Here is a 57671-nt window from a genome sequence, read left to right as displayed (position 1 = left end):
TTGGATAAATTTCATCCCTAAAAGGATATTTGGTATATAGCCTTCTATCTGTTTATTTGGAAATACTTGTTTATCTGGAAGATTATCTTTGGTAATTTCGATAATTTTCCCATCGTTTTCAGTAAAATACCGTCCATTTTTTATATCACCTGAAATATTCCCTAGCTCAGCTCCAATAATAGCAGAAAAACCAGTATCACTGTTGAATGTATAGGCAACAAAGTTGGTACGAGTATTCCCTGTTGGATTGATGATGCCATCGTTTATAACGTTACCATAATCGCCAGTCCAACTGTCAAAAATTGTACTATCAAGACCTATACGAAACCCACCAAGTTCAATATAAGCAGAACCAAGCTGTCCACTGGCTCCGTTTTTTCCATTGCTCCATTGTGAGTGGATCCGTGCATATGAACGAAGCGTTCCTAATTCGGTTTCAGAAGCAGATTGGAAAACAAGTGTTAAACGTGAAGCTGCATCATAAGTTTTATTCCCCTCAGTCAACTCACCATCAGTTTGTGCATCGATGTTATCACCAACTGAAAAATCAGCCCGGACGTTACCTGATAAGCGTATGCATGTGTCTGTTCCGGGGATATAGAAGTATCCTTTACCATACGCATCACAGGCACGAACATATTTCACAGATTCTGATTCTGGTGTAAGCATCACATCTGCCGCTTGTGTCCAAGAGATTCCTGTAAAAGCTAAGGCAGAACACAAAAGAAGGGTTTTGATTTTCATAATTTACCTCTAGTTGTAGTTTAATGTTTATTGTAGCCTAATATTTTGTGAGAATGAAAATACGATATTACTGTGTTAAATTTGATTACTATATTGAACTTATAAGGTAACTGAATGAAATGAAATTCAAGTGCTTAACACTTACTAACTCAATCATACTGATTTTTACTAGATATAAAATATGAAAAAACTTCATTTTTATATACTATTTTAGATCAATGTGGTAAAAAAGACACAAAATGATTTATAATATTGATCTATTGATTTTTTTCTTAGAGAAAAATTAAGATTTTTAGAAAAAAATCGAAAATGTCTTGAACTTTTTGTTGATACCGTTTATTCACCTCTCTTGGAGAGGTGGCCGAGTGGTCGAAGGCGCTCCCCTGCTAAGGGAGTAGGGCTCAAAAGGTTCTCGAGAGTTCGAATCTCTTCCTCTCCGCCAGACATCAATGAGATTAATGACTTATACGAGAGTTAAGGGATTATGTTCCTTTGCTTGATTGTGCTGTTGTATACTCTGAAAGTATCGATGCAACAGCAAATCAAAAGAGCTTTAGTTTAACGTAACGAAAAACGAAAGCAAGCATATCAATACTTTATTGAACGTGAAGAGCGAGGGAAGCAACCAGCCACTGTTCGTGTTGATTCTTTAAAACCTGAGATGATGCTTGCTATCTTACACACATCAAGGATGAGATAGCGCAAAGATAGCATTATTGTGGAATTAGAGCAAAAGTAAAAACGTTGGGTAGTTTAAAAACGCTGTGATGGATTATTTGGCCTAACCGATGCAGAAAAATACCGGAAATGCTGTCCAAAGGATCTAACACATTATTTGCGGTGCAATTATTGAATTTATTGATTTCTCTAGCTCACCTTTGTTGCCCTATCAGAATAAAATCAGAAAAGGGCTGATGGATTTGTATTTTCACTGTGTAATGACAGAACGGAGCAGAAAAAGTGATCTCATCAGCTGATATCATAGCTCAGTGGCTAGCATGTTTAAGAGAGAAATTTCACGGAAAAGCATAATGAAGAGAGTTGATATTAAGAACATGGATTTTAATTTTTTATATGATTTATGAACAAAGCTGTCTCCATTTTCTAATCATGAAAGCATATGAAGATGAGTGGTACAATATTAAAAAGACAAAAATTTATTAAGGATGCACAGAAAGGATTTTATGTATTTCGAATCAGAATTAACGAGGGCTTACGTAGATGCCTTGATCTACAAGATTTAATGACTATATCTCAAAACGCATTCCAAAATTTTTGAAAGGCTATGTCAGTTTTGACAGATTTTAGAGATCTAGTATTTTTCAAGAGTTTGGATCTGTTGTTGAAAGCTTGTAACAAAAGTTTCATCCATCAGGGTGGAGAAGCAGTCTGTTTATTTGATGTCCATATAAGTAAGATGATTGAGATTATAATTGCACCAATCACTATTGTTATTGTTGGATATGTTTTTATAAATTTTATCATAAAAGTGGCTATAAGATTTAAGGAAGGTATAATAAGCAATTCTTTTCCATATAGGAGGCATATGAACAAGCATATGATTGCTAGCACGAGCGTTAATAATGCAATCATTCTTATTAAGTGTTTGCACCGCTTATACCATATCATTGGAAGAAAAAGTATGGATATTGCGGTCATGAATATTATAAGAATTAGTATCAGTGTTTCCATTTTTTTTCTTCATTTATTTATCAATCACTTTAGCGCATCGTTTAATTGATTCCTCTAGATTCTATCAATTCGTATTTTTATCTACATGAATACAAGGTTTGCGCTAAGCAGTAAAAAGCGGGGAATCTTTGTTACTTAACTAGGATAAAAGCATAAAGTGCTAATGGATTATGTCGCTTTCATCGTGCAACGATAGGGCGGAACAGAAAAAGTAATCATGTCAGCTCAAAAAAATCAGGGACTGGATGTTTAACGAAGAGAGAAATTCCACGGAAAAGCATAATGAAAAAAATGGATACTGAGAAATATGGGTTCTAATTTTTTACGTGATTTATGGATAAAACTGTCTTAATTTTTTAATTATGAAAAAACATTGCTTCAATTTTATCAAATAGATTTCAAAAAAACGCACTATGTTACTGGTGAGATATTGTTTGCGGTAATATAAAAGGAACATCTGTTTTTGGCACTTCAGAAACGGTTAGGGGGCAATGATAAACGTCACGTAGATTTTGCGTTGTCAAAACAGAGGAGGTGTCTCCTTCACAGTAAATTCTCCCCTGTTGAAGCAATATCATTTTATCAGCATAATAGGCAGCAAGATTAAGATCATGTAAAACAGCAAGAACGCCACCACCACGAAGGGCAAAGTCTTGAGCTATATCCATGACAATGAACTGATATTGAATATCAAGATTAGCAGTAGGCTCATCTAATATAAGCCAACGAGGAATTCCGTTGTGAACAGGCTCCCATACTTGGCAAAGTACTCGGGCGAGTTGTACTCTTGCTTGTTCACCACCCGATAATTGATGATAATATCGGTTCCCATAGCTCGCTAAGCCAACCCGTTCTAACGCCTTTTGGGGAAGATCGTGTATTTGAGAAAGATTTTGTACTTGTGCTTTTGTTACATTAAGTTTGTTTACAGAAAGACCAAGCCTTACCACTTCTTGAACCAAGAATGGAAATGCTAACGTTGTTGATTGTGGTAAAACTGCACGCATCAGCGCCATTTGAGAAGCTTTTGTCTGAATAATATCATGACCATTTAATGTCATTTTTCCACTGTAGGGAAGTTCTCCACTGAGCGCTTTGATAAAAGTACTTTTTCCAGATCCATTTGGACCAATTATAACTGTGAGAGCACCACTATTAATGCGTAGATTAATGTGATTGATAATAGATGCCTTCCCTCGTTGAACGCAGATATCTGTTGCTTCAATCATGAAAAGTTTGTTCCTCGTCGGTTTATAAGAATCCAAAGGAAAAATGGCGAACCAAAGAGTGCAGTAACAATGCCTATTGGCAATTCTGCAGGTGCAACAATAAAGCGGGCAAATGTATCGGCAAAAATAAGCAATGCTGCACCTAGAAGAGCAGAGCAAGGAATGAGATAGCGGTGATCAGATCCCATAAGAAGACGCAAAATATGTGGGACAACAATGCCAATAAAACCAATACCACCGCTGATAGCAACTGCTCCACCGCACATGAGTGCAACAAGGAGAATAACAATATTTTTAATTCTTTGAATATGAAAACCAATATGGCTGGCAACAGCTTCCCCAAGAGTAAGCGCATTCAATGCGTGTGATAAAAAGGGAGCAAAAAGAAGACCAATCCAAACAAAAGGTAAAATGAGCCAAACTTTTAACCATGTTGCACCAGCAAGAGAACCAAGATTCCAGAAAGTAATATCACGCAACTGTTGGTCATTGGCGATAAAAATTAAAATACCGACAATAGCTCCACTTAAAGCACTAATGGCAATACCTGCAAGAAGCATTGTTGCAATAGAAGTACAACTATGATGCGTTGCGATTGTATAGAGAATAATTGTTGTTAAAAGCCCGCCCCAAAAAGCACCTATCATAACTTTATAAGATTCTAGAAAAGGTGCAAGAAAAGCAGGAAAAGTAAAGCCGATAACAATTGCTAAGATAGCACCAAGACTTGCACCCGTTGACACGCCTACGATTCCAGGATCGGCAAGAGGATTACGGAAAAGTCCTTGCATAAGAACGCCAGAAACAGCTAAAGCTGCACCAATCAGTAATCCTAAGATAACACGAGGTAGCCGTATGTCGATAAATACAAGATAATCACGGGTTTTACTGCTTACCGCAAAATCTTGCGTAAGAAGTATATGAATGAGCTTAACGAGAGAAACATTAGATGCACCACTCAGTAACCCAAAAATTACACTGAAGATAAAAAATACAACTAAACTACATAATACAATTTTTTTTCGACAGGTATGCTTGTCTTTTACATGAGATGTATGAACTATAGAAATATTATCTGTCATCTTTCTCAACGTTTACAGTTTCATCTGTGTAATAAAGCATACGAATCATATCTTTTGCAGCATCTGCAGTACGGGGACCAAACCCTAAAAGATACATGATATCCACTTGTTTAATAGCATGATTTTTCGCTGCAGCTGTTGCTTTGATTGCTGGTACAGCTAAAAGTTGATCCATTTTTTCTGAATTTCCGCGATAGTCCATAAGCAAAATAACGTCGGGATTTGCGTTTAGCAGCGCCTCATTATTTAAAAGCTTGTAACCTTTAAAGTTAGAGATCGCATTGATACCACCTGCAAGTTCTATCATACCGTTGGCGGCTGTTCCTATTCCAGATGCCATGACGCGTCCATTTTGTATTGACATAACAAAAAGAACACTTTTTGGCTTAGTTACCTTTGCTAAAAGAGCATCATTATCTATAAAACTCTGATTTACTTTTTCAATCAATACGGCTGCTTGTTCTTCTCGGCCAAGAGCCTTACCGACAAAACGAATTTTTTCTATAACATTTTCACGAGAAAAATCTTCTGGAACAAACACCATAGGTATTGACGTTTTTCTAAGGATATCAACGGTTGAATGAGGGCCGCTTCCTTCAATAAGCAATATACACTCTGGAGAAAGAGATAAAACACCTTCTGGCGAAAGAGCACGCATATACCCCAGAACAGGAAGTTTGAGCGCTTCCTGCGGATACATACTTGTACTGTCTCGGGCAATAAGCTGATCTTGGGCTCCTAATGCATAGACAATTTCTGTGAGAGCTCCCCCAATAGAAACAATACGCGCATTTTTAGAAAAACAAGTCGTCTGTTCAGCGATCGCTTGTTGAAAACAACAAGTGCAGAAGAGCAGTGCACAGATAAGGGAAAAGCTGGATAGTCTATGCAAAAGAGATGCAAACATATCTAGCCTATCCTTTTAAGCAACGGCTGTTTCTTGGTATAAAGGTAAATTATCTAATAAAGAGCGCCAGTCTTCTCTTTCTCTTTCGTTCTTCTGTTGCATGCTAAAGAACTGAATAACCATTTCACCATTTCTATCAAAAGCTTCCAATGCACTGATATAATTATCATGGGTAGGCTTACGAACACGTTGTACTTTGTCGATTTCTGAAACGAGTAAATGCAGGTGGAATTTTTGATTAAGAATATTGATCCAAGGCCCCATTGACTTAACGCTTTCTACTTTCCCAGCAAATTTTTGAATACAACCTTTATTACCAACAATACACGTAATTGGTATGTCTTGTTGTAAAACTTTATTCAGCATAACATCAACAGATTCTCTTTGCAATTCATCAGTAAATTCATTTGCAATATGCTTTGCAACATCATGTTGCCTCACTTTGAATTCAGAGAAAATTGCACGCAATTGAGACATATTAGATGTTTTCTGCAAACGATCCCGGAGTTCTCTAAAGTCTACTTCCATTGCATCATTCTGGATTGGGGCAAGGGAAGGTAAAACATCTAGAACAGATGATTGATCATCATTAAGCAATTTTTCAACAAGGATATTCCATTCATTCATATTCGTTGCATCTTGGGAGAAAATTTTAAAGATGGCAACACCATGCTGATCAAAAAATTGCAGACTTTTCATAGATTTTCCCAAAACAGTCATTTCGTATTCAAAACCAAATTTCCATTGCTTTGGGAAAATACGTAAATCAATTTCACCAAGTGTCAGAGGAACATGCTGATCATAAATAATATTCTCAAAATGTCCCGTTTTCTCATGAACAGCACCCTCATTACGTGTCAACGCCATAACTTCTCCCACTTTAGGAGCATTTTCAAGAAGAGCGGTAACATTAGCTTGTAATCTTTTTGCTTTTCCTATTGAGCAATAGGCAGCAATAAATTCTGCTTCAGATATACCAATTGAAGCAGCAAAATCCCGATTGCGCATTTCTTTTTTTTCTTCACGCAAACGAAGAATCATTTCAGCTGAGTAAGACACGGGGTTTCCTTATGTTATTTTCCAAATTGTATAATCTTACAGTAATCGGCTGAATCATTGTTTATAATCATTCCACCGATTACTAAACAAACCCCCGCTACAAATAAAAGAGGTCTAAAATCAATACTGGATAGTTCATCTTTTTATCAATACACCTCTTTCAACTTGGTGAATGCCTACAAAAATGGTCAGAATTTTTTCATAAGCGATATCTTGAAGTTACGACCAGGCTGGCTGAAATAATCCTTATACTGTGGTGATGCACCACGAGGAGCGGATGAAGGAAGATCGACCGCATTCCAATATTTCTGATTGAAAATGTTATAAACACCAGCCCTGATAACAAGACCGTTTTCACCAAGAGGCTTCCACCAGCTTAACACATCCACTACAGCGTAGCCTGGAGCTTTTGCATAATCGGATTTTTTGCCTACATTTTCACGCTTGGCAGCTAAATTCAATACGACATCTGCTCCCCAAGTTGCCTTTGCATACCCCAATCCAATAATTGTTTTAAACGCTGGAATTGAGTTGAGATATTCATCTTTATCAAGATCTTTTCCGTGTGCGTAAGCAAGGGATAAATGACCATGCAAACCATTACTGAGCTTCAAATGCGTTTTTGCTTCAATGCCGGAAATACGTACATTTTGACGGTTTATATAATGCTGACGCGAGAACCGAAATTCTCTTGATGATCCTTTATCTATGGTGTCAATGAAGTTTTTATACTGATTTATAAAAGCACTGACAGAACCACCGAAATTTGCATTTCCATATTTTACACCGAAATCATATCCGTTACTGGTTTCCGGTTTAAGATTAGGATTCCCAGCTGCATAATAATTAGTAGGATTGACGTAAATGAGATAAAGTTCTGAGACGCTCGGCGCACGGAAGGCCTGTGCCCATTGCGCATAAAGAACAACTTGATTACGCATATTCCATTCCATACGTAACTTAGGAGAAAAACGTGAAGCACTATTTTCTAGAGATTGTCCTTTCTCAGAACCTACTATCTTGTCGTAATAAAATTTTTTATAAGAAGGTGTATCTTGAGGTATATGCGCATACCAATCATAGCGGATGCCGGGCGTAATACGAAAACGATTATTTGAAAAACCAATTTCATCTTCGAAAGCTAAGCCAAAACCACGGCTATTCGTGTCTGGCGCATCAGATCGATTTGTGTGTAAAAAAGCACATCCCGCCATATTCTCTTTCAAATTCAGATAACAATTATCTTTACCAGTTGCATATTGATGGAATTGAGATGCAAAAATATGGGTAGCGAACTTTAATGAATGGCTTATATTATCTTTATTAACTTTCTTAAGACCACTAATATTTAAGCCATAATTCTGATCCTTGAGAATATTATCCCTAGAATAATCTCCTAGTGGAGCTTTCACACGGTATGCATTCGTAATGTTATTCTTCGATTGCTTTTGCCAGTAAATTTGCCAGTGTAATGCATCAACAACAGCATCCCCATTTCCATCATAATTGTACGAAAGAGACAAACGTTCACGGCGTTTATTATTCTTATCATAAACAGAACCCGGAAGATAATAGGATGTAGAAGCATTTAACGTATGCATATCTTTATCATAATTAAAGCGTTCTGCTGTAAAACTGAGTTTGTGATTGTCATCAAAATACTGGTTAATTTTAAAAAGCAAATTATCTTGATTAAAGTTAAGAGGGTTTGCACGCGTACGCGCATTTCCATATCCCTCTATAGTTCCCATATTTTCACGTTGGTTACCTACCGCACGAGATCCTTGGAAAAGCAGAAAAGTTTGATTAGTACGTACTGCAAGAGCTTGATCTATACGCAAATTGTTATCAACGGAGCTGTAACTGCCCTTTACGAAACCGCCCCATTTTTTCCCTTCAGGAATCAGATCCTCAGGATTAAGGGTACGCAAAGCAACAACGCCACCCAATGCACCAGAGCCGTAAAGACTTGAATCTGATCCCTGTACGACATCAAATGTGGAAAGTGCATTAAGGTCAAACATCGAACTGCCACCTTTAATGCCACGTACCCCGTCGTTAGTCCAAGGAAGATGAATGCCATCTATCGTTGCTAAAACACGATTGGCATCTAGACCACGAATGACAAAACTATCATTATTCGAATTGTAAGCTACCGATGGGTTAAGACGACTAATATCGCGAATGTCATCTATTTGTTTTTTGTTTAGATCTTGAGCGGTTTTACGATCGGTTAAAACCGTTACCTTATCCAAAACGCTTGCTTTTTTTCCTTCAATTACGATCGGTTTAAGTTCAGTAATGGCACTTTTAGTATGCCCCTGTGCAAAAACAAATGAGGGAATACAAATTGGTAACACACTTAAAGCTACACAGCTTTTATAGATATTCTTGCGTTTTATTCGCATAACACATCATAACCTTTTCTTAAACACCTCCCGCACGGTGTAAAATTCCATAAATAAAAACGCTTAACTTGCTGATTTATAAATCAGCAAGCTGAGCGGTAATGATTTTATGTCAATACGTGGGCAACATATTAAACATGATAAAAACAGTCAAGAAAAAAGTTGAATCTAAAAATAGCCTGTTTTAATAGAACTAAACACCAAATTGAGCTTAGAATATGGTAAAATAGAAATTATGAATTGTACGAATATTGAGCGGTTAGCAACTTTGTGGATAGGTGCATTTGTTGGCGCTTTCTCTTTACATATCGCGTTGGGGGCACTCTTTTATTTTCAGAATGCTGGTGTAAGTGGTGGTACGCTTGCACCGGTGGTTATGTTAACTTTTGCGGAAGAAATTATACATCCCAATGTTGATACAACTTTAGAAGAACAGCAACTAGAGGAGTCGCAACCCGAGGTGCTAGAACTAGAGGAGTCAAAACTGGAGGAATTGGAATCAGAGGAGCCGGAACTAGAAAAGCTACAGCCAGAAGAGTCTCATATTGTAGAAAAAAATGATTTTATAGCACCAAAACCTTTGAAAAAATCTCTTCCACCAAAAATCTTACCGAAGCCCGTCGCTAAGCAGTATAAGGAAAAAATTGCGCGTTCATCTGCTGTTAGAAGTGTAGAAAATAATGCGTTATTAGCGCAGTGGGTGGCAAAGGTGCAGGAGCAATTAGAAAGACAAAAAAATTATGTTGTGGATCAGCGTACCAGTAATGTAAAAGGAACAGTGCAGTTAGAATTCAGAGTGCATGAACAAGGCAATATTTTTGCTGGCCGAATTGCGCTTTCTTCTGGTGATCCAGAGCTTGATCGGTTAGCTATGGAAGTGCTACAACGTGTTGGTGTTTTTCCTCCACCTCCACTTTCCATGGTTAACAAAACGATTAGAGTCTCCTTGATATTTAGTTGATTTTTGTGTGTTGTTGACAAAAAAGGTTCGGTTAAAGTTTTTTGATGTTTTTTCGAAGTAAGCAGATTTTATCTATGCAGGATTTTTTAAGATTTAGTTTTCACATTTTTGATTTTATATTGTTATAATCTATGGTTTGTGAAAGCTAAGATAAAAAAGTGCTTTTTAATGCATTGGATTCTTATTGTTTTGGGTGTCCTAAAACAAGGTCAGCTTTAATATCTGTTATTCCAATGAGACGAGCTTTGTAAACGCCATAATTTTCCATGACACGCATCACGTAGTTACGGGTTTCTGTATAGGGGATGCGTTCAATCCAATCGATGACTTTTTCAAGAGATTGTCCTCTAGGATCTCCATAGCGTTCTATCCATTCGTTGACACGACGAGGGCCTGCATTATAACCGATAAAAGCCAAGATATAAGATCCGTTAAAGCGTTCTAATTGTTCATTTAGAAAATGAGCACCTAGCATAGCGTTATAACTTGCGTCATTTCTGAATTTTTGCTGTGACCATGCGATTGAATGTTTATTTGCGAGTTTTTTTGCTGTCGTAGGCAGTAATTGTAAAATTCCTTGCGCGCCTGCTTTTGATGTGGCTGTAGGATTAAATTCACTTTCTTGGCGTGCAATGGCATACACGAGTGCTTTTCCTGTTGCCGAAAGATTGGCAGATATTGGAATAGCACCGATAGGGTGAGAAAGTGCACCAACTTTTTTGCCTTGAAAAACAGCTGTTTTACCGATTTTTAGGCTCGTATAATAATCACTATTTTTTTCTGCCATAACAGCTAGAAGAGCTAATTCGCCAGGGCTGTCTATTTTTTTTCCAAGTTCTCTGTAAAGAATTTTAGCAAAATGAGCGTAGCCGATAGCTTCAAGCCGTTGAATCGCTTGAACAGTTTTTCGTGTGCTGAAACGTTGTCGTTCGACAGTTGTTGGTTTTGGAAAAAGAACTTCGAGTTTTTTCTGGTTAAGCCGTGAAGCTGCTAATTGACCATAATAAGTTGCGTTAAAATGGGCGGCACGATGGAAATAATGCTGAGCATTTTTGTGTTCACCTAAGGTTTCTGCTGCTCGTCCTATCCAATAATAGCCGCGGGATAATGAAAGGGGTGCTGAAGCGAGTTGAGGAATACGCGAAAAATGACGCATTGCTAATTTAGGTTCATGAAGAAATCGTAGTGCATACCAGCCTGCATGGAATTCGGCATCAATTGCTAATGAGGGTGTGATACTGATGTGGTTTGCAGCGAGTTGATAAGCGATTTTAGGTTTATTAAGATCGAGCATTTCGCGAGAAAGAGCACGTCGTTCTATCCACCATGCATCAGGATTAATAAGACTTTTTGCATCTTGTGGTGCTTTCATTATGAGTTTTACTGCGGCACTGTATTGCTCTGTTCGCCGAAGATAGCGAATTTGAGCAAACAGTAAAAGAGGATCATTCTTCCATGATTTATGGACAGCTTGTAATTTTTGTGCAGATTTAGGATCATTTCGTTCAACTGCTGCAAAAGCATCAAAAAGGGATTGAGCACGAGCGAGTGAAGCAATGCGTCTGGCTGAGTCGATACGAAGCGCATAAAGCATAGTCTTCATGCGTTTCAGATGATCGATAGACTCTAATGCAGAACCTGCATTTTTAAGAATAAGCTCTTCTTCTTTTTCGTTGAGCTTCGCTTTATGCCACCACGGTGCAATAATTTGGCGTGCACGGGTGATTTGTCCGGTTGTAATAAGTGCTTGAGCCAGTGCAGCCATACCTTGTGCTGTGCGAGGGGAATGATGAGCAAATTTTTGAATGATCGCTTTTGCAGAAGTGGTTTCATTAACAAAAGAACGCTCAGCGTTGTGTTGCATGATGGTTCTGCCGGGCCAGCCTTTTAATTCGTTGATTGCATTCGATATTTCAGAACTTGGTATGTTGGTTTGGTTTGATGTGCTGATTGCCCATGTTAAAATATGGCGATCAAGGCTATGTTTTGCCATTGAATTACGAATAGCTATCGTTTTTATAATATTCTTGTTTGAAAGAGCATTTAGGCCGTCTTTAAGTTGCTTGAGTGAAATAGCATTGCTGATAGTGGTTTCACTAGATGGTATAGTGTAAACAGGCTCAAATGAATTTTTTGTTTTTTCTGTCGTTGCAAAGATGCGCGGGCGAGCCGAGGGAATCGGAGCTTTTTCAGGTAAAAAGATTGGTTGTGCAAATGCACTTGGGAATAAAATTGCTTTTATGAATGGCAGCGCAGTAAAGATTGTGACAAAAAAATAAACAGAAAATGCGCGCATTAGAACAAAAACCTTGAGATTTTGCTGTTTTTTGTGAAATTTTTAAATGCACTCTAAAATAGAATGATGAAAGACACGTTAACGTATTATGGATGCTTCCAGAAAATACTTAGAGTTGAAAAAGGTACATACAAGTACACATACACATATTGTAAAGATCTTTATGAAATTCTCTTGCTTCAATGAAATAGCAAGATTATGCTCAATAATCGGTAATTTACAAGAGAATTATTTTAAATGAAATTGAACATGACAGGGGGTTTATTATGCTCGAGGGAGCACTGACCGCACTTATCACACCATTTGATGACGATGGTGCTGTTGATGAAAAAGCATTTTGCAGTTTTGTCGAGTGGCAGGTCACGCAAGGTATTAACGGTGTGGTTCCCGTAGGGACAACGGGAGAATCGCCAACTTTAAGTCATGAAGAACATAAACGGGTTGTGGAGTTATGTGTTGAACAGGTTGCTAAGCGTGTCCCTGTCGTCGCAGGAGCAGGATCAAATAGTACTGCTGAGGCTGTGGAGCTTGCTCAACATGCAGAAAAGGCTGGTGCAGATGCAATTCTGGTTGTAACTCCTTATTATAACAAACCTAATCAATATGGTTTATACACTCATTTTGCTACTATTGCGAAAGCTATTTCTATTCCGATCGTGATTTATAATATTCCTGGTCGTTCTGTTGTCGATATGACTGTGGAGACCATGAAGGATCTTTATCAGAATTTTAAAAATATCATTGGTGTTAAGGATGCGACGAGTAAAATTGAGCGTGTCAGTGAACAGCGGGAAAAGTGTGGCAAGGATTTTGTGCAGCTTTCTGGTGATGATAGTACAGCTTTAGGTTTTAATGCTCATGGAGGTGTTGGGTGTATTTCAGTTTCATCTAATGTTGCGCCAAAGCTTTGTGCTGAGCTTCACGCTGCTTGTCGCCGTGGTGATTATAAGACAGCCTTAGAGTTAAATGATCGTTTGATGCCTTTAAATCGTGGGGTATTTATCGAACCAAATCCAGCGGGCATTAAATACGCTGCTGCAAAATTAGGGCTTTGTCGTGATATTGTTCGTTCGCCGATCGTTCCATTATCGGATAAAACGAAAGGAATTATTGATGCAGCTTTGCAATATGCCGGTCTTATTAAAGAATAAAGTAATATTAAAGTAATATTTTTGTAGCTATGAATAAGAAAAAGAGTGAGCCAGTACGAAAAGTGATTGCGGATAATCGTAAAGCTCGTTTTAATTTTGAAATTCTCGATAATCTTGAGGCTGGTCTTGTTCTTCATGGAACAGAAGTTAAGTCTTTACGTTCCAATAACGCAAATATTTCTGAAAGTTATGCAAGCTTTGAAAATGGGGAATTGTGGTTGATTAATGCCTATATTCCTGAATACACGCAGGCTAATCGTTTTAATCATGAACCGCGCCGTTTGCGGAAATTATTAATTTCAAAACGTGAAATGGCGCGTTTTTTTAATGCGATTTCTCGTGAGGGTATGACAATTGTGCCTCTAAAGCTTTATTTTAATGAACGAGGGCGTGTTAAATTGGAGATTGCTGTAGCACGTGGTAAAAAGCTTCATGATAAGCGGGAAACAGAGAAAAAGCGTGATTGGGGGCGTGAAAAAGCAAGACTCTTGAAACATTATGGATGATGAAGCTTCATGATGGGTGGCAATCGAAAAAAGTGTAATTATTGAATGCGTGAAAACGAAAGACGGTTTTTAATTTCTTTTCTTACCCCTCTGTTGAGGAAATTTTAGCATTGATCTAAATATGTTTTTGCTGCTTGAAAGATTTGATGGAACATAGCATCCGTTAAACGGCCGGTGCTGGTGTTGTAACGTGAACAGTGATAGCTTGAAAAGATACGTAATCTACCGATATCATTTATTTCCCCATGACCAAAAGGATAAGCTAAGACTTTAGCATTTAATGCACGTATGGTTGATTGATGAGCGATGGTACCAAGAGTGATAACGGCTTTAAGTTGGGGAAGATTGATTAAAAGAGGTGAAAAAAAATATCGGCAAGTATTGATCTCTGCTCCAGTAGGTTTATTCTCTGGAGGAACACAACGGACTGAGTTAACAATAGCTGTATCAATTAGTTCAAGGCTATCATCTGGTCTTGCTTCAAATGTGCCTTGAGCAAAGCCAAACTTTTTTAAAGTGGAATAAAGCAGTTGTCCAGCATAATCACCTGTGAAAGGGCGTCCAGTTCTGTTTGCTCCGCGTAATCCGGGAGCAAGCCCTACAATAAGAAGACGAGTTGTTGCTGCACCTTTATAGGGAAAGAATGGTTTTACGGGTGCATTGTGCCAATAGGGTTCTTTTATACGCCAATCGGCGATAAAATTATGTAGGCGAGGGCATAAGTTGCAATTGGGAGGAGGTTCTGGGCAAAGTGATGTTAATTGGTTATTCATGGTGGTGGATATAAGTTACTTGTTACAAAAAGTCTTTGTGAGTTGTTTTTGTAGATATACGGTCGTTTTATCTTTTTAACTGATCTCATGATTAACTCAATGGTTTATTTTATGAATAAGGCTTTAACACAAAGCTATTGCCGATGATGTTATAGAAAGAGGCAGCATTGCTATGATTATATCGATTAAGGTATTCATTGACATGATGTTGAAGGAGTTTAAATCCCTTATTATTATAGATAGTATGCATAAAATTATTATACTTTCAAAAGATTGTTATAAATTTAAGGAACAGATAGCAAATTTAGACGCTTTGGAATTTCTGTAAAGATTAATTCTATGAATGGGTGGTGCTGTTTTTTATTTTTAGAGCATTATCTGTAGTTGAGGGTAATGACCTATGCATTTTTAAAAAAAAATCTAGGATTTTCTTCATGAATAAGTTCTTTTTGCAAAAAAACACTAAAGTTTAAATCGTTTTTCTTGTATTTTTCTATGGTTATGATATATGTTATGCACCAATTATCATTCTAAGACTTTAGGAAAGAAGCGTATATGGCTCGTGTAACGGTAGAAGATTGCATTGATAAGGTCGATAATCGTTTTGAATTGGTGCTTTTGGCTGGGCATCGTGCTCGTCAAATTTCGCAAGGTGCGCAGATTACTATTGATCGTGATAATGATAAAAATCCAGTCATTGCTTTGCGTGAAATAGCAGAGGAGACTTTGTCGCCTGCTGATTTGAAGGAAGATCTCATTCATTCATTGCAGAAGCATGTGGAAGTGGATGAGCCGGAAGCTATGACTGAATTTATTTCTCACTCAGGTGGTTCTGAGAGTGCTTTGGATGCATCGTCGGAAGAAGGAAGCAGTTCGTTTGATTATATGTCAGAAGAGGATCTTTTGGCGGGGATTGAAGGTTTGATCGTACCGGAAAAGAGTGATGATTATTAATCGCTGTGGTTTATTTCATGGACGTTGATGCTGTAGTTATCCGAGTGGTGTCTTCTTATCTTTTTTGGTGGCATATTCAATAATGATTAGATTATAAAGTTTAAAGGGTGTGCTTGTATGATGCGTCAGTGCGAGCTTATTGAGCGTGTGCAACGTTACAAGCCTGACGTAAATAAAGATTTGCTAAATAAAGCTTATGATTATGCAATGCATAAGCACGGTCATCAGATGCGTGCTTCAGGGGATCTTTATTTTTCTCATCCTTTAGAAGTTGCTGCTATTTTAACGGATATGCGGGTAGATGAAGCAACAATTGCAGTTGCGCTTTTACATGATACAATTGAAGATACGAGTGCTACACGAGCAGAGATTGATCAGCTATTTGGATCTGATATTGGTAAGCTGGTTGAAGGTCTTACAAAGCTTAATAGGCTTGATTTTGTATCGAAAAAAGCAGTACAGGCAGAAAATCTTCGTAAACTTCTTATTGCTATTTCTGATGATGTTCGTGTTCTTTTAGTCAAACTTGCAGATCGGCTTCATAATATGCGCACTCTTGGTGCTATGCGTGATGAAAAGCGTCGGCGGATTGCTGAGGAAACCATGGATATTTATGCGCCGCTTGCTGGCCGTATGGGTATGCAAGATATGCGTGAAGAATTAGAAGATCTTTCTTTTTTTTATTTAAATACAGAAGGTTACCGTACTATTACGAACCGACTTTCCGAATTGTCCAAACGTAACAGTGATTTGCTTTCCACAATAGAGAACGAGTTGACGAAACTTTTTTCTGAGCATGGCATTAAAGCTGATGTTAAGAGCCGTCAAAAAAAATCTTACTCTGTTTTTCGCAAAATGGAGAGCAAGGCACTCTCTTTTGAGCAGTTATCCGATATTTTTGGATTTCGTGTGATTGTTGAAACAGTAGATGATTGTTATCGCGCTCTTGGTATCATTCATACGACATGGCCAATGGTACCTGGTCGTTTTAAAGATTATATTTCTATCCCCAAGCAAAATGATTATCGTTCAATCCATACAACGATTGTGGGTCCTTCAAGGCAGCGCGTTGAATTGCAGATTCGAACTGGTACTATGGATGAAATTGCTGAATATGGTGTTGCAGCACATTCCATTTATAAAGACTGTGGTTCTGGTTATTCGGCTTCGAAGCTATCAAGTGAAGCCAATGCTTATGCATGGTTACGTCAGACGATACAATCATTATCGGATGGGGATAGTCCAGAAGAATTTTTAGAGCATACAAAACTTGAGCTTTTTCAAGATCAGGTTTTTTGTTTTACTCCGAAAGGACGGCTCATAGCCTTTCCAAAAGGTGCTACACCTGTTGATTTTGCTTATGCAGTACATACTGATATTGGTAATTCTTGTGTGGGGGTAAAAATTAATGGTCGTATTATGCCTTTAATGACAAAATTAAAAAACGGTGATGAAGTTGATATTATACGCTCACAGTCTCAAATTCCACCAGCAGCTTGGGAGTCTCTTGTTGTAACAGGAAAAGCGCGTTCAGCAATTCGTCGAGCAACACGTGCGGCGGTACGTAAGCAATATTCGGGGCTTGGTTATCGCATTCTTGAACGTTCTTTTGAATATGTAGGAAAACAATTTTCAAAAGATACGCTTACGCAAGTTTTGCCACGTTTAGCACGAAAAGATGTGGAAGATGTATTGGCTGCTGTAGGGCGTGGTGAATTGACTTTTGTCGATGTTCTGAAAGCGGTCTATCCAGATTATCAAGATCAGCGTACGGTGCAAAAATCGTCTTTTAAGCCTGGGAAAGAAGGTTGGTTCAATATTGAAAATGCGCAAGGCATGATTTTTAAGGTTCCCGAAAATGAAAAAGATATAAATTCAGATAAGGAACATCGATACAGAGCATTACCTATTCGAGGAACGAAAGGAGATATTCCAGTACGGTTTTCTCCTGAAGGAGCTGTACCGGGAGATCGGATTGTTGGTATTATGCAACCAGGTGCAGGTATTGTTATTTATCCGATTCAATCTTCGGCTTTGATGGCTTATGATGATCAGCCAGAACGGTGGATTGATGTCCGTTGGGATATTGATGCTGAGATGAGAGAACGTTTTCCTACTCGAATCAATATTGTAGCAGTTAATAGCCCCGGCTCTTTAGCTGAAATTACTCAGATCATTTTTGAAAATGATGCCAATATCCAAAAATTATCTTTTGTTCGTACTGAACCAGACTTCACTGAAATTATGATGGATTTAGAGGTTTGGGATTTAAAACATTTGAATCGTATTTTTTCTCAGTTAAAAGAAGCAGATTCGATTAGTACGGTGCATCGAGTTCATGGATAAATGTGCATCGAGTCTATAGATATAGAGAGATTTTGTGATGAACACACAGGATGTGATTGATATTTTTAAGCAGGCGGATGCTATTTTAGAAGGGCATTTCATTTTAACCTCAGGTCGTCATAGTGCTATTTATATGCAGAAGGCAAAAGTATTTATGCATGCTGATTTGACTGAAAAACTATGTTACGGTTTGGCTCAGAAAATTAAGAGATGTGTTGAGGAACCAATTGATTACGTGGTTGGACCTGCAATAGGAGGTCTTATTCCTGCTTACGAAACATCACGGCATCTTGGCGTTCCTGCTATTTGGGTAGAGCGTGTAAACGGTGTATTTCAATTACGTCGTTTTGAAATAAAGAAGAGATCTCGTGTTTTGATTATTGAAGATATTGTAACAACAGGTCTTTCTATTCGGGAAACAGTTTCTGCTCTGGTTAAAGCAGAAGCTGAAGTCGTAGCAAGTGTCTGTATTCTTGATCGTTCTGGTGGTAAAGTTGATGTTGGAGTTCCACTGATTGCACTTGCGGAATATGAAGTAGCATCTTATGCTAGCGATGAATTGCCTGCGGAGCTTGCTGCAATTCCACCAATTAAGCCAGGAAGTCGAAATATTTGATTGTCTTTGATATTGCTTTATTGTTTATGCAAGAGCTTGATGAAGTTCAGTTAAATAGAGAATAACTAAGAATTATTTTATTCACATAGAGTGTATAGAGAGGGGATGTATGCTTTTTCGTCATCGAAAACCAGTAGATTTTGGTGAGCGTATTCGGCTTTTGTTTTGGCCACGTTGTTCTTTTTCTCGTTCTTTGAGTTATATGCGTAAGCGTATTTTGCGTATATCAGAAACGCCGCATAAAATAGCATTAGGATTTGCTATTGGTGTTTTTTTAGCTTGTTCACCTCTCTTTGGGTTGCATATTTTTCTAGCAGTATTTTTTTCCTGGGTTTTGCGTGGAAATTTTGCAGCAGCGATCATTGGAACTGTTTTGTCTAATCCGCTTACATTTTTTTTAATTATTATGGCTGATTATAAGATAGGCATTCTGTGTTTATCGTTTTTGGGTTATGTAAATGAAGTTTCTTTGTCTCAAGTTTATATGATGTTTGATGACTTAACGCTTTTGAACATAAGGCAGATCTTTAAAGGTACATGGGATTCGATTATGATGCCGATGATTTTAGGGGGCATCCTTTTAGGTTTTGTTTTGGGTAGTTTATCCTATCTCAGCATTCACAGAGCGATATCTCGTTTTCAACAAAATCGGTATAAAAAAATATCAAAAAATAAAAAAAAAATACCTTTGCAGAAAGAAAATTCTAGTGGTGTTTTATGATCATTGGTCTTGGAAACGATATAATTGATATAAGACGGATTGAAAAAATGTTGGTTCGTTATGGCGACCGTTTTATCCAACGTATTTTCACAGATATTGAACAGAATCGGTCTGAAAATCTCAAAAAGAGTTCTTTTTCCTATGCTAAAAGGTTTGCTGCTAAAGAAGCATGCGCTAAAGCTTTAGGAACAGGAATTACTTGCGGTGTTCGTTGGAAAGATATGGGGGTGGTTAATTTGCCATCTGGAAAACCAATTATGAAATTAACGAATAATGCGCAAATACAGTTACAAAAATTATTGCCTCTTAATTATGATGCTACTATTCATCTTAGCATAACAGATGATTTTCCTTGGGCACAGGCATTTGTTATTATAGAAGCACTTTCCGTGGATAGATATTGTTAAGAGATTGCGCTTTTGTTATTTGAACATTATGATAAAAAAGAAAATTTTGTCTGTAATAAGAAGGCAGTAAGTAATGAGCCAAAAAGAAAAAATGCAAAAAAATAAGGAAAAGGGCGGTATTTTAGAGTTTTTTTCTGTTCTAATTCAGGCTCTGTTTTTAGCTGGGCTTATCCGAACTCTTTTGTTTCAACCTTTTAGTATTCCCTCTGGTTCGATGCGTCCTACTTTGCTGGTAGGAGATTATCTTTTTGTTGCCAAATATGCATATGGATATTCTCGCTTTTCCATGCCTTTATCTCCTCCTATTTTTTCGGGACGTATTTGGGCATCTCAGCCTGAGCGAGGGGATGTTGTCGTTTTTCGTTTGCCTAAAAATCCAAGTATTGATTATATAAAACGTGTTGTTGGATTACCGGGTGATCGTGTCCAAGTGCGTCAAGGTGTTCTTTATATCAACGATGAAGCTGTTTCACGCCAATTTATGGGAAAGATTGATAATCCTGATGTGACGGAAGTTAACTACCCTGTTGATGTTTATCGCGAAACACTGTCTAATGGCGTCGCTTACAATGTCCTTGATTTAGGTTTTTTTCCGCAGGTTGATGAGACAAAAGTTTTTGAAGTTCCTCAAGGGCATTATTTTATGATGGGTGATAACCGCGATAATTCAGATGATAGTCGTTTAGATGTCGGTTATGTTCCTGAAGAAAACCTTGTTGGTCGGGCGAATTTGATTTTTTTCTCTATCAGTAATGGTTCAAGTGCGTGGCAGATTTGGCGTTGGCCGTTTGATGTGCGGTGGTCTCGTTTGTTTTCTTTTGTTGATACTATTCATTATTTTCCGCTTGATAAGTAAAGGCTAAGTGATGAAGCGTTCGATCATTGATCAGCTTGAAATGGTGACAGGGCATAGCTTTAAAGATGAAGAGAGATTAAAAAGAGCATTAACACATTCCAGTGTACAAGGTTCTGAGCAAGGCAATTATGAGCGTTTAGAATTTCTAGGTGATCGAGTTCTTGGATTTTTGATTGCCGAGATGTTATATCAGTTTTTTCCACGGGCTAGAGAAGGTGAGTTGTCTGTGCGTTTAAACGGCTTAGTAAATGCGCAAACATGTGCTGATATTGCGCAAGAAATAGGCTTGTCCGATATGGTCCATGTTGGTTCTGAAATGAAAAGCTTAGAGGGGCGCCGGTTAGCAAGTGTGTATGCTGATGTTATTGAAGCTTTAATTGCTGTGATCTATCTTGATGGTGGATTGGAAAGTGCTCGGTTTTTTATTCGAAGATATTGGCAGGATCGAGCAAAAAGAATGGATGCTGGTCGGCGTGATGCTAAAACAGAGTTGCAAGAATGGGCTCATACGCAAGATAGTGTGCAACCACAATATCGGGTTTTAAATCGTTGCGGCCCAGATCATGATCCCACTTTTATGGTAGAAGTGAGTGTTTCTGGTTTTGCGCCTGAAATTGGGCAAGGCAGTTCTAAGCGACATGCAGAGAGAGTAGCTGCTGAAAAAATTTTACGGCGTGAAGGCATATGGGAAACAATAGGAAAAAATGATCGTGGATGACACTGTTAAAACGCGCTCTGGTTTTGTCGCACTCATTGGGGCACCTAATGCTGGCAAGTCGACATTAGTTAATCAGTTAGTTGGAACAAAAGTTTCAATTGTAACGCATAAGGTGCAAACAACGCGGGCTTTGATTCGTGGTATTGTCATTCATGATAATACGCAAATTGTACTGATTGATACACCAGGTGTTTTTCGTCCTCGCAAGAGATTAGAGAAAGCTATGGTGTCTGCTGCTTGGGGTGGTGCTAGGGACGCTGATGTTCTTTTGGTGTTGATTGATGCTCAGAGTGGTATTTCAGATGAAGTTGATGCAATGTTGGATACTGTAAGCAATATCCAACAGGATAAAATTCTGGTTATCAATAAGATTGATACAGTTGTTAAATCATCTCTTTTAGAGTTAACCGCTAAAATTAATGAACGCGTAAAGTTTTTGCAAACATTTATGATTTCGGCTTTAAATGGTTCGGGTTGCGAGCATTTGCTTCGTTATTTGAGTGCCGTAATGCAGGAGGAACCGTGGTATTATCCAGAGGATCAAATTTCAGATATGCCTATGCGTCAGCTTGCTGCTGAAATCACACGTGAAAAGCTTTTTTTTCGTCTTCACGAAGAACTTCCTTATTCCTCGACAGTTGAAATAGAAAATTGGGAGGAGCGATCAGATGGTTCTGTTAAAATTAGTCAAGTTATTTATGTTGAGCGTGAAAATCAGAAAAAAATTGTTTTAGGAGCAAAAGGGAGTACAATTAAAGCGATTGGTCAGGCGGCACGTAAGGAATTAATGAAAATTATGCAACAAAAGGTTCATCTTTTTCTCTTTGTAAAAGTGCGTGACAATTGGACTGCCGATCCGGAACGTTATCGCGAAATGGGATTAGATTTTGTTCAAATAAAATGAAATGGAAAGAACAAGGGATTATCCTCGGTGCACGCCAGCATGGTGAAACAAGCGTTATTCTGGAAATTATGACACGTCAGCATGGCCGTCATATGGGAGTGGTTAAAGGTGGTCGTTCTCGTCGTATGGCTGCTCTTCTCCAATCTGGAAATTTGGTTGAGGTTGAATGGTGGGCACGTTTAGATGAACATTTGGGTTTATTTAGGCTGGAAGCACTGGATTTGTATGCTTCACGATTGATTCTTTTTCCAGAAGCGCTTTATACTTTACAGGTGATAATTTCTTATTTGCGTCTTCTTCCTGAGCGGGATCCTCATCCTGTTTTGTATGATATTTTGCATCTTTTTATGCGGAATTTTGATGAGCCATTCGTCAATGCTGAATTATTTGTACGTTTTGAGATGCGACTTCTTGAAGAACTTGGTTTTGGTCTTGATTTGTCTTGTTGTGCTGTAACAGGTCGTAAAGAAAGTCTCCATTATGTGTCGCCAAAATCGGGACGTGCGGTCTGTGAAGAAGTCGGTCGCCCTTGGAAAGATAAGCTTTTAATTTTGCCACAATTTCTTGCACAAAGAACTGGTCGCCCTGCTCATTTTAGTGACATAAAAAATGGATTTATTTTAACAAATTTCTTTTTAACGCGTCATGTTTGGGAACCGCGAGATATAAAACAGCCATCGGTTCGCGTTAACTTGATACAGCTATTTGAACAGCGATTTCATACGAATGAATTAATGTGCTGATTGGATAGCAATGAGTGGAATATGATATGCAACTTTTGAAAACAATTGCTGAAGTGCGCCAATACATCACAGAAGAACGACGTTTAGGATTATCGATTGGTTTGGTGCCAACTATGGGAGCACTGCATGCTGGTCATCTCGCATTGGTGCAGCAAGCAAGAGTAATGTGTGATCGAACATTGGTTTCTATTTTTGTCAATCCAAAACAATTTGGTCCTCATGAAGATTTTGATAGATATCCGAGAGATCTTGTAGGCGATTGTGATTTGTTGAACAAAGCAGGTGTTGAATATGTGTTTGCGCCTTCTGTAGAAGAAATGTGGCCTCCAGGAAATGAAACAATTGTGAAAGTGGAAAAATTATCCCGTATTTTAATGGGAAAATTACGCCCAGGACATTTTTGCGGTGTGACGAGTATTGTTGCTAAACTTTTTAATATTGTTCAGCCAGATAAGGCTTTTTTTGGAGAAAAGGATTTTCAACAGATCTTAATTATTCGTCGCATGGTTGAAGATTTAGCTTTTCCGATTGAAATTGTCGGTGTTCCTATTTTACGTGATGCAGATGGTGTCGCTAAATCTTCACGTAATCAGCTTTTAACAGTTGAAGATCGCAAAGCTGCAAAAATTATTCCTGAAAGCGGTAAAGCAGTTGAAAGGCTTTATCGTCAGGGTGAACGATCTGTTGATAAATTGTGCCAAATTATTCATGATGTTTTGCAGCAGGAACCGCGCGCTATTATTGAATCAATTGATTTACGGGATATGGAAACTTTGGGCATTGTTAAAAGAAAACTGGATAAACCAGCTGTTTTATTACTAACTGTTCGCTTTGGTGAAGTTAGGCTTATTGATCAATATATATTACAATAGAGAGTTGAAAAGATGGATTCACAGAAAGCCATAAAGCGTATTACTGCTTGTGAAATACGATCGAAAAAGAGACAACAACCGATCGTTTCTTTAACTGCTTATCAGGCTTATAGTGCGCGGATTGCTGATCCATATTGCGATTTTCTTTTGGTGGGAGACAGCGTTGGTATGATTGTGCATGGGTTTGATACAACGCTACCTGTTACTGTTGATATGATGATTTTGCATGGGCAGGCAGTTGTGCGTGGATCTCAGCGGGCGCTTGTGGTTATCGATATGCCTTTTGGTTCTTATGAGGAAAGCCCAGAGCAGGCTTTTTCTAATGCATCGCGTATTATTGCGGAAACAGGATGTGGTGCAGTTAAGCTTGAAGGTGGCGTTTATATGGCTGAAACAATTGATTTTTTATGTAAACGCGGTATTCCAGTTATGGGGCATATTGGGCTTACACCACAGGCCGTGAATCGTTTTGGTGGTTTTAAGACTCAAGGATTTAATAAAAGTGATTGGGAACAGATTGAAGCTGATGCGACAGCGGTTGAAGAAGCAGGAGCTTTTGCTGTTGTTGTAGAAGGCATCGTAGAACCACTAGCTGTAAAGGTCACGGAGAATCTTTCTATTCCGACCATTGGCATTGGTGCATCGAGTCGCTGTGATGGACAGATCTTAGTGATGGAGGATATGTTGGGTTATGGCGCTTGGGTTCCAAAATTTGTGCGTCGTTATGGGGATTTTGAACAAGCTATGGCAACAGCGATCAAGAATTATGCGGATGATGTTAAATCACGTGCTTTTCCAGCTGATACAGAAACTTATAAACTCAAACAAAATTTATCTTAAAGAAAAAACGATAAAAGAATACTTTCATTTGAAGTTAGTTAATACAGAAGCATTGCTCTTGCATATGTTTAATTTGGAGTTGTTGCGTTTTAATTTGTCATAATTGTAGAGAGTAAAATATCCATAGGATATTAGATTAAGAAGAGGGTGGTTTTATTTCTGTTTGTGGGATTATGTTTATGTAAGACGTAAATGGATGATGGGATAATGTCATCAAAAGTCGTGATGCTTAATTAATGCACCGAGTGTAGCTATCCAAATAGCATAAGTTGAATCTTTTATACAGACAGTGTTGGTGATTTTTTCTTGACGCTGTTCACCTTTATCAAAGTAGCAAAATCATGGATCTCTAAAACATTTTGTAATTTTTCTGTCTACAATACAGGATAAACGACAAAGAGATATTCATGTTATCTTTGTAATTCTATGGCATGAAAGCGGATTAAAAAGGCATTTTCAATTTGTTGTGTAGAATAGGGTTGTAAATTGAATCCATCCGGTAAAATATAATTTGGATGGCCAAAATAGCGAAGAGCTTCTTCTGTATTAAAGCCGGCAAGAGTGGTTGCTTCGTAGAAAGCTGCAATGCGGTCAGCTTCTTTGATTTTTTTGACGAGCTTTTGAGGTGGGGCAACAGGTAAGGAGAAGCGTATATGGATAGCATCTTGTATACGTTTTTCAATGAGCTGATATTGTTTGCCTATGACAGCTTTAAAGGGAGAAATCATATCACCGATAACATATTCAGGTGCATCATGAAGAAGAGCAAAGAGGCATTCGTCATCGTTTGAAAGAGGATAAAGTCTCTGAAATATTTGTTCTACCAACAGTGAATGCTGAGCAACAGAATAAGCATGTTCTCCTTGCGTTTGGCCATTCCAACGTGCAACACGGGCAAGACCATGGGCAATATCCTCTATTTCGATGTCGAAAGGAGAAGGATTCAGTAAATCAAGTCGACGGCCAGAAAGCATTCTTTGCCAAGCGCGCGCTGTGCCATCGTGTGATAAGTCTGCTTTAGCCATTAATTTATCTCTACGGTATTTCAGAGAAGGTGAAATTCATATTTTCGGCAATCGTTATTGTTACGGGAATATCGTTTACTGTAAATGGAATATTGTTGTTCATAGCATCTTTGACATGGTCAATACGCATAAGAGCTAAGGCTTCATTTGCAATACATGTTCCCAACTGACCAAGTACTTTTGTGCCGGCTTGAATGGCAGATCCTGATGTTAAGGGGTGCTGACCTTTGACCACTAAAAAGCGACGACGTATTGTGCTGCGATGATGCATTCGTGAAACTACTTCTTGGCCGATATAACAACCTTTGTTAAATACAAGCCCATTAATTTGATCGTAATTAATATCATGTGGAAAGACTTTTCCTATTTCATAATCTTGGCCGCTTTCTGCTATCGCATAATGGATACGCATTTGATCCCAAAGATCATTATATTTTGAGTCAGAGAAAGGTATTTCTCCATAGATTCGTACAACTTTTTCTTTTTGTGGAAAACGTTTATCAAAAAAAATTAAATCAAAATCGCATAAATCCGTTTCATTATTCAAAATAACTGTTATAACCTCTTGTAATTGTTGTATAATTTCTACATTCTTACGTAGTTTATAAAGAAGCAGACGTTTGTAAAAAGCATCAGTTAAAGATTCGGCAATATCAATCATATAGCCTTTGTCTATTTTGCAGATTAGGAAATCAGCGATCACCTTTCCTTGTGGAGACAAAAGAGCTCCGGGGAAGAGTTCTTTTGGGCCAATTTTTGTTACATCTGTTGTAATAAGAGCCTGCAAAAATTGTGTTGCTTCTTCACCCGTAATTTTAATAATTTTTCGATTTTTTAAGCGGATAGCGCTTTGTTTTTTGATCATAGTTCTTGTCTTTCTGCTCAGAGTTACATAATCGATAAGAAGTGATATGTAAGGAGCACGGCTATGTTTAAAACATTTGATACAATTTTTAAAGGTGCAACGCTTGTTAATCATGATGGAATCAGCAAGCGCGATATTGGTGTCATAAATGGCCGTATTACTGAGATTGGCGATCTTTCGCAGGTATCTGCTGGTGAGGTCATCGACTGTACAGGGCTTCATATTTTGCCTGGTATTATTGATAGCCAAGTCCATTTTCGTGAGCCGGGCAATGAACATAAGGAAGATTTGGAAAGTGGCTCTCGTGCAGCGGTTTTAGGTGGTGTGACAGCAGTATTTGAGATGCCGAATACCAATCCATTGACGACATCAGAAGAAGCGTTGGCGGATAAAGTTAAGCGTGGATTTCATCGAATGCACTGTGATTTTGCATTTTGGGTTGGGGGAACGCGCGAAAATATACATGAATTGGCTAATTTAGAAAGACTTCCCGGTGCAGCTGGAATTAAAGTATTTATGGGATCTTCTACGGGAAATCTTCTGGTGGATGATGATGAAAGTGTTCGTCTTATTTTGCAGAATACACGCCGTCGTACGGCTTTTCATTCTGAAGATGAGGAACGGCTTAATGAACGTAAAATGTTTCGTCTTCCGGGGGATGTGTCATCGCATCCGATTTGGCGTGATGAGATTGCTGCACTAAAATGTACACAGCGTTTGGTTAAAATTGCGCATGAAACGAGGGCGCGTATCCATGTGTTACATCTTTCTACAGCGGAAGAAATTGATTTTTTGAAAGATCATAAGGATGTAGCAACGATTGAAGCAACACATCATCATTTAACTTTGACCGCTGATGATTATCAGCGTCTTGGAACATTGGTGCAGATGAATCCGCCTATTCGTGAAAGTCGTCATCGTGATGCGCTCTGGTATGGTATTCAGCAAGGTATTGTTGATGTTTTAGGTTCGGATCATGCTCCTCATACGCTTGAAGAAAAGAATAGGCCTTATCCTTCTTCACCTTCGGGGATGACAGGTGTGCAGACAACTGCAGCAATTATGCTGACACATGTTAATGCTGGGAAAATTTCTCTTGAACGTTTTGTTGATCTGACGTCTCATGCGCCTAGTCGCGTTTTTGGTATCAGCAAGAAAGGGCGCATTGCTGTGGGATATGATGCGGACTTGACTATTGTTGATCTTAAACGGGAAGAAACTATAACCAATATACAGGTTGGTTCACGCGCGGGTTGGACACCCTATGACGGTAAAAAGGTTAAAGGTTGGCCAGTAGGAACTATTATACGTGGTAAGCGGGTTATGTGGGAAGGTGAAATTGTCACACCTTCACAAGGTGAACCTGTGAAATTTACAGAAGTACAAGCGTAATAAGATTAAAATAGATGGATGCTCTTTGCACAATTTTGGTGTGCAAAGAGCATCCATGATAATTTTGTGCAGGTGTAAATTTATTACGCGTGCGTAGAAGTAGTTTTAAGGCTTATGTTTTAGTTGTATGGGCAAAAGGTGCAGTATACCGTGTTAAAACAGCTGTTGCCAGAATTTTTGATTCAATGCCGTTTGAAATTTTATTACTTTAAATATAATTTTAATAAATATCACTAATTATTTGTTTTTAAATGATTAAATTTATTATATTTGTGCTAGATATAATTTATGCTCTCATTTATTTTTGAAAAGTTCTTTTTTGATATAACGCAAATTTGGAATTTGACAATTACATAAAAGTTAATTGTTAAAATGCGTGAGTAGGCTTTCGGATAAAGCTGCGCCTTCATGAACATATCTTTTGTCAGCTTCAATTGCTGAGTGTGTACAATGGTGATAATTGGTTGAAAAAGCGCGATAAGCTCCATTAAATGCTTCGTAAAGTTGGGAACGTCTTTGTGGGGTTGGTTCTTCTGCTTCAATCAATGCGCTCATATGATCGTACCACTGGCTTGTTGGAGTGCTACAAAGATTGCGCAGATAATGCAGGGAACCCAAAATTTCTGCTAATCTCAGTAACTTTGTATCATATAGCGGGAGTTGTTGTGAAAAAGTTGGTGTTGAAATTAAAAAAAATATTAAAATAATTATGTTTATCAATTTGTTATACATTTTTCTTATTTCTAACTTTTAATACATCTTTGTTGCGAGAAAATAGCTACATTATCGGTCATGTCTTAGAGTGATACTAGATAATGATTGGCTTATTCTTGCTAACTGTGAATCTTTTGTAACAATTTAGGGCATGATAGATGATAAGAAATAACCATGCAGAGATATTATAAACATGGTGATAAAAGTGAAGCATTAAGCATCATGAGATATTTTAGATTTTCTATTCGCAACTTTGTTGTGTTCCTAGCCTCATGTGGTGCTGTTTATTGAAGATGCACTTTTTAATAAAAATTGATTGTTTCTACGGACAATATATATACAGCCTAAGTAAGATGAAATAGAGGGATTCTCTCGCTTTTTTGTTTATGCAGAATTTGTTTATGGATTATCATTTGTTGATATTTTTTATTATATGCTGTGTAAAATGATTTGTTGGTAAAAATAAATCTAATAAGATTTTTTGTTGCACAATACTAAGAGCTTGATAATACGAATAAGTTTTATCAAAAAGATAGTAAGCAATATCGCTAACGGAGTGCAATTATGGGAAATTTGCGATTTTATAATACGCTTACACGTAGGAAAGATGATTTTATACCGATTGATGCTGCTAATGTGCGTCTTTATGTTTGTGGCCCGACAGTTTACGATTACGCTCATATCGGTAATGCACGTCCTGTAATTGTTTTTGATGTTTTATTCCGCTTATTACGTTATGTCTATGGTGAGGATTGCGTTATATATGCTCGTAATATTACAGATGTAGATGATAAAATTAACGCACGAGCATCTAGCGAATATCCAAAGCTGGCATTAAATGATGCTATTCGTCAGTTAACGGAGCGTACATATAATCAATTTCACGAGGATACAACAGCGCTTGGTTGTTTATTGCCAACTCATCAACCGCGTGCAACCGACCATTTGGAGGAAATGCGTTCTTTAATTGAAATGCTTCTTGAAAAGGGGCACGCTTATATAGCAGAAAATCATATATTATTTTCTGTAAGCAGTATGGGAGATCATCCTCGATATGGTGCATTTGCAAAACGATCGCTTGATGAAATGAGGGCAGGTGCGCGTGTAGATGTTGCTGCTTATAAAAAGGATGAAATGGATTTTGTTTTGTGGAAACCCTCTGCAGAGGGAGAGCCAGGATGGAAGTCTCCGGCAGGAATTGCTGTTTTAGGCCGTCCAGGTTGGCATATCGAATGTTCGGCTATGTCGATGGCAAAGCTGTTAGATCCCTATGGTGGTGGTTTAAGGTGTGATGATCCAACTGCGAATGTTTTTGATATTCACGGTGGTGGGATTGATTTGATTTTTCCTCATCATGAAAATGAGATTGCACAAAGTTGTTCTGTTTTTGGGATTGAACGCATGGCTAATTTTTGGATGCATAACGGTTTTCTGCAAGTTGAAGGCCAAAAGATGTCTAAGAGCCTTGGTAATTTTATTACCATTCGTTCTGTCTTAGAGAGTGATTTTTTGGAATTTAATGATGCTTTGACAGATGAAATAAAACAGAGTTGGGCGGGTTTGTCTGCGCGGTTTTCTATGTTGCAAACAAATTATCGTGAGCCATTAAATTGGACTACTCAGCGTTTAGCGCAATCCAGTAGTGAGTTATATCATTGGTATGAATTGCTTCGTGATCAAAACGATTGTCTGGATGAGGGTGGATTTATAGACAATTCTTTAATAAATACATTAAGTGATGACCTTAATACATCGAATTATATAACTATTTTGCGAAAATTTTATAAAGATGGAAATGCTGTAGTGCTTTTACATGGTATGGATTTGCTCGGGTTATTACGGCGAGAGTGGATTAAAGAAAGGGAATGTCCTCTTTTCGTTAGAACACTACCTCTTGATTCGCAGTTTATTGATCAGTGTATTTCTGAAAGGCTCCGGCTTATCTGTAAAAAAGAGTGGGCAGCGGCAGATAAAATTCGTGATGAACTTGCAGAAAGAGGTGTCTTTTTAAAAGATGGAAAGGATCCACAGACCGGTGAGCGTATCACGATGTGGGAGATAAAACGCTTATAGTGTCTATTATGCTCTTTCAATTTTCATAAACAAGGAGAGAATTTTACAGAATTTTTGTATGACTGTAGATATATTGTGTTTTTAAGCAGGTTATTATTTTTCTTGTATTTATATTAATTTGTGAGAGCAGCCAGGTTATATTGCCTCAATCAAGCGATCTCCAATTGATTTTAGAAAAAGTTGTTCTATGAGAGATGGTATTATGGCGTCAGGGCTTTATAATTCCAAACATTCGTAGCATTCGATTGTTTTATGTATTTAGTAGATTTTAATTATATATCTTAATTTTTCTTTGCGTCATTTGGCTTTTCCTGCCTTCTTGTTGTAAAAGAGCTTGCTCTATTTCTTACGGAAGTGGAGTTTTAAAAAGCGTGTAAAGCGTGAGAGGTTATCTATGGGCCTTGTATGGAGGAATGTAGACAAAAATAATTTCTATTGCGTGTTATTTCTTTTCCTTTTTCAAAGACAGATTAACCTTAAAATACTCTAGTGTGCAATATAGTTCACTGGAAATGAAAAGAAAATATGATATGACCTATAGAAGAATGATCCTCATGCTTATTAAAGATGATAAAGAAGTAAAAGTTTTATGAAACAGAATGAAACGGTAAAAACCGCGTCGTCAGATGCTGGTCGAATGCTACGCACACTTTATAATTTATGGCCTTATATGTGGCCATCAGACAGGCCCGATTTGAAAAAGCGTGTCATGTGGGCAATATTTTGTCTTGTTTTAGCAAAACTGGTTCTCATATCTGTGCCTTATTTCTTTAAATATGCTACGAATGCTCTTGATACGAGCTCTAAGTTACCTGAAGGGTTTTCACCAACTTGGATAATTCCTATTATGCTCGTTTTAGCATATAATGTTGTGCGTATTGTTCAGTCTGGGTTAAATCAGTTTCGTGATTTTCTTTTTGGAGCCGTTGGTCAGCATGCTGTTCGTCAGTTAGCATATAAAACTTTTGTGCATATTCACGGATTATCTTTGCGTTTTCATTTGGAGCGGAAAACTGGAGGGATTTCCCGTGTCATTGAGCGTGGTATAAAGGGAATTGAAGCGATTGTTCGGTTTTCAATCCTGAATACAGTGCCAACTATTTTAGAATTTGTTTTAACAGCATTTGTATTTTATATAAATTATGGGTGGCGTTATTTTCTTATAGTTGTGATAACGGTTGGTTTGTATACCGTGTTTACGATCAAGACAAGCAATTGGCGTATGCGTGTTCAACATGTAATGAATACGGCAGATACTGAAGCAAATACACGTGCTGTTGATTCTCTTTTAAATTATGAAACAGTTAAGTATTTCGGAAATGAATCTCTAGAAGCTTATCGATTTGATTCTTCTATGGCAGGCTATGAAAAAGCTGCTACGAAAATGTGGACATCATTAAGCTGGTTGAATTTTGGTCAAGCTCTCATTTTTGGCAGTGGGATGACTATTCTTATGTTGATGTCAGCTTATGAGGTTTTCAATCAGACACAAACGGTAGGTGATTTTGTCTTTATTAATGCACTTTTAATGCAGCTTTCAATTCCGTTAAATTTTATTGGCTCGATTTATCGTGAAGTGCGACAGGGTTTAACGAATATTGAAGCGATGTTTGATCTTTTGGATGTTCGGCAGGAAGTTATTGATAAATTAGATGCTAAGCCGTTAGTTGTAAGCGATGGTACTATCCGGTTTAATCAGGTAAAATTCTCATATGATGCGGTTCGTCCGATTCTTAAAGATATTGATTTTGAAGTGCCTGGAGGGAAAACAGTTGCGATTGTTGGGCCATCGGGAGCTGGCAAATCGACGATTTCTCGATTGCTTTTTCGATTTTATGATGTTGAGGAGGGCTCAATAACGATTGATGGACAAGATATCCGTAATGTAACTCAGAAAAGTTTGCGTGAAGCAATCGGCATGGTGCCACAAGACACAGTTTTATTTAATGATACGATTGCGTACAATATTGGTTATGGGCGTCCGGATGCTATATCTCAAGAAATTCACGAAGCCGCTGAAATGGCTCAGATATTAAAATTTATTGAGATGCTTCCAGAAGGTTTTCAATCTATAGTCGGAGAGCGTGGGCTTAAGCTATCAGGTGGTGAAAAACAACGCGTTGCTATTGCACGGACACTTTTAAAAGCGCCTCCACTTCTTATTTTGGATGAAGCAACAGCAGCTCTTGATACTGCAACAGAACAAGAAATTCAGCAGGCGTTAGATATTGTAAGTCGTGGGCGTACAACTTTAATTATTGCTCATCGTCTTTCTACGGTTATTGGCGCTGATGAAATCTTAGTGCTCAAAAATGGCCGTATTATTGAGAAAGGGACTCATGCTGATCTTTTATCCAAGAAAGGTTTATATGCCTCGATGTGGAATAAGCAGCTTGAAGCTTCGCAGGCTGAAGAGAAATTACGTAAAATGTGTGAAGAAGATGAGCTAGGTATTGTTAATCGTAAGAAATAAGTTACGGAAAATAAGATCACGCTTTATATCTTTATATAAAGTGATTAATTAGATACATTAGAAGGAAAGGAACAAAAAGATTTATTAACTGTTACATCATATTACGAATAGGAAATTATATGAGTTTTGTGCAATCTGTCCATAATGGCTTTGTCCCAATCCATAAAGAAGGCTACCCTTTTATTATGGCATTTTTTGTTATTTCACTTGTTCTTGGTTTTATATGGAACCCATTGTTTTGGTGCGGTCTTGTTTTAACAGTGTGGTGTATATATTTTTTCCGTGATCCAGAACGTGTGACGCCTATGCATGCTGATTTAATTGTGTCTCCTGCCGATGGACGTATTTCGTTTGTTGAACCATGTATTCCGCCTGAAGAATTGGGGTTGGGTAACAAAGAAATGGTACGTATTTCTGTGTTTATGGATATTTTTTCATGTCATATCAATCGTATTCCTGTGAGCGGTACGGTAGAATCTATTATTTATCGTGCAGGTAAGTTTTCTAATGCTGAATTTGATAAGGCCAGTCAATTTAACGAGCGCAATGGAATGGTGATTGATAGCAAACATGGCAAAATTGGTGTAGTACAGATAGCAGGATTGATGGCTCGTCGGATTGTCTGTTGGTCAAAAGAAAATGATTCGGTTACCACTGGTCAACGCTTTGGATTAATTCGTTTTGGCTCTCGACTTGATATTTATATGCCGACGGAAATAAAGTTGCGTGTTGCAGTTGGTCAGGTAGCAGTCGCTGGAGAAACAGTTTTAGGCTCTTTTAATGCTGCTTCAGCTATAACTGATTTTAGACTTGATTAGGATAAGTCATGAGAAATTCTTTGCAGTTTTCTTCTTTTGATCCTGAAGGACATAGTGATGATGTTGCGCATCGTAGGCGTTCATTGATACCAATGCGGTACGTTATTCCGAATATTATCACTATTTTGGCGATTTGTGTTGGAATGAGCGGTATTCGTTTGGCATTTGAGAATCGCTATGAATTGGCTATTTTTATGGTGCTTTTGGCAGCAGTTTTAGATGGGGCTGATGGTCGTATTGCTCGTTTGATTGATGGGACTTCATCTTTTGGAGCGCAGATGGATTCGCTTGCTGATGTTATTAATTTTGGTGTCGCTCCTGCTCTTGTTGTTTATTCCTTTCTACTGACAGAGGTTCATCAAGTAGGTTGGATCGCCGCACTTGTTTATTGTGTCGCTTGTTGTTTACGATTGGCGCGTTTTAATGTGATGTTAGATAATGTTGATATACCAAGCTGGCAGCGGAATTATTTTGTTGGTGTTCCTGCGCCAGCAGGTGCATTATTACTTTTATTGCCTGTTTATTTAGGTGCTCTTGGTTTGAAACCCTGTTGGGGCTGGGCTTTGCTTTTTAGCTTTTACACTGTGCTTGTTGCTTTTCTTTTAGTTAGCCGCTTGCCTGTGTGGAATGCAAAAACAATTGGTCGAGAATTGAGGCGTGATCTTGTTATACCGTATATGCTTGTTATGGTTATTTATGTTGGTTTTTTAGCAACTTATACATGGTATACTTTATTAGTAACAGCTGTCGGTTATATGATTTTTTTACCCTATAGTGCTATAGCTTATAGTAAACGGGCTGCTTTAGAGGCAGAAAAGATAAATGTAACTGACTAAGAAGCCTAGGCTCTATATCCATCTTTTAGATGGTTCGCCTTTGCAGTGAGATGCATATATAAACATAGAGAACTTTAATTTTATTTGGTGATGTCTATAATTATGATTAATCGGGTATATGATAATTCATGAACCGATTTTTTTTGACATCAAAAAGCTTTCCTGTCTCTTTTAAGTTGGGTGATGATAGATGTACTATTTTTTTAGCAATTTGTTGTGGTAAAGGTAAGGTCTGAGGGTCTTCATAAGGCAGGGCTTGCGCGCGCATTGCGGTACGTGTTGCACCGGGGTTAACACAGTTAACTTTAATATGTGTTTGCTTGAGTTCTTCTGCCCAACAGCGAGCAAGAATTTCCAAAGCTGCTTTAGAAGCGGCATAAGGTCCCCAGAAAGCGCGCGCAGAGTGAGCAACGCTTGATGATAGCAAAATAGCTCGTCCGGCATTAGATTTGCGCAATAAGGGTTCAACTGTTTTCATTAAGCGCCATTGGCTAATGAGATTCACTTGAAAAACTTCTTGAAATGTCTCATTTTCAATATGAGCTATTGGTGAGATTGTTCCAAGAATTCCGGCATTTGCGACTATAATATCAAGTTTTTTCCAGTGTTCGGCGATTGAAATACCGAGAGCATCAATGTTTTCCAGATGATATAGGTCAAGTGGCATGAGCGTTGCTGAAGCACCTTTTTCTCGGATTTTATTATCAAGTGCAGTTAACCCACTAATTGTTCGTGCAACGGCGATAATATGAGCACCGCGTGCTGCAAGCTCTAACGCTAAATGATAACCAATTCCTCTAGAAGCGCCCGTGACTAACGCAACACGTCCAGAAAGATCAAAATCCAATTGTTTCATTCTTAATCTCTGGTTTTAAGGACAGATAATTTATGAACCTTAGGGGTCATTTCTTGATCGGTAAGATGTGTAGGATAATCGCCTGTGAAATAATGATCAGTAAATTGTGGGGCAGAATTGTTTCGCTTTTCTCCTATGATAGCAAGATATAAGCCATCCGTTGAAAGAAACTCTAATGAATCCGCTCCAATAAAATTGCACATAGATTTTAAGTTTGGATATTTATTCGCTAAGAGATTTTCAATTTGAGGTGTATCAATGCCATAGAAGTCAGGATAGAAAATCATTGGGCTAGAAATACGCATATGGACTTCTTTGGCTCCTGCATCGCGAAGCATTTGTACAATTTTGACGGATGTCGTTCCACGTACAATGGAGTCGTCTACCAAAATAACGCGTTTTCCTTCGATAATAGGTCGGTTTGCAGAATGCTTTAATTTAACACCAAATGCACGAATTTGTTGGGTTGGTTCGATAAAGGTGCGACCAACATAATGATTACGAATAATGCCAAGCTCAAAAGGAATTCCAATTTCTTGCGCATAACCAATTGCAGAAGGTGTGCCTCCATCAGGAACAGGAACCACAACATCACCATTACATGGTGCTTCCTGCGCTAAATGGATACCCATATTTTTACGAACCGTATAAACGCTTCGCCCCCCAACGATTGAATCAGGACGAGCAAAATAAACATATTCAAAAAGGCAAAGCCTTTCTGGCTTTTCTATTTCTGGTGTGATAGTTTTTGTAGTGATTTCACCATTTTTTTGTATTTCACATATGATGATTTCACCGTTTTTGACATCGCGGATATATTTTGCTCCAATGATATCAAGCGCGCAGGTCTCTGAACAAAAGATTGGTTTTCCATCAAGTTCACCCATCACGAGTGGCCGAATACCTACTGGATCACGTGCAGCAATGAGTTTTGTGCGTGTTAACGCAAGCATAGCATATCCACCTTCCACTTGTCGAATAGCGTCAACAAATCGATCAGAAGAGGATTCATGCCGGGAGCGAGCAATGAGGTGAAGAAAGACTTCTGAGTCCGATGTGGATTGGCAGATAGCACCGGAGGCAATTAAGTCACGGCGTAAGGTCAAACCATTCGTTAGGTTTCCATTATGCGCAATAGCAATACCTCCGGCTTTTAATTCAGCAAAAAGAGGCTGTACATTGCGTAATGCTACTTCTCCAGTTGTTGAATAGCGGGTGTGTCCAATAGCTCGATCTCCCGGTAAACGGGCAAGTGTTGTAGGATTTGTATAGTGGTCTCCGACAAGACCCAGATGTTTTTCTTGATGAAACATTTTGTTGTGATAAGAAACAATTCCAGCAGCTTCTTGCCCACGATGTTGGAGCGCATGTAATCCGAGAGCTGTTAATGTTGCAGCATCTTCGTGTCCAAGGATAGCAAACACCCCACATTCTTCATGCAGGGTATCTTCATCAAATGAGAATTTCGGGCAGGGGATATCGATTTTTGTCATTATGTTCTTTCAGAGATGACACGAGAAACCATTAATCTTATACAGCACATGTTTTTGAAATTTTTTCTTAATAAAAAATTGTTCTTCATTCTGTATAAGTATGTTTTCATTGCTATTCTTACTATTCGCGGTTACGTCATTTTAAAGAAATTTTTCTGCTTTTTCGAGGGCTTGATCGAGGTCTTTTGGCAATATTTCCCAAACTTTTTGACCCAGTGAATCTAACATGGGTTTTGTTTTTGCATTTTTTAGCCAGTCGGATTGTTTTTCAGGTTCGACAAGTGCGTTAACGAGCAAAATGCTGATAGCCATGATTAATACGCCGCGAAGTGCTCCAAAAATAAAACCGATTGTACGATCCACCATGCCGATTCGGCTATCAATGATAAGATCGGCGATTTTCATGGCAATGATAGAAGTTATGATAAGAAAAATGATGAAAATTATAATCAATGTGGCAATCAATGCAATCATTTTGTTGGAGATATATTGTTCAATGAATGGCAAGACATGTTTAAATAAAAACAGGGTAGCGACAGCTGCAATGCCCCAAGAAATCAACGATAGCACTTCGCGTGAAAAACCTCGAATCATAGCTAGAAAAGAGGAGAACAGGACGATTGCTATGACAATGCCATCAAGGATCGTTATGCTCATTTGTTGATTCCTTCTTATGTATAAAGTTGTATTCTGCTTTAATCAGTGTAGAATTGTTCGCGTTATGTCAGTTTCTATTTTTATATCAAAGCTCTTGTTCATTTTATAGCGTTCTTATTGCCTTATTATGCGTTTGGTAAAGGTTGTTTTCGACTCGAAGCAATAGCCGCAACCAATTCAGGAAGATCGGAGAATGTTTTTTGTTGAAATGTTTGAGATTTTATCATTTCGGTTGTTGCTGCGGGTTGAATAGCTCCTTGAAAACCAAGCTTTTCTGCCTCTTTGATGCGTTGTCCTGAATGGGTGACAGCGCGGATTGTTCCTGAAAGGCTGATTTCACCAAAATACACATACTGCGTTGGAAGTGGAATGTTTGCAAGAGAGGATACCAAAGCTGCCGCAACTGCTAAATCAGCCGCGGGTTCTGATATTCGGTAACCGCCTGCAACATTAAGGTAGACATCATGTTGTCCAAAACGAACGCCGCAGTGAGCTTCTAAGACGGCTAGAATCATTGAAAGGCGATTTCCATCCCATCCTACAACGGCACGTCGTGGTGTTCCAAGTGAAGAGGGGGCAACAAGTGCTTGAATTTCTACTAATATAGGACGTGTCCCTTCCATTCCTGCAAATACAGCAGTTCCCGGGGCTTTTTCATTACGTTCACCTAAAAAGAGTTCAGATGGGTTCGCAACCTCTCGTAATCCTTTATCAGACATTTCAAAAACGCCAATTTCATCGGTCGGTCCGAAGCGATTTTTCACAGTTCTTAGGATCCGATAATGATGACCGCCTTCGCCTTCAAAATAAAGAACGCCATCAACCATATGTTCAACAACGCGAGGGCCTGCTATTTGTCCATCTTTTGTAACGTGACCGACAAGAACAACGGCTGCACCTGTTTTTTTTGCAAAGCGAATTATTGCTTGAGCACCAATGCGCACTTGCGTCACAGTTCCAGGCGCTGAATCAGCTGCATTTGACCATAGGGTTTGAATTGAATCAATAATGACCATATCAAGTTTTTTATGTTCATTTAATGTTGCAAGAATATCTTCAACATTGGTTTCAGCAGCGAGCTTAACTTCTGTATTCGTTGCACCAAGTCTTTGTGCACGTAAGCGGATTTGTGCAATCGCTTCTTCACCTGAAACATAGATAACACGATGTCCTTTTCGCGATAAGGCGGCTGCTGTTTGTGTAAGGAGTGTTGATTTCCCAATTCCCGGATCGCCACCAACAAGTAGTGCAGATCCACGAACAAAGCCACCGCCAGTAACACGATCAAGTTCAGAAATGCCAGAATAAATGCGCGGGGCATCTTCACTATTTCCAGAAAGAGAAGTCAATGGAATCACACGCCCCTTACGTGTGCTTTGCATCGGGCCGCTGCCGATACCGCTATTTGTACCTTCTTCGATCAGAGAGTTCCATTCTCCGCATGAATTACATTTACCCGCCCAACGTGAATGGGTTGTACTACAACTTTGGCAGATAAATTGAATACGATTGCGTGCCATAGTCGTTTAACCAAATTGCTCTGGAAGATAATCATTTTCTGCCAGATCACTAAAACGTGTAAATTCTGATTGAAAGCAAAGACGAACTGTTCCTGTTGGTCCATGGCGTTGTTTGGCGATAATAATATCAGCCTTCCCAAAAACTTCATCCATTGTGGCTTGCCATTTGAGATGTTCAGCGCTTCCTATTTTGGGTTCTTCGTTTTTGAGGTAATATTCTTCACGATATACAAAAAGAACGACGTCAGCATCCTGCTCAATTGAACCTGATTCGCGTAAGTCTGATAGCTGTGGACGTTTATCTGTTCGGCTTTCAACTTGACGCGAAAGCTGTGAAAGAGCAATAATGGGAACATTCAGCTCTTTCGCTAAAGCTTTTAGTCCCGTAGTAATTTCGGTGATTTCTTGAACACGATTTTCAGATGAACGCTTTGAATTGCTTGTCATTAATTGTATATAATCAATAATCAAGACATCCAAACCATGTTGCCGTTTTAAACGGCGTGCGCGTGCAGCTAATTGAGTAATTGATATACCACCCGTTTGGTCGATATAAAGTGGCGCTTCCTGTAGCTGTTTCATTGAGCGCAATAATTTTGCAAATTGCTCTTCTGAAATATTCCCACGTCGAATTTCAGAAGAAGAGACCTCTGTTTGTTCAGAAATAATACGTGTTGCAAGCTGCTCTGACGACATTTCAAGAGAGAAGAATCCAACAATGCCTCCTTCATTTTCTTGCGACGAATCTTCTGTTTTGGCAATACGCCTATAAGCATTAGCAATATTAAAAGCGATATTGGTAGCCAGTGAGGTTTTTCCCATACCAGGGCGCCCAGCAAGGATAATCAAGTCAGATGGTTGTAAACCTCCCATTTTTTCATCAAGCGTTTTAATGTGTGTTGCTATACCTGATAATCGTGAAGATCGTTTTTTGGCCGCTCCTGCCATATCGATGGCTTTTTTAACAGCTTCCTCAAAACTTTCAAAACCGCCGCCATATTTTCCCTTTTCTGCCAATCCAAACAAATTACGTTCGATCGTTTCAATTTGTTGAGCTGGTGTTAGTTCAATAGGGGCATCAAAGGCTGTATTAACAACTTGAGTTCCAAGATCAATCAAGGATCGTCGAATAAAAAGATCATAGATCACTCGGCCATAATCTTCAGAATTAATGACAGTAACCGCTTCTTTAGCTAAACGAACAACATAATGAAATACAGTGATATCTCCGATTATTTTTTCGTCAGCTGGAATAAAGGGCTTGATGGTAACGGGATTTGCAAGTTTTCCTTTTTTGATAGTTTGTGATACAACATCGAAGATTTGTTGATGTAATGTTTCAAAAAAGTGTTCTGGTTTTAAAAAATCTGAAACGCGATCAAGTGCATCGTTATTAATAAAAATAGCACCAAGCAATGCTTGTTCAGCTTCAATATTATACGGTAGTTGTCGAAAAGAAGAAGTTTCTTCTTTTTGAGAAAGATTAAAATTAAGGATGTCCGTTTTTTCCATAACAGTCTTTTTCATTGAAATTTTGCGTTTTGGTATCTTGGACAACGAATTGAGTGCTGTACATTAAAAGGATAGTATAACAAATTTCTTCTCTATTTTATAAATCACAATTGTAATTTTTAAAGGTACATACTTCTGATTACTCATTCATCATTTATGTATCACATTTCTTTATATTTTATGATTTAATAAATTTAAAATGTTCAAACAAATTATTTAGAAAGAAATGATATCTTGTACATGCATTATGTGAATTTGAGCAATAGTGGTTTCTATATCAGAAAAAAGTAATTTTAAGATATCGTAAGATGGGATTTTTTCATACAGAAAACACCATGTTAGAAAGAATTTTATTGTTTCAAATGTTCTAAAAATCGTAATGCATACCCTTTAAGTACTTCGATATAATGTAGTTTCAAATCTCATTCGTAGTTATGATAAAGCTATTTTTCTTCATGATTTGGACATTTTAGAAGATAATGAACATGAAAATTTTCACTTGGCATTGAGATTTGCTCAATTTGAGGGTGGAATATGAAACGGTTTTTTGTTCCAATTTTGATGATATAAAACATCTTCTAAATAGAAACATATTTTTATAAAAATACTCAATTTTTAAACTGAGTATTTTTATGAGATGCTAACATTTTAAAAGGTGAATGAATAAGAACCACAATTTAAATCAATTGGATAAACGTTAATTAAACCTCATCATCGACACTGTTTTCATCATTGTTATCAATATTTTCTGCCAATGGTTCTTCCTGAATACCATATATTGCTTCAATAGATGTGAGGTTTTCACCTTCCGCTTGCCGTTGCGCTTCATTGGCCGAACGTGCAATGTTAATTGTCACAGAAACTTGCACTTCAGGGTGTAGGCTAATATTGATGGTATGAATGCCGATGGTCTTTATTGGATGATTAAGTTCAACTTGATTTCGTTCAATAGAATAGCCATCGATTGTTATAGTTTCTGCAATATCACGTGTTGATACGGAACCATAAAGCTGCCCTGTTTCACCAGCTGAACGGATGATAATAAATGATTTACTATCAAGTTTTTCAGCAATTTTTTGAGCTTCATTCTTACGATCAAGATTACGAGCTTCGAGTTGTGCACGTTGTGTTTCAAAATGTTTTTTATTAGCTTCATTTGCACGTAAAGCTTTACCTTGAGGTAATAGAAAGTTACGTGCGTGGCCATCTTTAACAGAGACAATATCACCTATTTGACCGAGACGAGCGACGCGTTCAAGTAAAATAATATCCATAGTTTTTCCTTTCGAATAAATAATTTAACGAAGTTCATCGCGTGATTGTTTACTATATTGAATAGTTGCCCAAATCCCCATCAGAAGCATCATAAAAGAAATAGGTGGAGCAAAAACAACAGTTAAAAGAGCGATATAAACAAGGGATAATATAATTATCCTGCCGCTTACTCCTTTTGTCATATTATGGAGATACGCTAGACCGCTTATTGATAGGATGACAGTATATGCAGTCGTAAAAACACGTGCGCCCAAATTAAAAATAGAACCAAATTCAATCATTGATGCACAGCAGGCGATAATAAAAATAATAAGTCCAGAAAACGGAAGACGGAATGTTTTCTTCCAATCATCATGAGGTCTGTTCAACCACTTCATATACCGAGCTGTTATCATTGAAAAATAAATATTACTTATAAGAAAAATCAAACTGTAAACAGTTAGTGCAATAGCCGTTAAGGTTGCTGCGTGTGTCATTAAAAGTTCACTAAATGCAAGAATATCTGTTTCTCTTATAGATTGTGATTGTCGTATTGTTTGTGCTATATTTTCGGTGATTTCTTTAGCAATTATAGGCGTAGCCGGGTCAGTTTGGATATAGGCTCCAATGATGGTTGACATGAAGGCAATAAGATTGGTTAACAGAAAAATAACGGATGATAATGGGTACCACATCAATGATTTTTTTTCTGGCACTGGTTGCGCAAGTCCAAGGAGCCAAGAAGCGTAGAGAGCAGGAAGAAAAAACAGCAACATAAAGCCAAGACCGATATAGATATTATGAACTATACCAAGAACAACGGTCGCGCTTATTAAGGCAACAAAACTAGATAATGTTCCCCAACCAAATGCAGCGATAAAAATTGGAAGTGAAATGAAGCAACCCAGAAAAAAAGAAAGGTAAGGCGCAATATGCGCTATGCTAGTGATTGCCATTCCTATAACGACAGCACACAAACCAGCCACGATACCGGTCATTACTTTATAAAAACGAATATTTTCCATTTATCGCTGTCCTGCTCATTGCAGTTAGGAGCATTATAACGCTCCAACCTGGATTTTATATATTTTTGTGCACGTCACAAATTAATTACATACGGTAATCAATCGATATATTATCAAAACAAAAAAGTAGCCGATGAAGGTATCCCGACTACTTAGTGTATTTTAAAGCTTATTTCATAACGTACGGCAGTAAACCAAGAAAACGAGCACGTTTGATGGCATTAGCCAATTCACGCTGCTTTTTTTGGCTAACAGCTGTGATACGTGAAGGAACGATTTTACCACGTTCTGAAATGTAACGCTGTAATAACTTGACATCTTTGTAATCAATTCTTGGAGCATTTGCACCTGAAAATGGACATGTTTTGCGACGACGATGAAAAGGGCGACGTGCTAGAGTTGGATTAACCTCAGTCATCATTCTACTCCTTCTACAGTATTTTCATATTGTCGACGTGGGTAGCGAGATCTCTCTTCAGATTTGCCAAGAGAATCATCACGGTTAATGCGTGAAAGCATAGCAGATTGCTCTTTTTCATGCTTTTCTACGCGAATGGTCATGTAACGCAAAATGTCTTCGTTTATGCGCATTCTACGCTCAACCTCAGCAATTGCTGCGGCGGGTGCATCAATATTAACTAGCACATAATAGGCTTTGCGGTTTTTGCGGATACGATAAGCAAGGGGACGAAGACCCCAATTTTCAACACGCCCAACTTTTCCACCGTGCGCTTCAATGACACCTTTATACGTTTCTAAAAGCTCATCAATTTGCTGTGGTGCGATATCTTGCCGGGCAAGAAACATGTGTTCATAAAGAGCCATTGTTTTGCCTTTCTTCTCATTAAAACTTAACCAATTTTGGCGCAAAGCCTCTGCGACTTGTCTTTTTGGTAAACCCAAAGAAGAAAGGGCGCGTTTTTATTCGAGACATTCGAGAGCGGAGATACGGGAGGTCGGAATTATTATATCTCCTACTGGTTATTTTCCAGCCCTCCGTTCAACCCCCAGCCAAAATTCAGGTAATGAACAATTGATGTTTACAGCTTCTCTCAAAAAATAGCAAGTTGATGATGACAAAAAATATGACTTTAAGATATGATTAGTGAATCTTGTCATAATTTTTTATATTCTGCCGCTTATGTAAGGCAGCAGAGTGATGTTGTAGGGATAATAGAATAAGAATGGATTTTTTAACCCAGATTGATAGAGTGCTTTTTGAAATGATTGCCGATAATCATCAGTTATGGTCGGTTTTTGTTTGGTTTGGTATCTTTTGTGCAAAGTTTTTGATTTATATTATTCCTGTGCATCTTTGTGTGTTATGGTTTTGCGGGGGGGGTATGAATCGGCGTGTTGTGTTAAGTATTTGTGTTAGTTCTTGTATCGCTTTGTTTTTAGGTTATCTTATTTCTCGTATTTATTTTCGCCCACGCCCGTTTATTGCATATCTGACATCGCCGTTGATCATGCATAAAGCAACAGCTTCTTTTCCTAGTAATCACGCATTGGTTATTGCATCTTATACATTTGGTTTTTATTTTTATCGGTACAAAAATGCTTTTAGGTTTGCGTTGGTATTGTTATTTTTGATCTGTTGGGGACGTGTTTTGACCCGTGTTCACTATCCTTTCGATGTTTTTGCTGGTATCGTTTTAGGAAGTTTTATAAGTTGGGGTATTATCCGATTTATTGCACCGTATTTCCCTGTTTTTTTATACCAAATACCTCCCTTAAAATATAATTTTAAGGCAGATATTCGTTCCAAATAAGTTGCTTTTTTTGAATTTGAGCTTATGAGTGAGATGAAAAATAGGTCACTGCGCAGTTTAGGAGTCAACAGATGGTAGCAGCATTCACTTTTCCAGGGCAGGGGAGCCAAGTTGTTGGTATGGGCAAAATGCTTGCAGAACAATTTGTTGCGGCACGTATGGTCTTTGAGGAAGTTGATGATGCTTTAGGTGAAAAATTATCACATATTATGTTTGAAGGGCCAGCAGATGTTTTAACATTAACAGCAAATGCACAACCGGCATTAATGGCCGTATCCATAGCGGTTATTCGTGTAATGGAGGAATTGGGGCTTGATGTCAAAACAAGCGTAAAATTCGTTGCAGGCCATTCGTTAGGGGAATATTCAGCACTTTGTGCTGCTGGTACATTCAGTCTAGCTGATGCTGCGAGGCTTTTACGAATTCGTGGCAATGCTATGCAGGAGGCTGTTGCTGTTGGTGAAGGTTTGATGGCAGCGCTTATTGGTTTAGATGAGCAAGTTGTTGAAGAAATTTGTAAACTTGTTTCAGAAAAAGGCGTGTGTCAGATCGCTAATGATAATGGCGGTGGACAAATTGTCATTTCAGGTGCAAAAGAGGCCGTTGAGGAAGCAGTAAAAGTTGCATCAACAAAAGGCGCTAAACGTGCGCTTATTCTTCCGGTTTCTGCACCTTTCCATTCGGTTTTAATGCAGCATGCTGCTGATGTCATGAAGGATGCGCTTTTATCCGTTAACAAAATAGCACCTGTGGTTCCACTTATTGCAAATGTTTCTGTTGCTCCAGAAAGTGATCCGGAACGTATATTGATGCTTCTTGTTCATCAAGTAACGGGGCGAGTGCGGTGGCGTGAAACAATTGAGTGGATTGGAAAGAATGGAATTGATACGCTGTTTGAAGTTGGTTGTGGAAAGGTTCTTACAGGTTTAGCTCGTCGTATTAATAAGAATATCGATGGGTTAACGATTGGTTCGGCTGAGGAAATTGAAAGAGCTCTAAGGGTGCTTGGTGTTTAATTTTAGGGAGTCAATAAAAATGTTTAATTTGACAGGTCGTAAAGCTCTTGTGACGGGAACGTCTGGAGACATTGGTGAGGCAATCGCCCGTTCTTTACATGCGCAAGGAGCAATAGTTGGGCTTCATGGGACACGTGAAGAAAAGCTCAAAAAAGTTGCTGCCGATCTCGGTCACAATGTTTTTATCTTCCCTGCTAATTTATCTGAGCGTGAAGCTATTAAGCAATTGGCTGCAACGGCAGAAAAGGAGATGGGTGGTGTTGATATTCTTGTCAACAATGCCGGCATCACGCGAGATGGCCTTTTGGTTCGTATGCAGGATCAAGATTGGGATAATGTATTAGCTGTCAATTTGACAGCTGCTTTTATTCTGACGCGCGAATTAACACATGCTATGATGCGGCGTCGCTACGGGCGTATTATTAACGTAGCATCGGTTGTTGGAGTCGTTGGTAATCCTGGGCAGACGAATTATTGTGCTGCAAAGGCTGGTTTAATAGGTTTTTCTAAATCTTTGGCGCAAGAAATCGCCTTACGAAATGTTACGGTTAACTGTATTGCTCCGGGGTTTATTAAATCTGCAATGACTGATAAACTCAATGAAAAGCAAAAAGAAGCAATCATGACTGCAATTCCAATGAAGCGTATGGGAATTGGTCAGGAAGTCGCTGCTGCAGCCGTTTATTTAGCAAGTGATGAGGCTGCGTATGTTACTGGTCAGACGATGCATATTAATGGCGGTATGGTAATGATTTGAATATTTACTTTATTCTACATTGATTTATGAGCTTTATTATTTTAGATAGGGCTGAATGAAATGAAATAATGTGTTCATTTCTTTATGTGGTAATTGCTTAGATTATATCGAGGTGTTAAATTAGCGCATTTTTAGGGGATGTCTACAGAATGTTCTAAGTTATCGTTAAAATTCTAGGGCAATGCAGCTATCGCTTGATTTGGTGAATCAATATCGCTAACCAAGTCTAGTCGAACAATATAAATTTAAGGATTTCATAAGGATTTCAACATGAGTGATACAGAAGAGCGTGTTAAAAAGATTATCGTAGAGCATCTTGGGGTTGATGCGAGTAAAGTAGTGGAAAGTGCAAGCTTTATTGATGATCTAGGAGCAGATAGCCTTGATACGGTTGAGCTCGTTATGGCTTTTGAAGAAGAGTTTGGTGTAGAAATCCCAGATGAGGCTGCCGAAACGATCTTCACAGTCGGTGATGCTGTAAAGTTTATCGATAAAGCTTCTGCATAATTTTATTGAAGGGCAAAAGCATAGAGTGCTTTTGTCTTGATTCTTTGCTTGGAGCTATTTGTAAATATAGCTTTTAGGGGGGAGTAATGGTCGATTCAAGGTTAAAAATATGAGGCGTGTTGTTGTTACTGGTTTAGGATTGGTATCTCCTTTGGCTGGTGATGTCGAATATAGTTGGAAGCGACTTCTTGAAGGGAAAAGCGGTGTTCGGCGCATCACTGAATTTGATGTGGATGATTTGTCATGCCAGATTGCTGCGCGTATTCCTGTGGGAGATGGGAAAAATGGCACATATAACGCTGATTTGCATATGGAGACTAAAGAGCAGCGTAAGGTTGATCCATTTATTGTGTATGCAATGGCTGCTGCCGATCAAGCACTCGCAGATGCTGAATGGCATCCCGAACGTGATGAAGATCAGATTCACACAGGTGTGATGATTGGTTCAGGTATTGGTGGTGTTGAAGGTATTGTTGAGGCAGGTTATACTCTGCGTGATAAAGGGGCGCGGCGAATTTCTCCCTTTTTTATTCCGGGGCGTTTGATTAATCTTGCTTCTGGTTATGTTGCAATCAAGCATGGCTTGCGAGGTCCTAATCATTCAGTTGTAACGGCTTGTTCGACAGGGGCGCATGCGATTGGTGACGCAGCTCGTTTAATTGCGTTGGGTGATGCAGATGTGATGGTAGCAGGTGGTACAGAATCGCCCGTTAATCGAATATCTCTTGCTGGTTTTGCTGCTTGTAAAGCTCTTTCTACATGCCGTAACGCTGATCCTGAGCATGCATCACGCCCTTATGATAAGGATCGTGATGGTTTTGTTATGGGTGAAGGAGCCGCGGTCGTTATTTTAGAAGAGCTTGAGCACGCAAGAAAGCGAGGCGCTCGTATCTACGCTGAGGTGATAGGCTATGGTTTGTCTGGAGATGCTTATCATATTACAGCTCCTGCAGAAAATGGTGAGGGGGCGCAGCGCAGTATGATAGCTGCTCTTAATCGTGCACAAATAAATGTGTGTGATATTGATTATATTAATGCCCACGGGACATCAACGATGGCCGATGTTATAGAATTGGCCGCTGTTGAACGTGTTTTGGGTAATCATGTCTCAAAAGTATTAATGTCATCCACAAAATCGTCGATTGGGCATTTACTTGGTGCTGCTGGTGCAGCTGAGGCTATTTTTTGCATCTTGGCAATACGGGATAATATAGCTCCGGCGACGATCAATCTTGACAATCCATCGATTGAAACAAAAATTGATCTTGTGCCACATAAACCGCGCGAAAGAAAAATTAATACGGTTCTTTCTAATTCATTTGGTTTTGGTGGAACAAATGCAACTTTGATAATGCGGCGTTTTGGAGAATAGGAATTGTTATTTATTCTTGCCGTTTCTTTAGCTTCTTCTTTATTATAATTTCAACGAGAGACTATAGTGTAGTATATAAAGGTTGATGGTTATGTCCGATGTAAAAAATGAAAGACTATCACAAAGTGTAGGTGATTCTTCATTGAAGCATTCGACAAACGAGCGTGATATGTTAGCACACGAGAAGCAGAAGAAATCACATACTGTGCGCAGTCTATGGGTCATTTTTGGTAATTTATTTCTGATGCTGATTATGATTTCTCTTTTGGCTGTGAGCATTCCTCTTTATATTGGTAAAAATATTTTTGAAGGAAAAGGAAGGGCTGAGAAAGAGCAAGTCGTTTTTATTTCTCCTGGAATGGGTATTCGCGAAATTTCCTTATTGCTTGAAAAACGAGGACTTATTCGATCATCAGATATTTTTGTATATGGAGTTGGTTTCTATCAGAAAACAAAAAGTCTGAAGGCAGGTGAATATTTAATTCCAGCTTATGCTTCTATGCAGGATATTATGGATATTCTTGTAAAAGGGAAATCTATTGAATATACATTTACAGTGCCAGAAGGTTTGACAGTTCAACAGGTTTTTGATCGATTAGCTGCTAATGAAATATTGATTGGTGATCTTCCAGAATTTTTGCCTCCAGAAGGCAGTTTAATGACCGATACTGTGCACTTCGTTCGCGGTACAACACGTGCAGAAATTATACAAAGACTACGTGAAGGACAAACAAAGTTAATTCATGAAATTTGGTCTACTCGTTCACCTGATTTATCTATTAAATCCATTGATGAATTGGTGATATTGGCATCAATTGTTGAAAAAGAAACGGGAATTGCAGCGGAGAGGCCACAAGTAGCGGCCGTATTTCATAATCGTCTTGCTAAACGCATGCGGCTCCAATCCGATCCAACGGTTATTTATGGTATCTTTGGTGGAAAAGGTAAGCCTTCAGATCGTGCGATTTATCGTTCAGATCTTGAAAAGGAAACACCATACAATACCTATAAAATTGATGGATTACCACCAACAGCTATTGCAAATCCAGGTCGTGATTCTTTAAAAGCAGTAGCAAATGCACCTAAAAGTGATGACCTTTATTTTGTCGCTGATGGTTCGGGTGGGCATGTTTTCTCTAAAACTTTAGATGAACATAATGCAAATGTCCGCAAGTGGCACGCGTTAGAGCGGACACGTTAAATCTTTTTAGAATTTGAAACGTCCATTGCTGAAGTTTTAGAAAAGACTTTTAGAAAAAATAGAGTGATATTATGACATTACTTGATAGTGAATTAAGTGTTCCTAACATTGATCGACGTCGTGGTTTTCTATTTATTCTTTCTTCTCCTTCAGGTGCTGGTAAAACAACTCTTTCTAGAGCCTTCATGCAAGATGGAAAATTAGAGTTGTCTATTAGTATGACAACACGACAAAGACGTCCCAGTGAAGTCGATGGTCTTCATTATCACTTCATCTCAAAAAACGAGTTTGAACATAGGCGCGATAGAGATGAGTTTATTGAATGGGCAGAAGTTCACGGAAATTATTATGGAACTTTACGTAAGAGTGTCGAAAATGCATTGATTGCTGGGCGAGATATGTTATTTGATATTGATTATCAAGGTACTGAACAACTGCAAAAAAAAATGCCAGGGGATACTGTATCTGTCTTTATTTTGCCTCCATCAATGAAAGAGCTTGTTTCTCGTTTGCATCGTCGTGCAGAAGATAGTCAAAATATCATCAATTTGCGATTGAATAATGCACGAATAGAGATGCAGCATTGGCGTTCTTACGATTATATTATAATTAATGAGGATTTAAATCAGTCTTTGTTATATATTCAATCAATTTATTTAGCAGAAACAATGAAACGTGAGCGTTGTCACTTTCTTGAGTCTTTCATTGGTGGCCTTATTACTGAAAAGATTGATGAGGGGACTTCTTGTTTATAAGAATCTTCAAATGAGTAGAGTCTAGGTTTTAAACACAAACCAAATTGGCTAAAGCTACAAATTCGGGAATTGAAAGTGTTTCAGCACGACGTGTTCCATCAATTCCGGCTTTTTCTAAGAGTTTTTCACCTCCAATAGTCTTAAGACTTTGACGCAGCATTTTTCGCCTTTGTCCAAAAGCAGCTTTTGTTACTAAGCTTAATTTTTGTGTTGAGCAGGTAAGGGGCTGCAGGCGTGGAATGATATGAACAACAGAAGACGTTACTTTCGGTGCTGGAGTGAAAGCTTGCGGGGAGATATCAAAAGATATTTTAGCTATAGTACGCCAGCCGGCTAATACACTAAGGCGGCTATAGTGAGGGGACTGGGGAACGGCAGTAATGCGTTTAGCAACTTCGCGTTGAAACATTAGTGTCATTGATTCGTAGAAGGGAGGCCATTGTTCTGTCAAAAGCCAGTTTAATAAGAGCTGTGTTCCAATGTTATATGGAAGGTTTGCAATAATACGTGGTTTTTCTGGATATGTTTCAAAGATCTTTGCAAAATCTTGCTGCAAAGCATCATTACAAATAATTTCTAAATTTTGCGGATAGTACTTTTTTATATTTAATAATGCGGGCAGACAGCGCTCATCACATTCTATTGCTGTAACGATGGCACCTTGTGCGAGTAAGGCGCGAGTTAGTCCACCAGGACCTGGACCAACTTCGATAACAGGTTTGTTCTCTAGATTTCCTGCTTGATGGGCTATTTTAGAGGTTAAATTGAGATCAAAAAGAAAATTCTGACCTAGAGCTTTATTAGCTTGCAGTCCATATGTATCAATGATTTCACGGAGAGGAGGCAGATTATCTATTGGCATGTTATCAGATTATTTTTTTGCAAGTTGATTTGCAAGTTGAAGAGCGGCAATAAAGCTTTCAGGAGATGCTATTCCTTTATGAGCAATATCAAAAGCAGTTCCATGATCTGGAGATGTTCGGATAAAAGGAAGTCCTAAGGTGATATTGACAGTAGTATCAAAATCCAATGTTTTAACAGGAATAAGGGCTTGATCGTGATACATACAAAGAGCAACATCATATGCTTTCCTTGCTTGTTCATGGAACATTGTATCAGAAGATAGGGGACCTACAATATTTAGTCCTTTGTTTTTGAGATATTCAATGGCAGGAGCAATAATTTCAATATCTTCTTTTCCCATTTCCCCTTCTTCTCCAGCATGAGGATTAAGACCAGCTACAGCTAAACGGGGTGAAGTTATAGAAAATCGTGTTTTTAAATCATGTTCAACAATTAATGCAGTTTGGATGATTAAGTCACGGGAGAGGTATGAAGGAACTTCATTGAGTGGGATATGAACAGTAATTGGCACTGTTTTTAATTGAGGTCCATATAACATCATAACTGGATGATATTGTTTATTGAAAAGCTTATGAGCAAGATGGGCAAGAAATTCGGTATGTCCTGGAAATTTAAATCCAGCATCATAAAGGCTTTTTTTTGCAATAGGACAAGTAATGAGTGCACGCGCACGACCACTTTGAAGCAATTGAACACTGTGTTCGATTGCTTCAATGATTCCAGCAGCATTTTTGAATGAAGGTAATCCCAATTGGTCGCTTTGCCGGTTTTTTAATGGCATGACAGGAAGAGCAGTTTGAAAATTTTTTACAAGATTTTCTCTAAAAACAATTTCTATATCAACTTTTAGCTGCAAAAAACGAGCTCTTGAACGGATAACTTCAGGATCGGCCAAAAGAACAAAATGCGGAATATGACGTATGTTACGCATACTCCACGCTTTTATAGCGACTTCAGGGCCAATACCAGCTGGATCACCACTGCTAACAACGAGCGAAGACATTATGATTTTTGAATATGCGCTGTTTTTCGCAATTCTTTCAAATATTTTTCGCTTAGAGCTTCAAGCTTTTGGGGATTAAGTTTTTTACTATCTTCAATAGAAAATATAAGCTGGGCAACGCGATCATCAGAAACTCTTTTTATTTGACAGACAGCAAGAGTCTCAATCCCAAGTGGTGTTTGCTGTAGTTTAGTCATTTTTCCAACAGGTGTTTCAAGGATGGCTTGTGCCCACTGCTTAGGAAGTTGTGGTTCTAAAAATTTTCCTAAATTGCGGACAGTAACATCTAATATGCCTTTTGTTTGGCTTGTAATGTTATTACATCCCTGAAAATGTGTACGGAAATTATTTGCTTCTTGTATACGTTTTTGTGTAATTTCTGAACGACGATGTGCAGGAACAACAAAAATAACTTGTTGTATTGTATACTCGTTTGTTGAAGGTTTTACGCCGCCATTTTGTAATATTCTGTGTGCGGTTTCTTGTTCGGTAAGATGACCATTTTCAGCTTGATAACGGGCGTGAACAAGACGTCCCCATCCTATTTGTCCGCGGATATATTCTCTAAAATGCTCCACGGTGATATCGGATTGGATCAGAATTTCTTTGAATTGTTCCACAGTTATATTATTTTGTTCTGCAAAATTCCCAAAAGCATTCTCAATGTCATTATCATCGACATCAACATTACGGCGCTTTATTTCAATGTTTTTAAGCATTTCCTCAATAAGCTCATTTTTGGCTTTATCAACAAGGTTTCCACCTTTTTGTTGTAATTTGAGAAAAGCAACACGTCTTTGAATATCATAATTTGTGATAGGATTTCCATTGACCGTAACGGCAATTGCCGTCTGAGCAGATACAGACTGTATAACAAATGTGTTTAAAGAGAGATTACTTATGCTCAAAGCTGCGATAAAAAATAAGGCACAAGTACCATTTTTAAATTTGTTCATGTTAACCAGCCTTTGTATTGTTTTAACCAACTGTCATTGATATTAAAATATACGTCTTTCTACATGAAAACAATGACAAGTTGAAGAATCCTTTTTTATAAATCTGATTTTATTTTTTCCAATATCTGTGACTTTACGCAAGGATAGAGAAAAATTAAAGTTCTGCAAAGGTGTATTTTTCCTGGTGTTGATAGCCAAATATTATGCTGAAATATTTATCTGTGTTTATCGCTCGTTTTACGAATGTGCTAGATGTGGAATCATAACGAGCATTTTTATTTTAGACCAATAGCCAAAAAAAATTAAGATCAGTTTGAAAATAAATTTCTTGGCAATCTTGTGTACATTCATAAATTTGGGTTGGTCTTGGATATATGCATATCGCATCGACACCTCAATGTTTGGCCATTTTTGTGATATTTTTCATTCTCTGCAGTAGATTCTACCGATTTTGTTATCAAAATGTCCAAGAGATAGTATGAAAACAACTATCATGAATTACAACATAGTCTGAATGTATTGTTTTAAGGCTAGAATTAGTGTTTACGTTGATGAAGTTTTTTCTGAAAAGCATTTGAATGGTATCAGTAAGTTTTACTAGGGCATCACTCTTGCGATTTGTCAATAGCATGAAAAAATAAACACACTAATCTCTATCGGAATGATATAGTAAGCAAAATCGTTTATCTATTTTTGAAAGCTACTTTTGTGAATAAAAAGACTAATGAGGTCGAAATGGGGGGGGGCTAGCACTTTTCTCATATTAAAGCGTGTTGGGGGAGGTGATAAATTTAGAGATAGAAAAGGATGTTCGTGAGGCAAGAATAGCCAGAATAAGAATTGGTTTAATAGCCACTTTTAGATAAGTTAGGTCATTGATATAGCTAATTTGGAATCTTGTTTCATTGTTGGAAGAATGATTGTAATAGCAATCATTAGTGAAAATGGAGTGAAGATAAATAACAGAAGGAATCAATAAAAATAATAAAGTATAAAGCTGTTTGGAATTTTTGTCCGCTCACTGTGAAAAAAATCGATTTGTGCAGGAATTTTCAATGCTCAGCGAATATTGCAATCATTAGAGCGATAACATAGAATGAACACATTTCATGATGTATCGCTCAGTAATATGTATGAATTATGATGATACCTTCAGTTTTGAATTTTAAAGCAGGTCTCTGTAATACGCCAGATTAAGATTATACTTAAAATCTAAAGACTATTTTTATGTGTGTGCATATTTTCTTCTAGTCATTCATAGAAGACGGTTCATTAATTTAGCCGTCTATTATGTTGTCTTTTCAAATGTGGTGAGAAGAGAAGTTTTGAAAAATAGAGTAGACTTTATTTATTCACCTAAATAATTGTACTTCTCTTTTATTGTTTAACGCATATTGAATACGATATGATGTATACGATAGTAAGAAGAAAAATCATTCTAGCTTAGGTTATTCCTTTACGTATCTGGAAAATAGCAATCTTTCAAAAAGGGTGTAGGCTTTTTATGAAGTGAGGGTTAAGACAGTGGATATTCTTTTCTATCATTTGACGCAGTCAAGTTTAGAAGATACTTTGCCAGTGCTTGTGGAGCGTGCGCTGGCTCGCTTTGGTCGAGTAACAATTCAATGTCTGACTAAAGAACAGTGTAATGCTATAGATGCTCGTTTATGGGTTTATGCTGATGAAGCATTCATTGGACATGGAACTGAATGTGATAAATATCCAAATTTGCAACCTGTATTTCTCACTACAGGTCAGGAAAATCCGAATAATTCGAAAGTGCGTTTCCTCATAGAGGGAGCAATTTGTTCGGATATTAATATGTACCAACGGCTTGTTGTTATGTTTGATGGTCGTAATAATGCGCATTTAGATCTCATTCGTGCACAATGGAAAGCATATAAAGCAGAAAATCATAATTTGATTTATTGGCAGCAGAATGAAAATCGCTGTTGGGAGAAGCGGGGTTGATGCACTTAATATCTGTTATTTTAATTTTTATTAGTATTATAGGAATAATTAATCCGTGGCTCTTTATTGCGGAAGGATCAGGGGGAGGCCGTTGGGTTTTTATTGTGATTTTTTTTCTGGGAACTATGAAAATATGGTCTGCAATTAAAATACTTAAACGGAATAAAGATGATGATTGATCGAATTTTGCTTCTTATATGGGCAGTTATGTTATCATTTCTTTGTGTTGCATGGTTGGGTACAACGCATATCCTATCGCAAATATTTCCTGTCATTTATATCAGTAATGTCGCAGATGTTTTGTTCTTTTTTCTTTGTGCATTTTTTTCTGGAATATTGTGGTGGAAGGTTCCTCGACCTATGCCTTTAAAAATGAAGCTGGTGGCATTTTTGCCTCCAGCATTCATTTTATTGTTTTTTATGATATTTAGTTAGATATTTCTTCATTCGTAAATCCAACGAAGCAAAGCAGTGAAATAAAAGCAGAAAGAAGAAGATAATAGCCAACATAAGCAGTACCAAAATTCTGCACGAGGTACTCTGCAATATAAGGCGCAATGGATGCACCTACGATACCGGATAAGTTAAAGACTACAGATGAACCGGTGTATCGAACTTCTGTCGGGAATGGTGAAGCAAGGACAGCACCGAGTGGACCGTAGGTGAGACCCATGAGCCCTAAGCCAATGGCAGACATTGCAACAACACCTAAAATTCCACAATTCAGGAAATAAGGAATAGCAAAAGAATAAGCACCGATGAGTATCGTTATCCAAATCATCAAAGTTCTGCGTTGAATCCGATCAGCGAGTTTTCCAGTTAAAAGGACACCAAGTCCACAGCAAACAGCACCTGCCATTTCTATTTCAAGGGCTTGAGTAAACGATAATTGCAGGTGATTTGTTGCATAACTTAATAAATAAGCGGTGACCAAATAAAACAAAACAAATGTTACCATGCCTGCAAATGTACCAAGGAATAAGATCCGTGAACATTTAAGGAATACATGCACTATAGGTAGTTTGATACGCTCTTCACGATCCATAGTTTTCTTAAACTCAGATGTTTCATTGATCGAAAGACGTACCCATAATCCCACCATCATAGGAAGAGATGAGAGAATGAAAGGAACGCGCCACCCCCACGCAATAATTTGGTCATTATCAAGCCAGCTCGACAAACCCAAATAAGCTATAATAGATAAAAACAGGCCAAATGGTACTCCTAATTGTGGAAACATTGCATACCAACCACGTTTTTCTGGTGGAGCATTTTCTGTTGCGAGCAAAACAGCTCCCCCCCATTCACCTCCTAATCCGATTCCTTGACCAATACGACAAATGGTTAAAAGTAAGGGCGCGATCCAACCTGCAGTTTCATATGTGGGAAGGATACCGATGATAACTGTTGAAATACCCATCGTAAGAAGAGCTGCGATAAGTGTTGCTTTTCTTCCAATTTTATCACCAAAATGCCCGAAAATAACGGATCCAAGAGGGCGTGAAAAAAAGGCAGCACCGAATACAAGGAAAGATTGCAAAATAGCAAGTTGCTCATTTTGGGTTGGAAAAAATACATAAGGAAATATGAGAGCTGCAGCCGTTACAAAAACATAAAAATCAAAATATTCAATTGTTGTGCCAATAACGCTTGCAAATAAAATCCGACCGGGTGAATTTCCTTGGCTTGTGCTTTGTTCTTTTACACCTATAGACATGAATGGAATTCCCTTTATTAATATTAAATTATAAAACTAATATTTGATGATTATAAAATTTCATACTGAATTATTATAAAAAATTCATACTAAATGTCGAGTCGGTATCATTATATTTAAAGTATATTCGAACAATAATAGGTATGAATGATTATATCATAAGTGTTTCAGGCTGTTTATTTAATTTTGTAAATGTTATCGATTTCGGTATTAAAATTAAAAAATTACGCAGTGAAATTGAATAATCTATTGGGTACGAATTTATCTAGGTGGCGATGTTGCATGAATGGCTTATGTCACCACAGCGACTCAGTCTGCATAAGCATATAGTACAGACTGTTTGACAGTTAATAAGCAGCATTAATTTATCACTGACTTGTCAGGCAATGCTAGTAATTAGATATTAGTTTGAATAGTTCTATCAGTAACAACTTAATACTTCATGGGGAGTCTCAATTATCTTAAAGGTCAGAAAAGAGAGC

Annotated in this window: 52 protein-coding genes, 1 tRNA gene and 1 pseudogene (1 of these 54 only partly in view); 30 read left to right on the top strand and 24 right to left on the bottom strand. The window is 38.1% G+C overall.

Going from position 1 to position 57671, the window contains the following annotated elements:
• A protein-coding gene (locus NPX98_RS02890) for a porin (protein WP_269022545.1) crosses the window boundary here: on the bottom strand, positions 1-744 show its 5' portion. 477 nt of this gene lie to the left of the window's left edge; 744 of the gene's 1221 nt are visible here — the first part of the coding sequence; its start codon is at positions 742-744; its stop codon lies off the left edge, out of view.
• 351 nt (positions 745-1095) lie between these two features.
• Here NPX98_RS02890 and NPX98_RS02885 point away from each other — a divergent pair.
• Positions 1096-1186 (top strand) — tRNA-Ser (locus NPX98_RS02885).
• Between the two features lie 1666 nt (positions 1187-2852).
• Here NPX98_RS02885 and NPX98_RS02880 read toward each other — a convergent pair.
• From NPX98_RS02880 to NPX98_RS02860, 5 genes are all read right to left on the bottom strand, one after another.
• A complete protein-coding gene (locus NPX98_RS02880) occupies positions 2853-3665 on the bottom strand; it encodes a heme ABC transporter ATP-binding protein (protein ID WP_269022544.1) in 813 nt (270 codons plus the stop codon).
• Complete coding sequence (locus tag NPX98_RS02875; protein ID WP_269022543.1) at positions 3662-4747, bottom strand: FecCD family ABC transporter permease; 1086 nt, start codon at positions 4745-4747, stop codon at positions 3662-3664. Before NPX98_RS02875 ends, NPX98_RS02880 begins: the two co-directional genes overlap by 4 nt.
• Positions 4737-5654: a heme/hemin ABC transporter substrate-binding protein gene (locus NPX98_RS02870; RefSeq protein ID WP_269022542.1), complete on the bottom strand. Its 918-nt coding sequence runs from the start codon at positions 5652-5654 to the stop codon at positions 4737-4739. The genes NPX98_RS02875 and NPX98_RS02870 overlap by 11 nt, the downstream gene beginning before the upstream one ends.
• Positions 5655-5669: 15 nt before the next feature.
• Positions 5670-6713: a ChuX/HutX family heme-like substrate-binding protein gene (locus tag NPX98_RS02865; protein WP_269022541.1), complete on the bottom strand. Its 1044-nt coding sequence runs from the start codon at positions 6711-6713 to the stop codon at positions 5670-5672.
• A 188-nt stretch (positions 6714-6901) separates the two neighbouring features.
• On the bottom strand, positions 6902-9121 hold the full coding sequence (locus NPX98_RS02860; RefSeq protein WP_269022540.1) for a TonB-dependent hemoglobin/transferrin/lactoferrin family receptor: 2220 nt from the start codon (positions 9119-9121) through the stop codon (positions 6902-6904).
• A gap of 235 nt (positions 9122-9356) precedes the next feature.
• Between NPX98_RS02860 and NPX98_RS02855 the strand changes: the two genes are divergently transcribed.
• Positions 9357-10082 (top strand): energy transducer TonB family protein, encoded by a 726-nt coding sequence (locus NPX98_RS02855; protein WP_269022539.1) that lies wholly within the window; start codon positions 9357-9359, stop codon positions 10080-10082.
• A 181-nt stretch (positions 10083-10263) separates the two neighbouring features.
• Here the strand turns inward: NPX98_RS02855 and NPX98_RS02850 are convergent, their stop codons facing one another.
• Positions 10264-12378, bottom strand: coding sequence for a lytic transglycosylase domain-containing protein (locus tag NPX98_RS02850; RefSeq protein ID WP_269022537.1), 2115 nt, complete (start codon positions 12376-12378; stop codon positions 10264-10266).
• A gap of 266 nt (positions 12379-12644) precedes the next feature.
• Between NPX98_RS02850 and dapA the strand changes: the two genes are divergently transcribed.
• Positions 12645-13529 carry a 4-hydroxy-tetrahydrodipicolinate synthase gene (gene dapA, locus NPX98_RS02845; RefSeq protein WP_269022536.1) on the top strand — a complete coding sequence of 295 codons (885 nt, stop codon included), beginning with the start codon at positions 12645-12647 and terminating at the stop codon, positions 13527-13529.
• 29 nt (positions 13530-13558) lie between these two features.
• Positions 13559-14035 (top strand): SsrA-binding protein SmpB, encoded by a 477-nt coding sequence (gene smpB / locus NPX98_RS02840; protein WP_269022535.1) that lies wholly within the window; start codon positions 13559-13561, stop codon positions 14033-14035.
• A gap of 104 nt (positions 14036-14139) precedes the next feature.
• Here the strand turns inward: smpB and NPX98_RS02835 are convergent, their stop codons facing one another.
• Positions 14140-14808, bottom strand: a complete 669-nt coding sequence (locus NPX98_RS02835) for a uracil-DNA glycosylase (RefSeq protein WP_269022534.1) — start codon at positions 14806-14808, stop codon at positions 14140-14142.
• Between the two features lie 555 nt (positions 14809-15363).
• On the opposite strand from NPX98_RS02835, the gene rpoZ reads away from it, so the two are divergent.
• From rpoZ to panB, 11 genes are all read left to right on the top strand, one after another.
• Positions 15364-15762: a DNA-directed RNA polymerase subunit omega gene (gene rpoZ / locus NPX98_RS02830; protein WP_269022533.1), complete on the top strand. Its 399-nt coding sequence runs from the start codon at positions 15364-15366 to the stop codon at positions 15760-15762.
• A gap of 117 nt (positions 15763-15879) precedes the next feature.
• Positions 15880-18108 carry a RelA/SpoT family protein gene (locus NPX98_RS02825; RefSeq protein ID WP_269022532.1) on the top strand — a complete coding sequence of 743 codons (2229 nt, stop codon included), beginning with the start codon at positions 15880-15882 and terminating at the stop codon, positions 18106-18108.
• A gap of 37 nt (positions 18109-18145) precedes the next feature.
• The gene (gene pyrE / locus NPX98_RS02820; RefSeq protein ID WP_269022530.1) at positions 18146-18724 is read left to right on the top strand and encodes an orotate phosphoribosyltransferase; all 579 of its coding nucleotides are present in this window, start codon (positions 18146-18148) and stop codon (positions 18722-18724) included.
• Between the two features lie 109 nt (positions 18725-18833).
• Positions 18834-19445, top strand: coding sequence for a DUF2062 domain-containing protein (locus NPX98_RS02815; RefSeq protein ID WP_269022529.1), 612 nt, complete (start codon positions 18834-18836; stop codon positions 19443-19445).
• Positions 19442-19852 (top strand): holo-ACP synthase, encoded by a 411-nt coding sequence (gene acpS / locus NPX98_RS02810; RefSeq protein ID WP_269022528.1) that lies wholly within the window; start codon positions 19442-19444, stop codon positions 19850-19852. The genes NPX98_RS02815 and acpS overlap by 4 nt, the downstream gene beginning before the upstream one ends.
• A gap of 73 nt (positions 19853-19925) precedes the next feature.
• Positions 19926-20708: a signal peptidase I gene (gene lepB / locus NPX98_RS02805; RefSeq protein WP_269022527.1), complete on the top strand. Its 783-nt coding sequence runs from the start codon at positions 19926-19928 to the stop codon at positions 20706-20708.
• Positions 20709-20718: 10 nt separating this feature from the next.
• The gene (gene rnc / locus NPX98_RS02800) at positions 20719-21426 is read left to right on the top strand and encodes a ribonuclease III (protein ID WP_269022526.1); all 708 of its coding nucleotides are present in this window, start codon (positions 20719-20721) and stop codon (positions 21424-21426) included.
• Positions 21419-22330, top strand: coding sequence for a GTPase Era (gene era / locus NPX98_RS02795; RefSeq protein ID WP_269022707.1), 912 nt, complete (start codon positions 21419-21421; stop codon positions 22328-22330). The genes rnc and era overlap by 8 nt, the downstream gene beginning before the upstream one ends.
• Complete coding sequence (gene recO, locus NPX98_RS02790; RefSeq protein WP_269022525.1) at positions 22327-23073, top strand: DNA repair protein RecO; 747 nt, start codon at positions 22327-22329, stop codon at positions 23071-23073. Before era ends, recO begins: the two co-directional genes overlap by 4 nt.
• A 26-nt stretch (positions 23074-23099) precedes the next feature.
• Positions 23100-23945 (top strand): pantoate--beta-alanine ligase, encoded by an 846-nt coding sequence (panC, locus tag NPX98_RS02785; protein WP_269022524.1) that lies wholly within the window; start codon positions 23100-23102, stop codon positions 23943-23945.
• Between the two features lie 12 nt (positions 23946-23957).
• A complete protein-coding gene (gene panB / locus NPX98_RS02780; protein WP_269022523.1) occupies positions 23958-24785 on the top strand; it encodes a 3-methyl-2-oxobutanoate hydroxymethyltransferase in 828 nt (275 codons plus the stop codon).
• Positions 24786-25195: 410 nt separating this feature from the next.
• On the opposite strand, the gene NPX98_RS02775 is transcribed toward panB, so the two are convergent.
• Positions 25196-25810: an HD family hydrolase gene (locus NPX98_RS02775; protein WP_269022522.1), complete on the bottom strand. Its 615-nt coding sequence runs from the start codon at positions 25808-25810 to the stop codon at positions 25196-25198.
• 10 nt (positions 25811-25820) lie between these two features.
• On the bottom strand, positions 25821-26675 hold the full coding sequence (gene ygfZ, locus NPX98_RS02770) for a CAF17-like 4Fe-4S cluster assembly/insertion protein YgfZ (protein ID WP_269022521.1): 855 nt from the start codon (positions 26673-26675) through the stop codon (positions 25821-25823).
• A 63-nt stretch (positions 26676-26738) separates the two neighbouring features.
• On the opposite strand from ygfZ, the gene NPX98_RS02765 reads away from it, so the two are divergent.
• Positions 26739-28067: a dihydroorotase gene (locus tag NPX98_RS02765; protein ID WP_269022517.1), complete on the top strand. Its 1329-nt coding sequence runs from the start codon at positions 26739-26741 to the stop codon at positions 28065-28067.
• 360 nt (positions 28068-28427) lie between these two features.
• On the opposite strand, the gene NPX98_RS02760 is transcribed toward NPX98_RS02765, so the two are convergent.
• Positions 28428-28799 (bottom strand): TIGR02301 family protein, encoded by a 372-nt coding sequence (locus NPX98_RS02760; RefSeq protein WP_269022516.1) that lies wholly within the window; start codon positions 28797-28799, stop codon positions 28428-28430.
• A gap of 546 nt (positions 28800-29345) precedes the next feature.
• Here NPX98_RS02760 and cysS point away from each other — a divergent pair.
• From cysS to pssA, 4 genes are all read left to right on the top strand, one after another.
• Entirely contained in the window at positions 29346-30854 is a 1509-nt protein-coding gene (cysS, locus tag NPX98_RS02755; RefSeq protein WP_269022515.1) for a cysteine--tRNA ligase, read from the top strand.
• A gap of 589 nt (positions 30855-31443) precedes the next feature.
• Positions 31444-33327, top strand: a complete 1884-nt coding sequence (locus tag NPX98_RS02750; RefSeq protein WP_269022514.1) for an ABCB family ABC transporter ATP-binding protein/permease — start codon at positions 31444-31446, stop codon at positions 33325-33327.
• Positions 33328-33446: 119 nt separating this feature from the next.
• Positions 33447-34145, top strand: a complete 699-nt coding sequence (locus NPX98_RS02745; protein WP_269022513.1) for a phosphatidylserine decarboxylase — start codon at positions 33447-33449, stop codon at positions 34143-34145.
• A gap of 8 nt (positions 34146-34153) precedes the next feature.
• Positions 34154-34981 (top strand): CDP-diacylglycerol--serine O-phosphatidyltransferase, encoded by an 828-nt coding sequence (pssA, locus tag NPX98_RS02740; RefSeq protein ID WP_269022512.1) that lies wholly within the window; start codon positions 34154-34156, stop codon positions 34979-34981.
• A 106-nt stretch (positions 34982-35087) separates the two neighbouring features.
• Here the strand turns inward: pssA and NPX98_RS02735 are convergent, their stop codons facing one another.
• The 9 genes from NPX98_RS02735 to rpsF all read right to left on the bottom strand — a co-directional run bounded on the left by NPX98_RS02735 (position 35088) and on the right by rpsF (position 44123).
• Entirely contained in the window at positions 35088-35837 is a 750-nt protein-coding gene (locus NPX98_RS02735) for an SDR family NAD(P)-dependent oxidoreductase (RefSeq protein WP_269022511.1), read from the bottom strand.
• A 2-nt stretch (positions 35838-35839) separates the two neighbouring features.
• Positions 35840-37330, bottom strand: a complete 1491-nt coding sequence (gene purF, locus NPX98_RS02730) for an amidophosphoribosyltransferase (RefSeq protein ID WP_269022509.1) — start codon at positions 37328-37330, stop codon at positions 35840-35842.
• Positions 37331-37471: 141 nt separating this feature from the next.
• The gene (locus tag NPX98_RS02725) at positions 37472-37987 is read right to left on the bottom strand and encodes a CvpA family protein (RefSeq protein ID WP_269022508.1); all 516 of its coding nucleotides are present in this window, start codon (positions 37985-37987) and stop codon (positions 37472-37474) included.
• A 125-nt stretch (positions 37988-38112) separates the two neighbouring features.
• Positions 38113-39507, bottom strand: a complete 1395-nt coding sequence (radA, locus tag NPX98_RS02720; protein WP_269022506.1) for a DNA repair protein RadA — start codon at positions 39505-39507, stop codon at positions 38113-38115.
• Between the two features lie 6 nt (positions 39508-39513).
• A complete protein-coding gene (locus tag NPX98_RS02715) occupies positions 39514-41019 on the bottom strand; it encodes a replicative DNA helicase (protein WP_269022706.1) in 1506 nt (501 codons plus the stop codon).
• 701 nt (positions 41020-41720) lie between these two features.
• Entirely contained in the window at positions 41721-42293 is a 573-nt protein-coding gene (gene rplI, locus NPX98_RS02710) for a 50S ribosomal protein L9 (protein WP_269022505.1), read from the bottom strand.
• 24 nt (positions 42294-42317) lie between these two features.
• Positions 42318-43298 (bottom strand): hypothetical protein, encoded by a 981-nt coding sequence (locus NPX98_RS02705; RefSeq protein WP_269022504.1) that lies wholly within the window; start codon positions 43296-43298, stop codon positions 42318-42320.
• Between the two features lie 169 nt (positions 43299-43467).
• Positions 43468-43716, bottom strand: a complete 249-nt coding sequence (gene rpsR / locus NPX98_RS02700; protein WP_269022705.1) for a 30S ribosomal protein S18 — start codon at positions 43714-43716, stop codon at positions 43468-43470.
• Entirely contained in the window at positions 43716-44123 is a 408-nt protein-coding gene (gene rpsF, locus NPX98_RS02695) for a 30S ribosomal protein S6 (protein ID WP_269022502.1), read from the bottom strand. Before rpsF ends, rpsR begins: the two co-directional genes overlap by 1 nt.
• 359 nt (positions 44124-44482) lie before the next feature.
• On the opposite strand from rpsF, the gene NPX98_RS02690 reads away from it, so the two are divergent.
• The 7 genes from NPX98_RS02690 to gmk all read left to right on the top strand — a co-directional run bounded on the left by NPX98_RS02690 (position 44483) and on the right by gmk (position 50678).
• Complete coding sequence (locus tag NPX98_RS02690; protein WP_269022501.1) at positions 44483-45070, top strand: undecaprenyl-diphosphatase; 588 nt, start codon at positions 44483-44485, stop codon at positions 45068-45070.
• 71 nt (positions 45071-45141) lie between these two features.
• Positions 45142-46086: an ACP S-malonyltransferase gene (fabD, locus tag NPX98_RS02685; RefSeq protein WP_269022500.1), complete on the top strand. Its 945-nt coding sequence runs from the start codon at positions 45142-45144 to the stop codon at positions 46084-46086.
• Positions 46087-46105: 19 nt separating this feature from the next.
• Positions 46106-46843, top strand: a complete 738-nt coding sequence (gene fabG / locus NPX98_RS02680; protein ID WP_269022499.1) for a 3-oxoacyl-[acyl-carrier-protein] reductase — start codon at positions 46106-46108, stop codon at positions 46841-46843.
• Positions 46844-47113: 270 nt separating this feature from the next.
• On the top strand, positions 47114-47350 hold the full coding sequence (locus tag NPX98_RS02675) for an acyl carrier protein (protein ID WP_269022498.1): 237 nt from the start codon (positions 47114-47116) through the stop codon (positions 47348-47350).
• A 109-nt stretch (positions 47351-47459) separates the two neighbouring features.
• On the top strand, positions 47460-48722 hold the full coding sequence (gene fabF, locus NPX98_RS02670) for a beta-ketoacyl-ACP synthase II (protein WP_269022497.1): 1263 nt from the start codon (positions 47460-47462) through the stop codon (positions 48720-48722).
• A 91-nt stretch (positions 48723-48813) separates the two neighbouring features.
• Complete coding sequence (gene mltG / locus NPX98_RS02665) at positions 48814-49923, top strand: endolytic transglycosylase MltG (protein ID WP_269022496.1); 1110 nt, start codon at positions 48814-48816, stop codon at positions 49921-49923.
• Positions 49924-49994: 71 nt separating this feature from the next.
• Positions 49995-50678 carry a guanylate kinase gene (gmk, locus tag NPX98_RS02660; RefSeq protein ID WP_269022494.1) on the top strand — a complete coding sequence of 228 codons (684 nt, stop codon included), beginning with the start codon at positions 49995-49997 and terminating at the stop codon, positions 50676-50678.
• A gap of 28 nt (positions 50679-50706) precedes the next feature.
• Here the strand turns inward: gmk and rsmA are convergent, their stop codons facing one another.
• The 3 genes and pseudogenes from rsmA to NPX98_RS02645 all read right to left on the bottom strand — a co-directional run bounded on the left by rsmA (position 50707) and on the right by NPX98_RS02645 (position 53501).
• Complete coding sequence (gene rsmA / locus NPX98_RS02655) at positions 50707-51540, bottom strand: 16S rRNA (adenine(1518)-N(6)/adenine(1519)-N(6))-dimethyltransferase RsmA (protein WP_269022493.1); 834 nt, start codon at positions 51538-51540, stop codon at positions 50707-50709.
• Positions 51531-52545, bottom strand: a pseudogene (gene pdxA / locus NPX98_RS02650) (4-hydroxythreonine-4-phosphate dehydrogenase PdxA). Before pdxA ends, rsmA begins: the two are co-directional and overlap by 10 nt.
• Complete coding sequence (locus tag NPX98_RS02645; RefSeq protein WP_269022492.1) at positions 52545-53501, bottom strand: SurA N-terminal domain-containing protein; 957 nt, start codon at positions 53499-53501, stop codon at positions 52545-52547. Before NPX98_RS02645 ends, pdxA begins: the two are co-directional and overlap by 1 nt.
• 1524 nt (positions 53502-55025) lie before the next feature.
• Between NPX98_RS02645 and NPX98_RS02640 the strand changes: the two genes are divergently transcribed.
• Genes NPX98_RS02640 through NPX98_RS02630 form a run of 3 tightly spaced genes read left to right on the top strand, consistent with a single transcriptional unit; the run spans position 55026 to position 55907 of the window.
• Positions 55026-55472 (top strand): DNA polymerase III subunit chi, encoded by a 447-nt coding sequence (locus NPX98_RS02640; RefSeq protein WP_269022491.1) that lies wholly within the window; start codon positions 55026-55028, stop codon positions 55470-55472.
• Positions 55472-55651, top strand: a complete 180-nt coding sequence (locus NPX98_RS02635) for a hypothetical protein (RefSeq protein ID WP_269022490.1) — start codon at positions 55472-55474, stop codon at positions 55649-55651. Before NPX98_RS02640 ends, NPX98_RS02635 begins: the two co-directional genes overlap by 1 nt.
• A complete protein-coding gene (locus tag NPX98_RS02630) occupies positions 55641-55907 on the top strand; it encodes a hypothetical protein (protein WP_269022489.1) in 267 nt (88 codons plus the stop codon). Before NPX98_RS02635 ends, NPX98_RS02630 begins: the two co-directional genes overlap by 11 nt.
• Here NPX98_RS02630 and NPX98_RS02625 read toward each other — a convergent pair.
• A complete protein-coding gene (locus NPX98_RS02625; RefSeq protein ID WP_269022488.1) occupies positions 55900-57189 on the bottom strand; it encodes an MFS transporter in 1290 nt (429 codons plus the stop codon). The two genes, NPX98_RS02630 and NPX98_RS02625, sit on opposite strands and share 8 nt — an antisense overlap.
• Positions 57190-57671: the final 482 nt, after the last annotated feature.

The sequence above is a fragment of the Bartonella sp. A05 genome, from assembly GCF_026930145.1.
GTDB lineage: Bacteria > Pseudomonadota > Alphaproteobacteria > Rhizobiales > Rhizobiaceae > Bartonella.
This window is presented reverse-complemented; position numbering and strand designations above follow the sequence as displayed.

What these genes read in the sequence shown, in the direction of transcription:
- rpoZ (WP_269022533.1), top strand. Translation starts at nt 15,364, where the DNA reads ATGGCTCGTGTAACGGTAGAAGATTGCATTGATAAGGTCGATAATCGT.
- NPX98_RS02635 (WP_269022490.1), top strand. Translation starts at nt 55,472, where the DNA reads ATGCACTTAATATCTGTTATTTTAATTTTTATTAGTATTATAGGAATA.
- recO (WP_269022525.1), top strand. Translation starts at nt 22,327, where the DNA reads ATGAAATGGAAAGAACAAGGGATTATCCTCGGTGCACGCCAGCATGGT.
- pyrE (WP_269022530.1), top strand. Translation starts at nt 18,146, where the DNA reads ATGAACACACAGGATGTGATTGATATTTTTAAGCAGGCGGATGCTATT.
- smpB (WP_269022535.1), top strand. Translation starts at nt 13,559, where the DNA reads ATGAATAAGAAAAAGAGTGAGCCAGTACGAAAAGTGATTGCGGATAAT.
- fabD (WP_269022500.1), top strand. Translation starts at nt 45,142, where the DNA reads ATGGTAGCAGCATTCACTTTTCCAGGGCAGGGGAGCCAAGTTGTTGGT.
- NPX98_RS02870 (WP_269022542.1), bottom strand. Translation starts at nt 5,654, where the DNA reads ATGTTTGCATCTCTTTTGCATAGACTATCCAGCTTTTCCCTTATCTGT.
- rplI (WP_269022505.1), bottom strand. Translation starts at nt 42,293, where the DNA reads ATGGATATTATTTTACTTGAACGCGTCGCTCGTCTCGGTCAAATAGGT.
- NPX98_RS02850 (WP_269022537.1), bottom strand. Translation starts at nt 12,378, where the DNA reads ATGCGCGCATTTTCTGTTTATTTTTTTGTCACAATCTTTACTGCGCTG.
- fabG (WP_269022499.1), top strand. Translation starts at nt 46,106, where the DNA reads ATGTTTAATTTGACAGGTCGTAAAGCTCTTGTGACGGGAACGTCTGGA.
- panC (WP_269022524.1), top strand. Translation starts at nt 23,100, where the DNA reads ATGCAACTTTTGAAAACAATTGCTGAAGTGCGCCAATACATCACAGAA.
- NPX98_RS02745 (WP_269022513.1), top strand. Translation starts at nt 33,447, where the DNA reads ATGAGTTTTGTGCAATCTGTCCATAATGGCTTTGTCCCAATCCATAAA.
- purF (WP_269022509.1), bottom strand. Translation starts at nt 37,330, where the DNA reads ATGACAAAAATCGATATCCCCTGCCCGAAATTCTCATTTGATGAAGAT.
- NPX98_RS02645 (WP_269022492.1), bottom strand. Translation starts at nt 53,501, where the DNA reads ATGAACAAATTTAAAAATGGTACTTGTGCCTTATTTTTTATCGCAGCT.
- NPX98_RS02855 (WP_269022539.1), top strand. Translation starts at nt 9,357, where the DNA reads ATGAATTGTACGAATATTGAGCGGTTAGCAACTTTGTGGATAGGTGCA.
- NPX98_RS02690 (WP_269022501.1), top strand. Translation starts at nt 44,483, where the DNA reads ATGGATTTTTTAACCCAGATTGATAGAGTGCTTTTTGAAATGATTGCC.
- mltG (WP_269022496.1), top strand. Translation starts at nt 48,814, where the DNA reads ATGTCCGATGTAAAAAATGAAAGACTATCACAAAGTGTAGGTGATTCT.
- acpS (WP_269022528.1), top strand. Translation starts at nt 19,442, where the DNA reads ATGATCATTGGTCTTGGAAACGATATAATTGATATAAGACGGATTGAA.
- cysS (WP_269022515.1), top strand. Translation starts at nt 29,346, where the DNA reads ATGGGAAATTTGCGATTTTATAATACGCTTACACGTAGGAAAGATGAT.
- NPX98_RS02715 (WP_269022706.1), bottom strand. Translation starts at nt 41,019, where the DNA reads ATGGAAAAAACGGACATCCTTAATTTTAATCTTTCTCAAAAAGAAGAA.
- radA (WP_269022506.1), bottom strand. Translation starts at nt 39,507, where the DNA reads ATGGCACGCAATCGTATTCAATTTATCTGCCAAAGTTGTAGTACAACC.
- dapA (WP_269022536.1), top strand. Translation starts at nt 12,645, where the DNA reads ATGCTCGAGGGAGCACTGACCGCACTTATCACACCATTTGATGACGAT.
- rpsR (WP_269022705.1), bottom strand. Translation starts at nt 43,716, where the DNA reads ATGACTGAGGTTAATCCAACTCTAGCACGTCGCCCTTTTCATCGTCGT.
- NPX98_RS02725 (WP_269022508.1), bottom strand. Translation starts at nt 37,987, where the DNA reads ATGAGCATAACGATCCTTGATGGCATTGTCATAGCAATCGTCCTGTTC.
- NPX98_RS02625 (WP_269022488.1), bottom strand. Translation starts at nt 57,189, where the DNA reads ATGTCTATAGGTGTAAAAGAACAAAGCACAAGCCAAGGAAATTCACCC.
- NPX98_RS02675 (WP_269022498.1), top strand. Translation starts at nt 47,114, where the DNA reads ATGAGTGATACAGAAGAGCGTGTTAAAAAGATTATCGTAGAGCATCTT.
- NPX98_RS02825 (WP_269022532.1), top strand. Translation starts at nt 15,880, where the DNA reads ATGATGCGTCAGTGCGAGCTTATTGAGCGTGTGCAACGTTACAAGCCT.
- rpsF (WP_269022502.1), bottom strand. Translation starts at nt 44,123, where the DNA reads ATGGCTCTTTATGAACACATGTTTCTTGCCCGGCAAGATATCGCACCA.
- lepB (WP_269022527.1), top strand. Translation starts at nt 19,926, where the DNA reads ATGAGCCAAAAAGAAAAAATGCAAAAAAATAAGGAAAAGGGCGGTATT.
- pssA (WP_269022512.1), top strand. Translation starts at nt 34,154, where the DNA reads ATGAGAAATTCTTTGCAGTTTTCTTCTTTTGATCCTGAAGGACATAGT.
- NPX98_RS02765 (WP_269022517.1), top strand. Translation starts at nt 26,739, where the DNA reads ATGTTTAAAACATTTGATACAATTTTTAAAGGTGCAACGCTTGTTAAT.
- NPX98_RS02760 (WP_269022516.1), bottom strand. Translation starts at nt 28,799, where the DNA reads ATGTATAACAAATTGATAAACATAATTATTTTAATATTTTTTTTAATT.
- panB (WP_269022523.1), top strand. Translation starts at nt 23,958, where the DNA reads ATGGATTCACAGAAAGCCATAAAGCGTATTACTGCTTGTGAAATACGA.
- rsmA (WP_269022493.1), bottom strand. Translation starts at nt 51,540, where the DNA reads ATGCCAATAGATAATCTGCCTCCTCTCCGTGAAATCATTGATACATAT.
- NPX98_RS02750 (WP_269022514.1), top strand. Translation starts at nt 31,444, where the DNA reads ATGAAACAGAATGAAACGGTAAAAACCGCGTCGTCAGATGCTGGTCGA.
- NPX98_RS02835 (WP_269022534.1), bottom strand. Translation starts at nt 14,808, where the DNA reads ATGAATAACCAATTAACATCACTTTGCCCAGAACCTCCTCCCAATTGC.
- gmk (WP_269022494.1), top strand. Translation starts at nt 49,995, where the DNA reads ATGACATTACTTGATAGTGAATTAAGTGTTCCTAACATTGATCGACGT.
- NPX98_RS02775 (WP_269022522.1), bottom strand. Translation starts at nt 25,810, where the DNA reads ATGGCTAAAGCAGACTTATCACACGATGGCACAGCGCGCGCTTGGCAA.
- NPX98_RS02860 (WP_269022540.1), bottom strand. Translation starts at nt 9,121, where the DNA reads ATGCGAATAAAACGCAAGAATATCTATAAAAGCTGTGTAGCTTTAAGT.
- NPX98_RS02875 (WP_269022543.1), bottom strand. Translation starts at nt 4,747, where the DNA reads ATGACAGATAATATTTCTATAGTTCATACATCTCATGTAAAAGACAAG.
- NPX98_RS02880 (WP_269022544.1), bottom strand. Translation starts at nt 3,665, where the DNA reads ATGATTGAAGCAACAGATATCTGCGTTCAACGAGGGAAGGCATCTATT.
- NPX98_RS02735 (WP_269022511.1), bottom strand. Translation starts at nt 35,837, where the DNA reads ATGAAACAATTGGATTTTGATCTTTCTGGACGTGTTGCGTTAGTCACG.
- NPX98_RS02705 (WP_269022504.1), bottom strand. Translation starts at nt 43,298, where the DNA reads ATGGAAAATATTCGTTTTTATAAAGTAATGACCGGTATCGTGGCTGGT.
- fabF (WP_269022497.1), top strand. Translation starts at nt 47,460, where the DNA reads ATGAGGCGTGTTGTTGTTACTGGTTTAGGATTGGTATCTCCTTTGGCT.
- NPX98_RS02815 (WP_269022529.1), top strand. Translation starts at nt 18,834, where the DNA reads ATGCTTTTTCGTCATCGAAAACCAGTAGATTTTGGTGAGCGTATTCGG.
- ygfZ (WP_269022521.1), bottom strand. Translation starts at nt 26,675, where the DNA reads ATGATCAAAAAACAAAGCGCTATCCGCTTAAAAAATCGAAAAATTATT.
- rnc (WP_269022526.1), top strand. Translation starts at nt 20,719, where the DNA reads ATGAAGCGTTCGATCATTGATCAGCTTGAAATGGTGACAGGGCATAGC.
- NPX98_RS02630 (WP_269022489.1), top strand. Translation starts at nt 55,641, where the DNA reads ATGATGATTGATCGAATTTTGCTTCTTATATGGGCAGTTATGTTATCA.